Consider the following 57,671-nt stretch of genomic DNA (forward strand, 5'->3'; position numbering starts at 1 on the left):
ATCTAACCGACCACAGCGTTAAACAAGTTGCCCTTGATGAATTAAGTATTAATACTCACGAAATTAATAAAATTTATTGGGTCCATAGTAACTTAAATCAAGAGGATGCTTTTAATCAAGTAGTCGAAAAACTAAGATTACCCAATGAGGTCATTCAGTTATGCTCTGAGGAAAATATTTTAGCCAATCTTATTGATAATGATAGTGCGCTAACATTGCAAATTAAATGTTTATCCTCGCTGGAGTTAAGTGATAAGAATGAAATTAATTTGGATACTTTAGTCATTCATCTTACTGAAAATTATTGTTTTACCGCGTCGCATGAGCCTCTGCCCGTATTATTTGAATTCTTCAATAATTGCTCAAAATCAGTTCATTATGCTAAAACACCTGGTTTTATATTATTTTTATTTCTGGAGGGGATTATTAATGATTATGCTAAGGTTCTTTTGCATTATGAAGAAATAGCAGAGCAATTCGATGCTTTATTGCAAACCACTCCGGAGAATATTTATAAAAATGTCGCAGAGGTAAAACATCAAACTCTCCAGATCAAACGTTATATGATTGCAATAAGAGAAATTTTAATGCGAATTACCAGTCGAAATATTCTAGTCATTTCTCAAAAATGCCGTTCTTCCTTATCTAATTTATCGAATCATTGTCACCTGATCATCAACGAGGTAGATTCTATTCGTGAGATATTAAATAGCTTATTAGGGCAAATCGATAATGAGCTGATGCAAAAAATGAGTGAAACTATGGCCATACTCGCAGCATTTGCAGCTATTTTTTTGCCGTTAAATTTAATTACTGGAATTTATGGAATGAATTTTGTCTGGATTCCCGAATTACATTGGCAATACGGATATTTTGGGGCGCTGGGTTTAATATTTATCTGTGCATTATTCTTGTATCTTTTGTTCAAAAAGAAGAAATGGCTGTAAATCAACTTAGGAGATATGCTCAAAACCCTGGTTAGGATGATGGAGATTTTCTGCGTGTTGTTTACAGAGTTCCTTATTTTGTAAAGAGCGACCACAATCGATATAAGCAAATGAATGGGCAAAATCCCTGAGTTCCATAGTAATGGTAGACCGTTTCACCGGTGAGATAGTGAGCATTGTGGTTCCATTTTCTTGCCGTTCAATAGAGTGTCGACCTCCATAAAAGAAATAATGAGAAAACCAATTGCGGTTTTCGTGATGCGGATTGCGCAGAATTACAAATTTTCGATGGGATATTTTGCTTTCTTTGATGCCAATCAAGGCATAAGTATGCTGCATGGTAATTCCTTCTGGTGGATCTTCCTTTGGACTGCAGACAATAGGCCTTTGTTCTTCATGAGCATTTTTTAATGAAAGGAATAATTTTATTTCATCATAACTGTATTTGTTTTCCTCCGGTAAAATGCCATATTCATCCAACCATTGTTCTACAGAGGCGATTGCCTTAACGGGAGGATTAATGCTGTTACTCATTTGCTCCCTCATAAAAGTAGTAAAGGTCTTTTTCGTTAAAAAGAGATGATTTTTGAGCAATTGTTCAAAGTTTTTTTGGTTTAGATGAACCCAATTCCACCATGCATCCAATAGTTCTTGGTGATTATCAAAAACATACTGACGCATATTAGAAGTACTCGCTAATTGATCATGTGGACGCAAAAGAAAAATTAAGGAATAAATATCTTTACCTGTACAGCAGCCATAAATTACCTGTTTATATAACTCTGCAAGAGGCCCCTCAGCTTGTCTGGAGGTCGCAATAGAGTCGTTAAAACCACCCAGAAAGGCTTTTAAAGCATTCCGGCTATCGCCGCTTGTTAAAGTTTTATTGTAATTACCCCCATAAAAGTAACATAAGCTTTTTCTAGAAAACGAACCCAGGTTGGACCAGAACTCAAAATGCCCCAGGAAGTGGGGAGTGATTTTTCAAGGATAAGCCATTGGGGCTCCTCATCCTTATAAAAACGAACATGGATTTTATTTTTGTGCTCAAACATTGATTCACGAATATATTGCTCGCCATTGGGCAAAGCAAGGATGGCATTGATAACTGAAAGAAGATAACAATCACCACTCCGAGCACCTTGAGCAACGTGTGAAATAGACAATTTTTTTGGATAAAGAGGGTCAAAACTCTGTTGGTGCTGGATCTTAAAAAAAGAATATTCTCCAGTGGGATTTGCACTGGTTTTTTGTTTTTCTATCGCTAATTGTTTATTAAACGATTCCTCGATTTTAAACTGAGCCTCCATAATATGAGTCTCCGCTTGGCGTAAGTCCTTGAGGCACATACAATTTATTCCTATTTATTGAGTGTAGAGCATTGAATCGAATTGCTCGATGAGTATGGGTAAAAATTATTGATTATAATTAAAAATCTAATTTTTAATTAAGCCTAGTGGCGGTCTGTTATTTTATAAAATGTTCTAAGTGATTATTCATAGGGTATACGAATATGAGATTGGTTAATCTCTGTGCAGGAGTTCACTCCCATCAATGTCATGGCAATACTCATTTCGTTATGAATGATATCGAGCATATGTTCGACTCCTGCTTGCCCTCTTGCTGCTAAAGCATAAACGGTTGGTCGACCTATAAGCACTGCATGAGCACCTAGTGCGAGCATGCGAATAACATCAAGTCCAGAGCGGATTCCTGAATCGACGAGAACGGTGAGATCAGAGTGTACCTTATCTGCAATCTTTGGAAGGGCTTTTACTGTGGATGATACCCCATCAAGTTGTCTCCCTCCGTGATTGGATACGATAATGCCATCTGCACCGAATCTCGCGGCGTCTTTTGCATCTTCAGGATCCAGTATTCCTTTAATAAGTAAAGGTCCACTCCAAAAATTACGTACCCATTCCAGATCCGACCAACTAAGGCAGGGATTAAAATTATTATTTAGCCAGGAGATGTAATCTTCTAAACCAATCTTTTTGTTTAAATAGGCTGAGATATTACCCAAATCGTGCGGACGTCCTCTTATGCCAACTTGATAAGCCCAGGAGGGTTTTAACATGGCTTGTAATAAACGACGTTCGTGCGCAAATGGACCTGCCATTCCAGAGTGGAGATCTCGATACCGTGCACTCGGGGTTGACATATCGACTGTAAAAATGAGATTGGTCACACCACAGGCCTGGGCTCGTTCAAGAACGTTCTGCATAAAGCCCCGATCTTTTAGGATATAAAGTTGAAACCAAATGGGTTGAGTGCTTTGGCTGGACACTTCTTCCAAAGAGCATAGAGATACTGTTGAGAGTACAAAAGGCACCCCTCTTTGGGCTGCTGCTTTGGCTACTTGTACCTCACCACGTCGAGCATACATTCCTGTAAGTCCAATTGGACTTAAAATGATTGGCATTGCCAATTTTTGCCCTAATAGTTCTGTTTCAAAATGAGGGTGCCCTACATTCTTTAAAACTCGTTGCCGCAATAATATCTTTGCGAGATCTTCGGTATTTGCTTTAAGAGTTTGTTCCGTAAAGGCACCCCCTTCAATGTAATCAAAGAGAAACCGAGGTAATTTTCGTCGGGCAGCTTCCCGATAATCAGTAATGGATGAAATGATCATATTCATGTCCAATTTATGTCAGCCCCAACTATGAATTATCTTCTCCCTCTAACTCCTTAAAAACCTAAGTTTTCTATTTCAGAGCACTACGGCGAGGTGTTAAAAAAGCCAAGACCATGGCGATAATGAATAAAGCAGGAACGTCCCCATATAAATGAGCAAAATGTTGTGGGTAATAAAATGACTGAATAGCCATAATAGCCCCATGAACCACACTCGACCACACAGTAAACCAAATCAGACTTAAATGTTGAACTGGATTTCTTGCTGCCAGTAGCAAGAACACCCCTAAAGTGGCATAGACACCTAATATCATTTGTAAATAGACGTTATGTCCAGATTGGTGCCAAGCCCATCCGGAGGGCCATAAAAAAGTTAATGGGTATATCACGAAGATAAAAACTAGTCCAAAAATAATCAAGGCCATGCGAAGCAGGGTGTAGTTCTTTTTACCGTCCATGATCACTCCAGTTGAAAATGCTGGTTTCTATGTTCATTATAGCAAGACGGATTAATTCAGGATCTTTGAAAATTATTTGTGGGTAACAGAACATTGATTTTCTGGAGGAAAATGCAGTAAAAACCCGGGTTATGTCCTTTGGATGCACCCGGGATCCATTTATTTTGCAAGTTGGGGGAGGTTCTCTAATTGCATTTTGACAAGTTTTGTAATCGCCTCAAGCATTTGCTGGCATGATTCAGGATTTCCTGGTGATTGTTTATAAATAATATTAGCTACGAATGCAGATAATGCCTGAGATATTACATTATTATTACGAAAATGGGGTGGTAGTTTTTCCACGGATTGAACCAAAGAGGTTAATAAGTTTTGTCCGATAAAATTCATGGCTTTGGCATAATCTTCATTCGTTAACGTTTCAGCAGGGCGGGTGTTTTCATCGAGGGTCATGTTATATCCTGTAATTTAGATAAAGAGGAATTATAGAGTTTGCCTCTAAGTACTTCAATGCCTGCTGGTACGCGTCATCAACTTATGTTCGCGATAGGCCTTTATGAGGCACAACCGTTACCCACAATAATAAATTAAAATTTAAAGTTTGCTGAAAAGAAATGGATTTGTATAAGAAAAATCATCATCAGTTTCTTCAGCAATTGTTTGCTTTAATGGGTTCTCAGTAAGGTTATTCACAGGAGAATAAGCGCCATGACTCACTCTAGGATAGCCGGATTCAATGCCCTGATGCAGCAGTCCGGTAGGGTCGAGTATGATTAATTCTCCTTTCCCGGTTAAATTAAAGGCGGCACTGCTGCCAAATAATGGAGTGGGTTTGGCCCCTTCTTGAGTCAATATTTTAAATGTTTGTTTGTAACATAAGCTCGGTTCATCTGTGTCACTTCCGGTTCCTACCAGAGTAACTTGACCTGCTAAGTCTGACCATAAGAGTTCTTTACCAGTAAGTTCTTGGATATCAGAAAGAACTCGATCTAATTCTTCTTTAACGGTTGTTTTGGTTGTTCGATCACCCAGAATGTGCCCCATGTAATAACAAGGAGTTCCCTTTTGATCCTTATGGACAACTAAAATTCCAGTACAGTTCAGGATGCCTTCGGTACCTAAGACATCAATATCACCTTCCTTAAAACCAGCGCCTGCATCGGCACCTACTCGATAGCAACTAAGTCCCTGCATACTCGGAAGTTGATCCGAGTTAGGTTCAAAGAAGAGTGAGAAATCGTGGCATTGTTCTAACAGTGCGTGGATTTCAACTTCCTTTTCATCTTCTTGCCTTTTTTGCAAGTTTTTTAATAATATGGCAGCACGCCAATATTCTTTTTCATCAAGATTTGACAATAATTCTATAGCCTCGTCGAGCTTATGATACTGTAAGAGTGTCGTATAATATTTTGACATTTCATGAAGTCGGATATGTTCGATATCCAACAAAACTATTTTGTGCTCACCCTCAGTTACAACTATCGTCTTCATTATATTGCCTATTTACAAATTGGCTTGTAATTATACATATAAGCAATTTAACTTGCAAAAAATAAGAGCAAAATGGTTGTTTATGGGCCTTTTTATGCCGTTTGGCGCTACAGGTAAATATCTATGTCCCCTAATTTAACTAGCATATGAATGGAGCCACCGTGCCAAAGCATGAGCCCCTGCGATTAATTCTTCTTCATTTCCTCCAAATGATAAGCGGACATAACCTTCCTTTCCAAATGCAATTCCTGGCACAAGGGCAACATTTGCTTCTTCTAAGGCGTGTTTACAAAAATCTTCGGAATTCATTTTTTTAAACCCCAGACTTTCTAATGAAAGAAATAGATAAAGGGATGACGAGGGTTGTTTTATAGCTAAGCCCAAAGATTCATGCAAAGCTTTAATGAGAATATTTCTTCTATTTTGCATGCATTGTTGGACCCAAGTACTGATTAGATTTATTTCATTTAATGCAGCAACAGCCGCCCATTGGCTTAAGGTGGTTACACCACTGGTACTTTGACTTACTAATGAAGTTAAGGGTTGGATAATGGATTGAGGGGCAAACACAAAACCGATTCGCCAACCGGTCATGGCAAAATTTTTTGAGCAACTTTGAATAATAATGACCCGCTCTTGAAACTGGGAGAAAGAGCCGCAGGATACATAGGCATGCTCATCATAGGTGAGGGCACTATAAACTTCATCTGCAATAACTAAGAGATTCTGTTCGTGAGCGATTTGTAATAATTCGATAAGTTCAGATTCCGTATACAAGGCACCTGTGGGGTTCGTTGCATTATTCAAAATCAAAATTTTGCTTTTACTACTGCATGCATTTTTGAGAGATTGCGGTGTCAATTTCCATCCTTCGGTTTCTTGGGTTTCCACGACGATGGGGACACCGCCAAATAATTTAGTTATAGCTGGATAGGAGACCCAATAGGGAGCGGGAATTATGACTTCATCGTCCTCTTCCAACAGTAATTGCATCAACAAATAGATTCCCAATTTTCCACCGTTAACCACAAGACAATGTTCTTTTTGAAATGAACAGCCATACCATTCATTCATCCATTCACATGCAAGGTGGCGCAATTTTGGGATTCCAGATATTGGCGGGTAAAGGGTATGTCCTTGTTTAAGAGCCTGCATCGTAGCAGTGACAATAGAGGGATGAGGTAGAAGTTTAGGTTCACCGGCACTTAGGTTATAAATTTTAATGCCGGCATTTATCTTTTGTTGAGCCAATGAGTTGATTACAACAGTGGCTGAATTCTCAGGTAAATGCCTCATTATTTTTGTACCTTTCTAGAGTTTGCGATAATGATTTTGAATACACGATTTATAAATTCTTGTTGTAAATGGTACTCTTTGGATAAATGCCCGTAATATTCGAATAATTGTTTCTCCCGCGATCGGTCCGTTATTTTTTTCCCTTCTTTTGATTTTAAAGCCCCAATTTGTTTCGACAATTCCTGCCGTTTCGCTAATAGTTCAATGAGGTTCGCATCTGCCTGTTCAATTTGTTTTCTCAATTCATCGAGTGTATCCATGATGTTCTCCTTACTTGAGAAGAGTTGCGTTATCAGCATGTTTTTTTACTAAGATAAACGCCGTTCGATTCGGTTTACTGTCTTGAATATCGGCGGCTATTATTTCTAAACCATAAAGTTGTGCACAACGTGCCGGTGCAATAACTGCCGAATGAGCTGGCAAAGTCCCGTCTGCCAAATCCTTTGCTGCTTTTGCGGTATCAATCCACTCTATTTGTTCAATATTTTTAAACTGTTTTTGCAAAAACTGGCGACATTGAGCGAGTCCTTGAGGATGGGACACGATGTACGAAATTTGGTGGTATTGCACACCGGGTCTTACAAGCAAACATTGATTAATCTCATGCCATAATTCATCAATGGGGGTAAATAAATGCTTTCCCATTGCTAAAAATGCGGGTTTTACCAAGCCGCCTAAAAGATTAACCACAGGAAATATGCCCAAATCTATGGTCTCATGTTCAATCGCATCAAGAACACCTTCCATATCCAGTAAGTGAACCAACATGGGAGCTATCCCTTTCTGCTTAGCATAAACCAGTGCCGCTTCTTCAGAAAACGAGCCCGCATCCCCTGAAATACCCAATAAAGTAATCATGCAAGAGCCTCCTTCGGTAAATCTGTTTTCTCCAACGACCGCAACTCCGCTAATTCCAACAGAAAGCGCTCTGTTTGCTCCCAGCTTAAACAAGGATCAGTAATGGATAAGCCGCCTAAGTCAAGATCCTCGGGGTGAACAGAGTCCACTTTTTGATTTCCCTCTTTGATAAAACTTTCAACCATGAACCCTTTGACCAATTGTTTTAAATCAGGATACTTCCTAATACTTTCTAAAACGCTTAAAGCAATTGAGGGTTGTAATTGATGATTTTTTTTGCCTTCAATCAAACAATTATCATGGCTGACATCAACGATGACCGAAGGGTTAACGATTTGATGCATATCCATGTATTGTTTTACTTCCTTAAGATGAGCAATTGAATAGTTAGGAGCATTGTTTGAACCACGTAAAACCATATGAGCATGATTATTACCGTGAGTTTGCACTTCATAACCATCAAATACTGCCACGTGAGAGTGTTGGGAGGCAATAATACTGTTCACCCCAATCGCCAAGGAACCATGGGTGGGATTTTTTAATCCTACGGCACAATCTAAAGCCGAAGCAAAAATTCGGTGTTCTTGATCTTCGGAGCTGCGTGCTCCGATTGCTACCCATGAGAGAAGTTCAAGAAACCCTTTAGCATTGTGAGTAAACAGTGCTTCATCGGCAATTGGAAGTCCCATCTCAATGACTTTAATCATCATATCGCGAGTATATTTTATTCCGGCTGCAATATCGGGTTCAGAAAATAGATCAGGCTGGTTTACAGGACCTGTCCATCCTTTAGTTGTACGAGGTTTTTGGATATATACCCGCATGATTAATTTTAATTCATGTTTAACTTTCTCATTCAATTTCACTAAACGGTTGGCGTACTCCAGAACAGCTTGTTTAGGCCACGCAGAACAAGGACCCACTATCATTAAAAGCCGATCATCACGGCCTTCTAAAATCGCTTTGACTTCTCTTCGATCGCGAGTAATTTGCTGGTGGGCAGAAAGGGATAAAGGAATTTCTTGAAGAATTGATTCTACAGAAGGGAGTTTTTTTAAGACTGAATAGCTCATCATACCCTCCTTAAATCAGTAAGTACTGTGGATAGAGGGGGAGAACGATGTGTTCGTGGTGGATGGCGCATGATATACACTCCTCTTTGGTTCTATCCAACGCCCATGCTTTGTTGTCTGGGAATTCGGGTACCAAAAACCCCCAGACTCTGCTGGGGGTTGGAATGTTAGTTAATTCTACCGACCACCCAGCTCCGGGCTAAAAAAGCTAAAATAAAAAAAGCAAGCAAAGGTTTGTGGTAAACCTGCTTTTTCATTTAACTTGTGGTGTACAGTAGAATGGGACATTAAATTTCACAAAATTGTACTATTAATGTACAAATATACAACTTAATAAATATTATGTCAAGATCCAAAGTGGTGAGGGAACATTCTTTTAAGTTGATAAATCTATAAAAATCTTTTCAACTAAAGAGATTTCTAAGGTGAGAAACATAGTTTATAACTTGCCAGCGCCACGCAATGGGGCTATATTTTTTTATTTCTCTCCCAAAAAACAGTAAGAAATGACCAAAATCGCACTTTATTTAGCGGGTGGTGGAGCTCGTGGAGCCTATCAGGCAGGCGTACTCCATGCGATCAACACCATTCTTGGTGTAAGGAAAATTCCTTTCAGTATGATCACTGGCGTTAGTGTTGGCAGTATTAATGCCGCAGTAATCGCTGAAAATGCACTGGATTTTTCTGCGGGTACGAACAAGTTAAATGAATTATGGAGCAACATTACTTGTCAGCACATATTTAAGTCCAGTAACTACGCGCTCAGCGTATCGGCAATGCGCAATATGAACAGTATGCTTACTAAGCAACGCTTGTTGGGACATATTCTGGATACCTCGCCTTTGCGTCAGTTCATCACCAACATTATTAATTTTGAGACTTTGGAAGGGGTTATTAAAAATAAAAATTTGGAAATGTTAGAAATCATCAGCAACTGTTATGAAGCCCAAAAAACCATTTCCTTTTATCAACATTATGCAGAAAAGTTTGAGGATTGGGATGATCCGCTTCATAGTAGTCAACGAGTTAATCTTAAAATGGAGTATTTTCTAGCATCAACCTCATTACCGTTATTCTTTCCACCCGCTAAAATAAATGGACTTCATTATGGAGATGGGCATGTGGGATTAGCGGCTCCTCTACGAGGTGCTATTCGTAGTCAAGTCGATAAAATTTTAATAATTGGTACACGTACATTACCCAATGTTAGTGACGTAGAGAAATTACAAAGCAGTGATATTGATTTTTCCCGTGTGTTAGGGGGAATGGTCAATGGGTTGTTTTTAGATAATCTTGAACGTGATCTTGAGATGGTTGGCCATATGAATCATATGGCTCGCATGATACCTACAGAGAAGGAAGATGCTCATTGGCGGCCAATTCAAACCTTGCATTTACGGCCTAGTACGGATGTAGCCGGCATGGCTCAATCTCAATACCATAACATTCCTATTCTATTACGTATGTTTCTTAATTTTCTGGGTGCGAAACGACATTCTGGTGATCTACTCAGCTTTTTATTATTTGAAAAAGCCTTCACTCGTCAATTAATGAAACTGGGTTTTGATGATACGCTGGCAGCAGAGGGTTCTGTTTTAGATTTTTTTAATAGCTAGGTCCAAGGCGGGAATTTACTCATCAAATCAAACTTACTTTATTGGTGAGAGGGAATTCCCGCTTGCGCGGGAATGACACGTTGTCTTTTAAGAGTGTTTCCTAGTGTATCACTTTATGATCATGAGCCACTTTGAGGATGGATCAATTTTTTGACTATTATTGGGGTTTCCGGCTGTGTAGTGTTTGCTCATTAATGTGCTGGTGGCACTGTCAAATTTATTGTTATTAATGTGTTTGTTAAGACAACTTCCTACCGAACTTGCTCCTGAGCAGAAGGCTTGATTGAAATCATAATACTGATTGAGTCGACTTTTAGCTGCGGTAGCACCGATGAAATTATAAGTAATGTAATCGTTTAATTGCCATGGGGCTTGTGCATTAGATCTTGATAACTTCAGGGTTTTAAAAGAAGAAGCATTGCCATGATCTGATCCAATAGAAGCAGAATATATGATGGGAATGACATAACCATTTCGTTCTACTTTAATTGCATGGATTTCATCAAAGTGAGTATGCGCTGCAAGCATGCCAATAACCAGTTCCGGATACGCTTTTATAATTCTTTTAAACGAGTCTTTATAGGTTGTTTCCCAACTTTGTGGTGGGACATGCATCGCTAAAAGAACACGCTCATGGTTTGCTTTACTTGTTTTAAGTTCATTTTCTAACCACTGAAGCTCTTCGGTGGCACCCTCCCGCGATGGTGAAAATCCTGGTCTTGATACAAATACCACACTGTTTAATGAAATAAGCTTGAGATGATCCCCTAGGTATGCGGAGTAATAGCCGTATTTCTGGTTTTCTTGGCTGATACAAGCCTCCCCATTAAAAGGACATTTAAGCCCTGTTGAAAGAAATCCATCATCATTTCCTGTTATCGCTTTTAACAAATCAGAAGCAGATTCATCGTTATAAGTAAATGGCCCATAATCTCGTTGCACCGAATCATTATTACCAAAAATATAAAAATAAGGTGAAGGATTTATTTTTTCATTCAGTTGTTCAAAAACCAAGTTGATGTTGTCTTTTGTGGTTTTACGCGAATAGGCGTTGTGGGCTGGTAAGTCACCCAGCAAAAGAACGGCATGCTTTGTTTGTTGATCCAAATCAATTTGTCCGCCAATACTAGCTATTAATGTTTTAAAGCTTTCAGGGTCCAGTTCTTCGGAAGTATTGGGATAGGGATTTATGTGTGTCGGTTGTTTTTTTGTAATATCCACATGCGGATCGGATATTAGGAACACATTAAGTTGGTTTTGAGTGTTATCACTGGCAGCTGTTGCAAGGCAATTAGCCATAGAGAGTAAGAGCATGGCCAAGGCTATTGTTAATCTTTTGAACGTTATCATCTAAATTTCTCCGTCTGTGTGGATGATTTTGTAACTTTATTCAGAGAGGTTCGAGGTGCTCCACTGACACTACTATGATACCAGCAGCGGATTTAATGAAGATTACTGTGTGTACGCAAATTATGCAATTGGAATATTAATTGGCCTTTTGAAGTTCTCTGCACCGAATAGGTCATTAATAGGAACCAAGCAATTAGATTGACTATTCACGTACATTGAAGTGTTTTACATTCACTAGAGGTTATGTTCAACTGTATGTAGTGTCAGGGGATTGGTTTTTGAAATTTTCCTCATGGATAATGACGTAATTTATTAGAATTAATTGATTAGCCTAAGGAGATAAGAGCAATGGAAGGTGTTTTAATTTGTTTAACTCTTCTTTTTTTATTGGTTATCTCTGGAGTGATAACACGCTTTATTTCTTTTCTACCCGCTCCATTAATTCAAATTACTATAGGAACAATTCTGGCAATTTTATTTCCTACCTTTGATGTGGGATTTAATCCTGAACTTTTTATGTTATTGTTCATCCCACCGTTGTTATTCAATGACAGTTGGCATTTTCCTAAACGTGAGTTTTTGCTCTATACCAGACCCATTATTATGCTCTCAATTGGGTTGGTTTTTTTCACCGTAGCAGGGATTGGTTATTTAGTCCATTGGTTCGTTCCACTCATTCCGTTACCCGCGGCGTTTGCATTAGCTGCAGCACTTTCTCCAACAGATGCAATATCCCTTAGATCCATGACTGCCGGAGCTCGGATACCTGAACGAATTATGCATATCTTACAAGGAGAAGCTCTTTTAAATGATGCCTCAGGCTTGGTTTCATTTAAATTAGCGGTTGCCGCGATGGTCACAGGTGTATTTTCACTTAAGGGGGCAGCATTTAGTTTATTATTTATTAGTCTAGGTGGGATCGCTGTGGGTTTTATTCTTACTTATATTTTTATTTCACTATTGGGAAAATTAACCCAACATAGCGCTCATGAGACCACTACGGAAAATCTTTTGTTATTACTATTACCCTTCAGTGTATATTTAGTCGCAGAAAAGTTAGGATTTTCAGGAGTTCTAGCTACGGTTGCTGCTGGTTTTACTGTAGATAGAGCCGGATTTTTAGATCGAACAATGGCCAAAATGCGTATTGAAGGCCATTTTGTCTGGGGAGTGCTCGATCTCACTTTAAACGGAATCATATTTATTCTCTTGGGTTTGTATTTACCCCATTCGATTAAATTTCTTGCGACTACAGGGTACAGTTTCTCTGAATATACACAAATTGTTGTTCTTATCACGGTGACGCTAATTTTATTGCGAACCTTATGGATTTATTTAACTTTGCCTTTTGAAGCATTAATTTCTAGAAGAAAACGTAGTACATGGCGTTTCCCTAATATAAAAATAATCGGCACCTTTTCACTAGGTGGGGTACGGGGAGCGATTGCTCTGGCGGCGATCTTATCTTTACCTCATACGATTAATGGAGCTCCTTTCCCCGAACGAAAGCTTTTAATCATCCTGGTGATTGGCGTTGTTCTTTGTTCCCTTTTAATAAGTAGTTTGCTCTTGCCGTTAATAACGCCTGGATTGAAGAACTTGATGCATAGACATACTCAAAATGAGGAAAATGAAGCAGTACTGGCATTAAGCAAAGCTGCAGTTGAAGCAATCAAAATAAAAATGAAGAATTTATGTGAAGAGATTAATGATGTAGATAAAGCTTTATGCATCGAGGTTGCAGATAAATTAATCGCGACTTTTAATCAATTTATCGCTTCCAATCATGGTTCTGAACATGAAAAGATCAAGAGTATGTTAGCGTTAACAATTGAGCGGCAATTAAGATATGCGGCTCTAGAAGGGGCTCATTTGGAATTGCGCACTTTGCGAAAAGAAAGAAAAATCAACAATACAACGATGATGAAAATTATTTCAAGACTGGATTTAAGACAAATGACTTTGCATACAGAACATCAAACACTTTCGGACTCTTTTGAGAGAGCAGTCAAAGAATAAGATTTCGTGTAGTTTATAAAGCGATTTATGAAGGAATTAAGCTCTTAACCTAACTCCCGGCTTGAATATAGTGTGCTTTTCATAATGTATTTGATAATGAAAATGTCTCCATTCCTTGCTTCTCTTCTTTTTTTTGTTTATTGAGCTGAAACAAACATAGAGAAACCAAAGAAGGAACCTTATCATGTGCTTTAAGTAAGGTATGTCTATAAAGCGCGGTTTCTTCAATCGATTTTAATGCTGCTTTGGGATTACTATGTAAACCCTCAAGCCGGAATCTTGCTGGGGTATATGCACCGTTTAATAACATGTGCCGCAAACCCCAGTTATAGGAATTTAGATTAGGTGTTATGCCAAGTTTTTCCGCCAATGCAGTTGAAAATTCTAGTTCATCGCGGTCTTTGGAGGTATGCGCGGCTTCTTCTTTCATTGTCTCGATTGGAGGTAACTTCAAGCGACCACTAAATACACCACAAGCATATCGTGCTTGCAATTCAACAAGAGGAAATACGGCTCCACGAGCACCGGGATACATACCTATATATGCTAGACGGTGCGTAGCGAGTGAAAAAGTATCTTCATAAAGTAACGAAGTTGGAGGAAGACGCAGATGTTCAGGGAGAAATGATAAGTCTCTTTCATAACCAGTACAAAAGATAACAACATCAAATTCAAGAGTACGACCATCTTTTAAGACGACACTGGAGTTTAGAAAATAGTCGACTTCGCCACAAATAGGTTTTAATTTCCCGCAACGCACTTCTTTGAAATAATCATCGGCTACCACAAAACCCACAGGAGAATTAGGGGACATATGCCACTCTGGAACCTCATTTTGTTCCGAGCAGTGCTGCAACATGAATTGATATTGTTCTTCTCGAGACATGGGTTTTTGTGAACTAGCATAGGTTTTTAATAAGTCTCTGGGCAGAACAGGGCCATCATTTTGAGGATCCGAAGAGCGATATCTTTTTATTACCCAGCGTTCTTTTCTTAATAAATGGGTCACCTCGGTTATTTTGGCAACTTCTTCTGCAAGTGAAGTACCGCTTAAAGATCCCCCAAGTATTAAAACACGCTTATTTACAAATTCTTTGGCAGATTTATATTTGGAGCTATGGAGCATGTTATCCTGTAATTGGTCTAAGCCTTTAAACTTAGGAATATAGGGATTGGTAAATTTACTTGTTGCAATAATAAGCGAATCAAACAATTCTTCTTTTAGCGTTGTTTTATTTTCTTGCCAACGAATCAGCCATTTTCCATCTTGTTCTAATACCTCTATGACGCGACACCCAAAGCGAATATAAGGTAAAAGATTAAAGTGTTTTGTATAGTTGGATAAATAATCATATACCTCTTGCGTGGTTGGAAAATCAGCGGTGTCTGTTGGCCAATTAAAATTAGAAAAAGTTCCGGTATGCCGTGAGATATTTACTTTCATTCCGGGCCAAGCCGAGCCTTGATCCGAAGGCTTACGATCATCTGGACCCCATACACCACCAACCCGGAATGACATTTCAAAAAGAGTGGGAACTATCCCTTCATCAAGAGCAGCTACAGCGGAAGTAAGACCAGAAGCACCCGCCCCAATGATGGCAATTTTGTGCATAATGAAAAACTCTCCATATTTGATATTTTTTTACTAAAGTGAATTAATCTCAGCACGCTAGGACAAGGTTGGGCTGCGTGCTGATGAGACAGTGATGAGATTTACTTACCTCCGAAGCAAGCATCCAGAGTGACTGCATTATCAGCAGGAAGCCAGTGGCCGTATTTTTCTCCATGCCAGCGACTGGTTTCTTCGAGCTTCGCGAGTACTGTTTGTTTGGTGAGCTCCTTGCGTTTAATCCAATCAGTACAACGCTTCTTAATCTGTCTACGAATTTGATCTCGCATAAAAGCGTAACGACAAGGATTATAGGCTTCATTGAGGTTATCTGAAATATAGGGTTCCAATAAGTTATACTCATTAACATGTTTGGAAAACTCCCATTTATCCCCATTCAAAACTAGGATTGGGGGAAGTGTCTGCTCTCCAATATTCACGCTATGTGCCAGATTCATATAAAACTTCCACCCTGCATAATTGGCAGCTAAATCCGCATTGGAATACACCCCATTAATTAATGTACCTAGATAGGTCTGCTCTAGAATTTGACCATAAGTAACAATAGCGGCATGGGCTTGTTGTGTTGTTTTTCCATGATCCAGAAAGTAGTTATAAATTTTGTAATAGGTATGCCCCATCATGAAAAAATGCCCCAGTTTATCGGTACCAAAATGGTAACCATACATATTAATCGTTGGAGCAAGTCCAATCACAAATAGGGGCGATTGTGAAAAAACGAGCCAATAAACAGTTTTCCAGGGCCAGACTTCTTTATGCATCATGGGATTGGAATCTTTAGGTAAACGACGTAACCAACGTGGAAAACCCGGGCCGGTATTTGTATATATTAAATCGGCAATATAGGTATCTTTACGGCGAGCTGCTAATTGTGTCGCCGCATGCCGACTCTTTTTTGCTCTGGGGAGAAGCATTTGAATTTCTGCATTGGTTTGCGCGATGGATTTTTCAAGGACCTCGTAAAGTCTGTAACTTGCTGCTGGGCCGATGTCTTGTAATTCACCAGGTGGAAGAGTAAATTGATCCGTTTCTTCAGCTTGAATGTCCTGTATGCCATAAACACTAAATAATACAATTAAAAAGAAGATCCTTGTAAAAGCCATATTCCTTTTCCTTTCCTTAATCGGTGAATCATTAGAATACAAAATGTTTCCTACTGTCTAGAAAAATTATTAAGAAATGTATTTTAAATGAGATAATTTACGTTCAAATGATATTTATGCCGGATTGGGTACATAAAAATCAAGAAATGCCCTTACCTTAGGTAGTTCCGATCCATAGGATTGATAAAATGTAAAAATCTCATATTGTTTAAACTTTATTTCCGGCAGAATATGAATGAGTGTTTTTTCTTTCAGGGCCTGCTCAACGAGTGTGTCACCTGTTAAAAAGAGACCTATTCCTTTTTTACAAGCCTGGTTTAGCGCATTAAAGTCATCCATAAAGAGTATGGGATGGGGGCAGGATAGATAAGTTCCGTTTTCTAGTGGGAGTTCCGTAGCCGGTTTTCTCAGACTGTGGGAAATAAATGGAAAGTCCATGAGGTCGAAGGGTCGAACGGGCATTCCATATCGTTGGATTAGACTAGGTGCTGCACAAAGAATATTGTTGATTGGGCTCATTTTTCTGTATTTTAAATGATCTGTAAATGGTGGAATTTCCGGAAAACCGACCATCACATCAATATCTTTACGCGCTAAATCATTATCTTGTTCGGAGAACAAAAATTCACATTCGATCAAGGGATACTGAGCCATAAACTCAGCAAGCCGATCGAGAATGAGTTCCTTAGCAAGAATGGTCGAAACCAAAATGGTAATTTGACCTTGAGGAATGGATTGTCTTGATTCGATAAATTGTTCAATACGTTGTGTCTCCGCAAGAAGTTTCTGAAATTTTTCCAGGATTACTACACCAAATACCGTCAGTTGCACTTTACGAGTATCTCGGATAAAGAGTTTTTCCCCAAGTTGATCTTCCAAGTTCTTAACTTGCTTACTCACAGCGGTCGGTGTAATGCACAGCTCGGCCGCAGCACGATTGTAACTTAGATACTCTGCTACTTTTATAAAGCATCTTAATTGAGAAAAATTTAACATAATAACCGATTGAGTTATTTAATTAAGCATCAATTATAAACTAATAGTTCATAATTGCCGAACAAATATGGATTAATATTCCCGTAATTGATAAGTAAAATTGGAATAAATCAAGTAGAGAGGTCGATTATGAACTATCAATATCATCACGTTGGAATACCCGTTACACAGCCACGTGCAGGGGAGCGTTATAGTGCTGTTATGGATATGTATACTTCAGGAGGTGAACTACCCGGACGTATTCAATATCATCGATTTGGTCCGGATTGCCCTTTACATAAGCTGATTCAAACTCAACCCCATATAGCCTATAAAGTGCAATGTATTGATGAGGCAATAAAGGGCAAACATGTTCTTTTAGAGCCTTATTTTCCCTTAAAAAATTTTAGAGTTGCAATGATCGAGGACCATGGGGCAATTATCGAATTCATTGAAACAAGCTTGTCTGAAGAGGAAATATGGGATGAATCAAAGCACCAAGATTCTATGCTCTACTCCAAAAGCGGTTAGGCAGTAAGGATTTGCCGGTTGATTAGATGCTCGGCACGTCAACTGAAAATAATGTGTAAATTTTGAAAATAAATTAACCAGGCCTGTATTAATATTAAATATAATAGTAACTTGCCCACATTAAATGCAAATTAAGATGTCCGAGTCGATTCAATTTGTGGTAACTGGAGAAAGCGCCGGTATCGTTGAAGTAAAAATTGATACTTCTTCATCAGAAATCACCGCAACCTTCATCTATAAGCCAAATCCTGGAACCCCCGTTCCCAAAGAAATGTTATTAGGTTATCGTGATGCCTCAGGAAAAGGTCATATGCTTCCCATGACTCAAGAAAAAGAGGGAGAATGGAGCGCAAAACGATCAATTGCAGCCAATGAAAGCAGCGATTTTTTTATGCATCCCGATGTGCAGCCTGGGAAATTGGCTCAAAAGCCTAATATTATCCATAAAATCGCTTTATCCGATGGGAAAATTATCCGATCGGTGTATGAGAATCGTGAATTAGCTGAAGAAAATAAAGGGACTATTCAAAAACGCGTACTGAGTGCAACGGGCATTTTAAGTGAGCCTATAGAGGAGCCTTATACATTAAAGTCTGGGGATCAGTTGGTTGAAGTCTATTTTCCGGCAGGATATAAAGTTTCTGCATCTAGATCTAGAGAGTACAATATTCAGGTGATGCTCGATGGGGATATGCATTTACGTGAGGATGCCTTTGGAAATCGCATGGGCACAAAACACATTTTAGATAATTTAATTGCTGAACGTAAAATAGAACCGGTCATTGCAGTATTTGTATCACCTTCCCCACCTACTATGGGAAAAGGGCAATGGGCTTCTATGCCAAGACTTAAAGAATATGGTTGTGATCTGCATACCGATGCGATGCTTACTAAAATTCCCAGTGCATTAAAGCGAGCAGATATCCAAGTGACAAGTGATCCTCAAAAAATAGGGATATGTGGACAAAGTATGGGTGGGCTGCAAGCTTTATATACAGCCAAAATGCACCCGGATATCTATGGACAAGTGATTGCTCAATCTCCAGCAGTTTGGTGGGGACCCTCATTACTGCGCTTAAAAGGTAAAGAAGTCGAGGAGCCTGTACGTTATGAAGAGGACCGAACTTGGCGTGCACCTTTGGCTAAAAAGGATGAGCAACAATATTTATTGCATATGCTCAAGACAGGCTATGATGAATTGTCCAAACAAAAAATACCTCAAGGAAGCGTTAATATTCATCTCCAGGCAGGAACCTTGGAAACAGGAGACTGTGGGTTAGGTGATGAACCATTAACTCAAGCCACTATGGCCCTAGCCCAAGAATTACAGGTTCCATGCACACTTCACGATGGGGGACATGCAGTAGAACCTTGGGCAACTGGACTTGCTGTTCTTTTACCCCAAGTCCATCCTAAGCTAACTGCTTTGAAGGAGAGTTGGCTTGCAAAGACTGAATCTGGCGCTATTGATTTAACCAAAGCCGAGCGTTTTGCCGAAGGGGGGACCCATGTGCTTTATCGATTTCCGGATGCCCCTTATGTTATTAAAGTAATGAAACAAAATCCCAATCCTAAGGAGCTTGAAGAGTTAGAGAAAAAATATGCTGTTTTATACGATTGTTTTGATCGGGACAATAAACAACGATGTATTCGGGAACAACATACTATCCAACACGTTTTACTCCCTGGAAAAGAACCTCAAAAGGCAGCTTTATCAATCGTTCCCTATGAAAAATGCTTCAAGTCTAAAGTGAAATTTGATTTTAAAATAGAACCCGCGGAACTCGATCCCTACTTAATGGAGCACAATAAAGTGTTGTGCGATAAAGCGAATAAAATACTTATTCATAAGGATCACTCTGATTCCAGTTTTGATTTTAATGATTACTCGAGGATTGATGAACGAATCGGCAAAATAGTACAACGTTTAGATAGCGATCCTAAACTTAAGGAGCTAATGATTGAGTTTCTAAATCATTATCGTGATTTTTATCAAAAAACGAATATCATTATGGATGCTATGGGGTTTGAAAATATTCTTTTCTTTCAAGATGAAAAGGGTGAGTGGCAATTTAAAATAGGAAGTGTCATCAAACACGATACGGGAAAATATACTAATGAGTTATTTCAAGCACTACATAGTGAAAAAGAAGTTGATTTGAATTCTTTTGTTAATTTTACTCATGCCTATTTTTCACCGGCGAATATTAGAGCGGTAAATCTCTGTGCGATGAAACTTGGTTTAGAACCTGTAATTAATGATGTGATCATCGATCCCAAAGATTTATTCAAAATATCGCAACGATTATCTATTCCTGAACGAATGCTTGCCTATGCACGACATGGCGATTTTGAACAGGTAGGTACTATGCTCGAGTCAAATAAAGGACTCCTTAGTTTTAATCTCCAAGATTTCTGGGCATATTCTTTAATTGCTGATGAATACACAAAGCATGGACAGTCACCCAAAGCACTTAAAGCTTATTTAGATGCCGTCAGTAAATTTCCAGTTATATTGCCGGAAAATAAAGAGGATGCAAAACGGATACACGATGCAAAAACAGCCATTGTCGATCGAAAAAATATACACGATAAAAAAATAATGCTCCATCAAGAACTCACTATGTCTTTACCCTCATCCGTATTAACTAAAACTATGACTCATAATTATAAAAAGCAGCTGCAAGAAACAAAATCTGAAAGCCCTTCTATTATTTCTATTTCATATAACTGATGGATCGATTTCTTTTGGGCGAGAATTAAGCTACGAAAGAAGCCATTCGAAGATTTGCAATATTCTCCAAATGAATTAAGATGGTTCAATTTGACTGATATTTTGCTCGGAGTATCTATGTTTGGTGAGTTATTTGAAAGTTCAATAGCCTTAAGTATTCAATACTACTCCAACCAAGCATATGAATATGTGACTAATATTTTGCATCAAGCAGAACAATTTGGAATTGGCCGAACCAGAGATTTTATTCGAGATCCGAAAAAAATGATTCAGACTTTAACCTCTGAAGCCCGAAGTAGCGAAGAGGGATACAGCGTTGTGAGTTTGGGATATTTGGGAGGACACTATGCTGTTATTACGCCAAAGTCTCAAGCTCAGTTTGTTGAATTAATCACTCAATTCGATAAAGAACAATCAAGCCGAAAAGGACATGCTTCGTTTAAATTTTTTTCTGGGAATGATTTTTTTATAATTTCAGATATTGGACATGATGCACTGACATCGAGAAAAAATCTGTCTCGTTTTCTAACCCCATCCCGGCTTGCTCATCCTCTCAGCATAGAAATAGAAAAAAGGACGGCTTCTGAGATGGATATTAAAATTCGTCATTCAATATGTGGAATTGTGCGAGCGGTAATGGTCGAAAATATGCTGGGTATTAAGCAATTACCAGAAGATACTTATAATATGATGGAGTCTTATCGAAACGATGTAAAACGATGGGGTGCATTTCCTTTCCCTGAATTGCTTAATTTTATGCCGAGCTTAAGAAAAAAACGAGATACTTACCGGACTTTTTCAAAGGGCATTTTAGAGCAGGAGTTCGAAAAAGTGGTTGCCGTGCTTCATTCCGACGATCATCCCGGAGATGCAAATTTGATTGCTGCTTCTATAGTAAGTTTGTTTAAAGATGAAAACCCAGATCTCTCAAAGAGTGAATTCTCCAATGCTTTAAAATCTTTACCTGTTTCTGAGATTAGACGCTATTTTCAAAATCCCATCGTTCAATCGCTACCGATGATCCTCAAAGCAGCAGATAATTTAACTGATGCGATTGTCTTATGCCTCGAGCAAATTGCATCCGACCCCAGCAAATTTGAGATGATTCGCGATGAAATTGATGAAGCTCATTTGACTTTCGAAGAGTTAGACATTAAAGCTCTGAAATCTTTACCCATACTCGATGCATTTTATAAGGAGTCAGTGCGTTTTGATGCTCCTATTGCAGTACCCCGATATACCCAAAATGGATATTCATCGGATTCAATGAATATTCCCCCTAACACGATGATTATTTTTGATTTACATGCTTTAGCAAAAGGCGAACAATATTGGACCAATCCTGATGCGTTTGACCCTAAACGTTTTTTACAACTGAAGCAGCACATGAAAATTGGGAATGAATCCGATAACAAAAATAACCATATCCTGGGTCAATTTCCATTTGTCCCATTTTCAATAGGTCAACGCAATTGTCCAGCATTTGCGGTTACAGAAGTGTTATTTAAAGCAGCTATTGCGAAATTTGTGGCAGACTATCAACTAAGTTTTGTTAAAAAAGAGGATAATGATTCTATATTGCACGTTACTTCCAGGGACAAATCGTTCCGTTTCACCCAATAATGACTTCAATTATTAAATTGGTCCTAGCTTATCCCAAGCAAAATAATCTATAATGATCCAGTGAGGACGACCTCACCCGAAATGGTTATACCCGGGACGACCCGCCTTAATGAAAGGAGGGTAATATGGCCTGGATTCTACTAACTGTTGCTGGTTTACTTGAGGTGGTATGGGCTTTTTCCATGAAATTGTCTCAGGGGTTTTCGAAACCGCTTCCTTCCATCGTTACAATTGTGGCAATGATTGCAAGCTTTATATTGCTAGCTCTTTCTATGAAAACCCTACCCTTGGGAACTGCTTATGCAATCTGGACTGGAATCGGTGCAGTTGGTGCGTTCCTTGTTGGACTCCTTATGTTGGGAGAACCAGTCAATATCATGCGAATTATTGCAGCATTTGTCATCGTTTCCGGGCTTTTGATGATGAAGTTTTCTTCCTAGATGAAGAGCTCGAATTGGCGTGGAGCTTAAAAGCAAATAACCACTTCGAGTTTAGTTCATTCCTCTAAAAGATACCCTTTAAAATTCCAATGTCCCGCGGCTTTTCTGCGGGATTCCTACAAATACAAAATTGCACTTCATCATTCGAGGATATCGTATGCCTCCCGCGGATGCCGCGGAAGGCAGAGATAGGGCGGGTTGGTGTTTATTAAATATACATAGAAGTTCGAATTTCTTCGAACTGAGCGTCATCATGCTCCTGCATTTTTTCGGCTGCGTGTAACTCCTCTTGCTCTTGTTCTTGTTGTGTTTTTAATTTCATTAACTCGATCATGTTTTGCGTTTTTAACTCGTGTAATATAGCCGCCAACAAAAAATCAGTGGTGGTTTTCAGGCTTATTTCTTGAACAGGTTGCTGGATTTCCTGTGTATTTTGTTCTTCTTGTTTTGCTGATGTGGGCATTGGTTTGGAATTAAAAAAACGTTGTGCCTCCTGATCTGAGTATGGCTTTTTGGCTTTATTATTTCCATCTGCTAGACGAGCATTTGTAGCTTTTTTACCCATGATGATCTCCTTTTCCTTATGAGTCCCCTTCAGATTAATCTAAATATTGATTTAAATGCAAATGTTTTTTTCAAGATTGGCAAATTTTGTGTTTTTATCATTAATATTGCTCATCAAGTCTAGATCTCATCCTTTTTTTCTTTTTCAAGTGAATAAAAAAGAACAATATTGTCTTAAATTGCTCATTTTGGGCTTCTTTTAATATTCTGTTAATTTTATCATGTTATAGTTTTGTGCATCCTGTTGAATTTATCACCGATTAATTCTTTGTTTTTTAGTCATATGAGAAAAAAATATGAAAGAACTCTTTGAGAAAAATACTTCGAAATCTGGCAGTACTACGTCTTTGACACACCCTGATATTTGTACTTGTACCATGTGTATGAAAAGCAAATTATCTACTGAGGAAGCAAGCAAACATTTGCGTAGCTTACAAGCTACGATGGTGGATCGACGAAATCCTGATACACCTGGAAGTAAATCCTTAATGAAAGCCGTGGAAGCTTATGCCATTCTTAAAGCAGGCACAGAAATCAACATGATGGAAGCAATTGGACTTACGGAATATGATCTACCTGATTCAGGAACTCCAATTGAAATAACCCCCCCACAAGAGTTATCAATTAAGGCAACATGGAAAAATAAAAGTCAGGAACGTGCTGTTAGTGGTACGGATGCGAATGTTTTTGGTAGCTTGGGTGTATTAACAATTCCTTCCGATGTACAAGTAGTGAATATACCCAAAATGAATGCTCGTTCAGTACCTAGAGAATTTTTAGCTAAATATGGGGCTGAGTTAATTCCTTTAGACCAATCATTTATTTTGGATAGTGTTAATGAGCCATCATTAGAAAACCTATACCTGGTCGAATATCAGTGGGACCCAGATTACATACAAGATTATGTTATGAAAAGAAAAGGCGGGGGTGGATTATTTGTAGAAACCCATCCATTCCCACACGTTTTTACACCGTTGTCCCCAAAGTGTAGTGGTGCATTGATTCTCGGAATAGAGCAAACTGGAGGCACATTTACTTTTGCTGCTTTTGAAATACCTTTTGGATATACAATAAAAATTGGCAGTAATGTAATCCATGGTGACTCGTTTTTTGTAGGGCCTTATGCTATCGCATTAACCGAAACTGAATTAGCTGATTCGGTTATTTTGAAGCAAGATACGCCTCAACGTGATCCGCAACAAGTAGTTCAGATACCTACTCCAAGGTTTAAAATTGATTTATTTGAGGATGCTCAAATACCAAAAGGTGTTTTTGAAAATCGGATGAACTTTTTTAAACAATTACCCAAGGAAGTTGCAAGTGATGTTCGTCCTTTATCTACATCTTCTCAAAAAAAGGCATGATCCACAATCTGGAGCAGTACCTCCTTTACGGTATCCAAAATAGTTCAGTCATCCTATTTGGAATACTTAGATGATGAGCACATGGAGAACTACTCAAAGTAGTTACTCCATTGGCTTTCTGGAGGAAATAAGGAGCTAACTGAAACGTTTAATCTTTCCAAAGGGGAAAATAAAGTGTATTATACAAAAAACATCCAAATTGGAAGATAATTTCCACTTAAATTTTGAATATTTTAACTTTCCCTAGGATTTTTAAGAGGTAAATGGATATGTTTAGTAAATTCGGACCAGCAAAAAATACTTTTGAAGAAGAAATAGCATCAGAGCAACGTCAAAAGCTGCAAGAAAATTTAGAAAAGCTTGCTGTTCCAAAAATTGAACAAGAAAAAATCATGCAAATGCGAGATAATTCATCTGATGAATACCATAAGTCGCGTTGTTTTTGGTTCCTTGAAAATCAGACATTTCCTGAGAAACAAACCATGTTTAACCAGCATCACATTGACACATTTAAAAAATGTCAGCGTGAACTGAGTGACGCATTAGACAATGGGCCAGAAGAACCAAAGTCAGGGAGCATGAAGTTTAGATAGATTATGGGGTTGCACCGTGGTTATCGAAATTCTGCAGGGTCGGGTAACCAAAATACCCGGTTTGATGCATTAATCACTACATCAAGATAAGGGCTTCCTGTCGCCATCTCTATGAGTTTATCGACCCATTTTGCATAGGTTTCTGCGGATTGGAATTCAAATTTTTGTTCTGAATTCATCAATGTTAATGCAATCAGGACGCCAATCATTTCATAAATGATTGGTTTTTGGTAATCATGCATGCATTTCTGGGCAATAGTAACTCGGTCCTTTTTTCCATCCATGAGGACCGGTTGAGCAATGTGTTTTAATACATTTTCTTCCATGGTTAGCCCTGTCAATGCAGCCACGCGTTGAATCAGTTCTTCTTGGGGATATACCAGGGCTGTAGCCACCTCCCGATTAATTCCAGGTTCATAGAATACAGGTTGATGCTTGAGTATATTAGGAAATTCTTCGATATAAGGCACACACTGAGTTACTTCAAAGTAATCGTCAATCGATTTAAGCATGGGTTTGAAATCAAAACCTACTTGCGTATCCAACTCAGCGTTTAAGTCATTTAAATAGCAAACGATTGCCAACCCCCCCATGATCCGAGCGCGAGCCTCGGGGGAGTTGGTATCTGCCTTACTGATTGGATATGCAATGCTGAGCCAACGATTGGGAGCTGAAGCCAACGCCTCTATTTTAGACCGGAGATTACGAGCATACATTTTTACAGTGTAGTCTATAACGAGATCACATATCTCTTGGCGTGGTCTTAAAATCATCATTTCCGTAGGCTTGGACATGCTTGATCCCTTGATTTTGGCTTCGTTCATGCTAGTTACTCATTTTAATTCAATGTGTACTGTTGCTCTTTGTTTGGCTCCAGCTGTTTTAGTAAGCTTCTCCTATTGATCATCTGAGTTAGCACCAGGTCGTGGAGTGGTAATGCATGGGGTATAACATCGATCCTTAGCATTAATAAACGCTTTTACCCCATCAAAACTACCATTAGACTCAACTAACCAGGGTTGATCCCCTTGCCAAGTAGTGATTTTAATCCGCTGCAACATACCAGGAAGTTCTCTTACCCCACTTGTTGAGACGATAGCCAGCCCGTCCCCATGATTTTGATGAATACAGTGAGGAGATTGGTGATGTAACGAAAGAATATCTTCCGGGAAGAGAGGAACCGCACCACCAACTATCCGTGCCCTATTAATATTACCAAAAAGGCTTCCAGGTCCTTGAGCAAAAGCTAAGGTATGAGCTAAAGCTTGTGAATATTCGCTGTCATAAAATGAATGCTTCATTAAGGCGAACTCATCGCTTCGCATTGAACTAATATTATTTTTATATTCAGTTTTAATTTTGTGGATTATTTTGACACGTTCATCCTGCGTCAATCCCTCTCGTTTTAAAGATTCAGCGAGCTCGATAAAAAGCATACAATGACCGCCCAATTTTTCAGCAATATCTACAATTGAATCTAAATGTTCATCTTTGATAATTTGCCCACTTAAGCCAGCTACAGTTTGACCCGAAATTAAACCAAGGCCATACATTGCCGAACCCACTCCAGCCTCAAGTATTTTTTGACATTCTTTTTGAGATAGATGAGTAAGTTTAGATAACTCTTTTACATCGATACTTAATATTTTTTCAAGAGCTGCTCTTGCCTCGGGATATCGTTTGGCAAGATGTTTATGTATACTTATACGGTGTTGCATGTCAATGTAGAATGCTTTGCAGGCATCAACACCTTCTTGAGCGTGTTGGTGTCTCTCATGCAACATCAAGGTATATTCTTCTAGCGTTTTTCCTTGCATTTTGGCTCGTTCCTCGAGCTGTTCATCAGGTAAGCTCAAGGCAGCCTCCATAAGCTTCATATCCGCGAAATATTTGCAGCCTTTTTCTGTGATGCACTCCATATGGTTCTGTAAAGCGATCCCACATGCCTCTACTAATTTTTTGTGCTGCTTGGGATGCTGGAACAAAGTCAAAAGACCTCCGGTAAATCCTTGGACGACTAATTCTTGAGAGCGACTCGGTGTATATGCCTCTTTTCCTGGATGAGGAATTTTTCCCACGGGTAATTGTTCAGCATAAGCTAACAATTTCTGAGGTGAGTCAAATTCAGATTCTGCATGTTTCATTAAATGCTCTTGATCCGCGCGATAGAGTTTTTCAGCATCTTTGAATCGCTGTTGATCTTTGGAGTCCAAATTGTAAAGTATCAATCCTGTTCCAACTCCAGTACCAATGACAATTGCCGCTGTTTTTTTCAGCTTAAAAGCATATTTATAACCCGAAGTTATTTGTCTATGTGCTTGCTTGATAGGGATAAATTTTGCCCACATAATAATTCTCGCAAAGGTTTGTACTTGTTGTCTATTATAACATCACCTTGATTAATGAATTATTAAGTAAAGTTACAGTCCGAATTGGTGGGCAAAAAATCCTAAAATGGTTTTGCTTAATTAAATCCATAATAGGTGTAACATCTCTAAGAAAAGGGGCAACTGCAGCCTAGTTCCTAAATATTCTAAAAAATTCCAGGAGTGTTCCAATGAATCGATATACAGGTAAATGCTTATGTGGTGAATGCCGATATGTTATTACCGGGCAAAAACCAAAAGTAATGTTCTTATGTCATTGTAGTCGTTGCCGAAAAGAAACCGGAAGTATCCATGGGGCGAATGTGTTCTTTGAAACGGCTCAATTATCCTGGGTGAGCGGAGAGAGTAATCTTGGCTATTTCAAGTTACACAACACGAGAAAGGAACGCATTTTTTGTAAGACTTGTGGCAGCCCGCTTCCTCGACAAGATGAGAGTGGGGGCGTGATTTTACCGGCAGGATCTTTAGATCATGATGTGTTCTTAGAGCCAACAGCCCATATTTTCTATGCAAGTCGCGTCTCTTGGGAAGATAAGCTCGCGGATTTACAACGATTTGATGAATTACCACCAGCGGATTAAAGCAAATCAATGGTAGTTATATGGTCATCGCAAGAGCTTCGCTACATGAGTGACGCAGCCAAAAGAGCCCTAGAAAGTAATAACTATCTCATTTGTACGAGTTCATAATAATACGGTGAGACAGGTTTTCGGCTTCCTTGACTATAAGACCATAGTTTTTTAGGAGGCTCTAAAACTACCGTCTTATCAGTAATCGTGGGTATAAAAAAATCATTAAGATTTGTAGAAATTAAAATGAGCGTCTTTCCAGAAACCGAATTTGGAGACCAATATCGATACATTAAACTATCCATATTAAAAATATGTCGCCCTACAATTGGATAAATGTCTTGAATGGCTCCATTTTTCAATAATTTTGCTTGATAAAATGCAAGTTCACTTCCTATGTTATATACATCTAATGGAACTAAGATTGGTTGAGTATTTCTTTTATAACTCAAATTTTTTGCTACATCATGGAATTGTTCTGTCAGATTTTCCCATGAAATCATTTTTTGAAAGAAGAGTTGCGATGCCTTTTGCGAGGGGCTGAAGGTGAGCAGTACCATCACACAAACATAGCAAAATAATAAAAAAAAGGAGCCTATATGCCATAATTTGTAGGAGGTATTATGTTTAGAAATAAGTATTGCAAGCCAAGGAACAATCGCTATTAGCCCTGGACCTATCCAGTCTAACTTAATGCCATGATTAAAACTATATACTCCGAAAAAGATCAAAGGAAACAGGGTAAATATTTGCAAAAACCGTTTGGCTTTGACGTCAATGCTTACTATATCTGCAGATTTTTTATCTAATAAAAGATAAAGGCCCATGACTCCCGCAGGAAGTAAAAATAAGAAAATTAATCCCATGAAATGATGGAAAGAAAAACGATTAACTGACTTAAACCGACGTACGCTTTGAAAGGCAAATGAGGCCCAGTCGTGCATAAAATTCCAATAGATAACTGGAGTAAAAATAAGTGCGGTAATCAATACACAAAGATAGGGCTCTTTGCGAGCAAACCAATACCGGGTTGAGGGGACGGTGATTAGATAAAGAAGTACCGCAGGCCCCAGCAATACAATGGTATATTTGGATAACATTCCAAGACCAAGGCATACACCCGCCTTGTACCAGGATTTAGATTCATCGAAAAGAAACACACGATATAAATAGTAGAGTGCTGCTGCCCAACAAAGCAGGACGGGTTGATCCGGGGTGGTGAGCGTGGATTGAATAAAATAATAAGGCATGAGTGATAATACGAGCACAGCATACAGGCCAGAGCCTCGATGAATTAATTCCGTTAATTTGAAACTGAAATAAGCAACACCACCCCAACATAGCAATGCCGGAATACGAATACTGAATTCACTGGTACCAAAAATTAGGGTAGAAAATTTAATTAGCAAAGCGACCATGGGAGGATGGTCCAGATAACCAAAATCTAGATGTTGTGAATAGTTCCAATAATAAGCTTCTTCTACGAATACATCGTGTGAACCCATACATAAAATTCGTAGGGCTAAAGAAACAAAAATAATCGAAAGGGTGAGTAATACACTAATATTTTGACTCAATCCATGACGAGATAGAGCAATATGTTCGGATTTAAGTATAGAAGTCATTATCCATGTACAGAAAACTTAAACAGACCACATTCTATCCTTTTTAAAGTGGCTAGCAAAGTTATTATTGCGTACTTGTTTTAGTACTCTGTCATTTTACCAGCAATTTAAAAGTTTAAGACTTCTATCTAGAAGAGCTTATAATCTTTTTTGTTTCAATTGACTTAGAATTTTTAAGCATATTGTAGTGATTTCGCAAGTATCCAGTTTAAAATGAAAAACTAATACATCACATGGAGGTTCGGATTATGTATGCAGTGTTTCACCGATTAAATATGCTAGGACTCATCTGGTTGTTCACTTATATGCCTTTTTCTTATGCTGAGGAGCTTAATGCAGATCTATTAGGGGATATTAAAACAGCCCTTGTTCCCATTAAATCAGAATATCATCACAATGCGTTAGAAGATCGAGGAATAATCCAGGTTACTGATGGTTCCGCCTGCGGCGAATCCAATCGCTCCGGAAGTGAAGAGGCAATTACTTTACCAGGAAGCATTGATTTACCGGATTATGCAACTGATGCGACTGTTTTTTTGAATGGATGGGATACCCGCTACTTAAGCAGTGATCATCATATTGGACGTGTTGCCGCCATAATTAGAAACATCCAACAGGAAAATTCTCGCTTAACGTGGGAAGCGGTGGGGTTATTACGAGATAAAAATTTTGACGATGGCTATAGATGGTGTTATCGCTTTACCGTGGTTGCATGGAATCGAAATCAAATAGATGCTCGGGTTTTGGGAGTAAGAGATAACACGACGTTCTCTTTTGAAAACGAGCATGAGCAAGTCGCGCTGGTGACTGCTGCGGGTTTTCTCAATAATAATTTCCTGACACGAGGTATTAAGGCCGCTGTACTCCCTCGAGGTTTTGTTTATGGTTGGGAAGAGGGATTTAGTCAGGCTGATCATCATCTCCTGCAAATAGCGTATAACCTCGGTCATAGTGAAACGTTTATTCAGGCGGGACGCAATTGGAGTGGTCCACCTCCTTCAATAACTAACAGCCAGGCATCCAACTTTACCAGCTGGGAAACCCTTGGTATTTTTAAAGACAACAGTACGAAACGAGATTTTAGATTTGGTTCTGCAGTATCTGTGCTTGCCGGACGTGGAGTTGAGACCAAGCAACCTCCTTTTACCATTATTCCGAAAGAAGATTTTGGCAATTGTGGGGAATTAGGAGGGGAGGTTGTGACGCAAAATCTAGTAATCGAAAATGTTCCTTATGACTATGCAATCCCCGTCTTAACGGGATGGGAACTACGCTATCCGTGTAAAGATCATCATGTCAAACGACTGGGTGTTTGGTTACATGATATGAGTTATGAAAAAGTGGCGGGAAGTTCAGTAGGAACTTTGCGTTACAGTATTTCCAGTATATTGCGCGATAAGAATACGGTCCCACTCCATATTCCACGCCATAAGGTCTCGATATTGGGAATGAATATTACTCCAGCCCCTCCAGTCCCTATACCTGATAAGAAGTCGTGAACCATTAAGGTACGATGCAAGGCTGTGTTCTTTCGGGATCTGAGGTAGTCACTGTACTTTAAAAGTGCCGATACCTCAGGTTCGAAGTAGCATTAAATTTTTCTTCCGCGCGGGTACTTCACGTCTGGCTCAACGAGCTCAGCTTTTCAGGTAACGGGTCTGTCAGTTCTTACTTATCGAGATAATTTAATATGTGGAAAAGTATCTCATATTGCTTAGAAAATAGGTTGAGTCATTTTGACCCAACAATTCAAAGTTATTGCCAGAAAAATAAAAATATAGTCTAGTTGGTTATTCGTTTGATTTATGCCACTTATTTAATTAATATTCTCGAAATTGCACCTAGTGGTTTATTTAATTTCATGAGATTTTTTAATATATCTTTACCCTTAAGCGCTATTCAACAGATAGTTAGTTATCTACCCTCAGCCGATAAGAAGAAATTAAGTAAAGTGAATCACGGTTGGCGACATGTATTAATGCATCAGGGCTCTGAATTATGCATTGAAGCCCAGGATTTAACGGATGTTTCCGAATTACTACCACATATCCAAGCAATTTTACCCGTAATTCCCAAGGCCCCCATTTCCATAAAACAATTAACCGAAGGATTTTCTCCTTGGGCCAATAGTTATCTGTTGCAGGTGGGTTCTGAACGGTATGTATTACGTCATATAAGACATAAGGAAGGACGAACTCGTGAAGTATTTGCCTCAATTTTTTTCGCTCAGAAAAAAATTGCGCCCGAAGTAGAGTATTTTGATTTTTCTGCGGGGATAATCATCATGCGTTATGTAGAGAATAATCCCTCTATTAATAGCCGGCTGAATGATGAGCAATTAAAGCTTATTGCAAAAAAATTCGCAGTATTTCATTCCGGACCAAAGTTACCCCGACGCGCGGAAATTGAAAAATCAACCCTCATCACGGAACGTCGGGCCACTTTAAACAGTTACATTAAAGTTTCGCCTGTTTTTTTCTTGCAGCATTATGCGCTGATGCAACTTGATTATTTAACAGATTTAGTGAAACAAACCCATTATTGTCATAACGATATGAATCCTAATAATCTGTTAGCGACCCCCGAGGATTTCTATTTTATTGATTGGGAATGCGCAGGATTACTTGATCCATTTTTAGACTTAGCGATTGTAGTGGCCACGTTACGCTTAAAGCCTGACGCTGCAAATTCTCTTTTAACGCATTATTTAGGACGTAAGCCATTCCCTGAAGAAGAGTTGCATTATGGGTACATGCAACAAATCGCTTTATTGCGATTTGCGATAAGTTTTGCAGCAAATATCAGTGATCCCACTCGTGTTAATCAGGTCGATATCGCTTTAATTCCAGCGTTTAACGAATACCAACCTAGTGATGGTGCGATTGATAAAAGTAGTGATGCAGGTAAGTTTTATATTAGTGTGATGCTGATCAAGCAAGCCATGCAAACCATTAATGATTATCAATTTAAACGACAGCTCAATACCAAACTATTAGGAAGTATAAATAAACCGGAAAAAGATTTTAATTTTGGAGCGCTCCAACTTCCTTATTTTATCATGGGAGGAATTTTACAATATCTTCGTAAAGAGGAGCTTCTTCCTTTACGTTTGGTATGCAGTAGCTGGCGATTGTTCCTAGATGAACAGGTAATAAAACCTAAAGGACTAATTCTTGATGGGGCAGTTGACGAACTCAGTAATTCCAAAGCAATTGCAACACGTCTCAAGTCGACATTACAGTCATTTCTACCCTGGAGGGCAGGATCTTTAAAACCCCTGAACGGGGGGTTGTCTCCTTTTTGCCAGAATTTTATAGTACACGCATACAATCAAAACTACGTAATAAAAATATTAGAAGAAGACAGTGCTCAGGGATGGATAGAATTGTATGCAGCTCAAGCTGCTTCGCGTACTGGTATTGGCCCTAAAATAATTTATTTTAATGCAGCACAAAAAGTAGCTATTTTTGAATTTGTTGCCAATGATCCGAAGTGGCCCTTGGATAAATCATGGGATCGATTGGCCTCACTAAGTTCAGTAATTAGTGCCTTGCATGCAATGAAAGTTCCCAAGAGCATAAGTAAGGAAAGCCCTAAATTTTTGCAATTAAAAAAGAATGTTACAGAACTTGTTGAAAAAGATCCGAGGTTTGAAGATTTTTCCTTAGTTTTATCACTATTTAATGATTTAGATCACCTACTTAATCTAAATCCAAAAACCAGTCTGTGTCACTATGATATGAATCCTTGGAATCTATTATTTCAAACCGAAGGAACTCAATTTTCATTAATTGATTGGGAGTTTGCACGAATAGGAAATCCACTTTTTGACTTGGCAACTATTGCGAATTTCTTGCGTTTAAATGCGTTGGAAGAAACTTTTTTGCGTATTGCTTATGCAAAAGGACGTGTTACCCCTCTAGACGAGGCCTGCTACCAAATAACTAAAGCCTATGTTTATTTCCGATATGCTATTTGTTCACTTGGACTAAATACCAGTGCTGAGTTGAAGCTTGATTCAGACCTATTACTTGCATTACCACCCTTTAATCAATTCAATCCATTTCAATTAAAAATTGATAAAAATACGAATGAAGGACGCTATTATATCGCTTTAATGTTTGTAAAAGCAGCTATGAATTTGCTTAAGGACAAACAATTCATCATTCATTTAAAAACGTACCAGCAGGGGTTTAAAACGGACTATATTCCCTCCTTTTTTGCACATTCATCAGAAAGGTTAGATGAACTAAATGGAACAGGAATTGTTGCCAATAACTCAAAAGAATTCACATCTTGAGGATACTACACCCGTACTCATAGGTTTAAGTTTAAGGCTCCCCCAGATAGAAACGGAGGAAGCCTTGTGGCAATTTTTAATTGCGGGTCAAAAAACAAGAAGTTCTGTATCCTCTTCAAGAATGTGGCGTGGTGAAGATGAAACGACCTATGCCAATTTGTTTACCGATTGGAATTTTTTTGATCCCAGTTTGTTTAATCTGACTGCCAAAGATATTGCGCATCTCGATCCACAACAAAAATTAGCGTTGTATGGTGTGCACACCTGTCTGGAAAATGCAGGCATGATGCGTTCTGAACTGCAGCAAGCGACAACCGGTGTGTATGCCGGAGTAATGTCGGTGGATCACCTGCATTCTTATGCAACGACTACCTCCGACAGTGACAGTCGTTTTTTCTTAAATAATTGTGAGGCAAGTGTTGCCAATCGAGTTTCCTACTGTTTTAACTTTACTGGAGAAAGTAAGAGTATTAATGCCGCTTGCGCGAGTTCATTGGTTGCCTTAAAAGATGCCTGTGACAGCATTAGACTAGGTGAAAATGATTTTGCTTTTGTAATTGGCGTTAATTATATAGATAGTGCTTTGCGGCATCAGAGTTTCAAAAAAGCGGGTATGCTCTCGCGAAGTGGTTGGTGTCATACTTTTTCTATGCAAGCCGATGGGTATTTGCCTTTAGAGGGAATGATTACTTTGCTAGTTACCTCAAAAGCTAAGGCTGAGGCCTTAAATCTTTCGGTTCTAGGAGTGGTTACGGGAATTAGTTGCAATCACAATGGAACTACCAGTACGATGACTGCCCCTAGTGTGACTGCCCAATCCCAACTGATTCGCTTAGCCCAAAAACAATGTTCCTATCTGGATGTTGGATATATTGAGGCCCATGGCACGGGAACGAATCTTGGGGATCCTATTGAGCTTGAAGCCTTAAGTCACCATTATCCGGGTTGCTATATTGGCTCCATTAAAGCAAATGTAGGGCACATGGAAGCTGGGGCTGGATTACTCGGTGTGGCTAAGTGTTTGTTGATTTTAAAGAATCGGAAAATTCCTCCTCATGTACTTTCAGATAAAGCGAATGTTTTATTATCTGAAACGTTAAATATCAATACAGAACCGGTGGATTATAATCACTCACAAATTGCAGTGAGTTCTTTTGGATTTGGTGGTACGAATGCACATGCTATTTTGCAAAGAGTCCCTGAACGTATCCCGATAAATATCAATAAGCCTTTCAAATTACCGGTATTGCTCAGTGCAAAAACCAAAGAAGATTTGGAGTCTTTGGTGGCTCTCTCTGAAGATTATGTGTTGCAGGAAGATGCGTATCATATGGCATTAAACTCAATTTATACCCAGGAGCATTGCGTTTCTTTCCGTCAAGCAGGATGGCTTTATGAGCAACACATTACCTGGATGCCTATAAAGAATGACTATTTAGTGCTTCCTGGGGATTGTGCACCAACGAGTTCCTTGCAATTAAGATCTTATCTATCGTCTGCGTGTTTAGAGCAGTTACCCGAATACTGGGTTCATCTCATTCATGATTTTTTATCCGACATACGGTGTATTGAAGCAGAGGGCAGCGCGGTTTCTTTGGCCATCAAAGCCAATCAAAAAATCCAAACACATTTAATAGTAAATGGAACATCCTATCCAGCCCTCACTGATTTAGATGATTATGTGTTCAAACTTGTTGAGGGCTTGGTGATCGAATCGTCCCAAGTGAATCAACTTATTGCTGAAAGCATGGTCCTTTACCAGCATCAATATACATTTAGAGGATTTTTGCAAACATTACTCCCCGCAGAATTAATTGTTTTGTTTGAACAAAATGATCTACAAAAAATTCAAAATCGCTTATGCCTTTGGACCAACGAAGAAATAATGCCGAGGCATGTAGATAAAAAATTGATCCGATATGAATTGGTACTTATGCTTTTATGGGCAAGGGTACGTGTTATTAATAAATGGCAATTAAGTACGGTTAAAAATGAATTGCTCCGACGTTTCACTGCTTCTTTTGTTGAGCTTATTGCACTGCTTGAACACCAACTGCTTCTTCCTGAGGAGATTAAATTACTGGTTCAGCTTGATGATATTTATATCGAGCTCTTTAAGAGCAGATTAATTGAGCGAATCACTACACATTCTGATGCAAGTGCCTTCACTTTATTAGTTGCTTATTATAAACCAATAACGTGTATTCAAGATGTGCAAAACAGCAGTACTAATCAATGTATTGTTCATTTTAAAGCAGGTCAGCGCATTTGTATCGATCTGGATCAAGTGAGCGACAAGGATGTTTTGACCATAACTGATGAGTTGGTTTTGCAATTATGGCTTAGGGGATTTGTTATCGATTTTGAGCGTTATTTAGGATCTCTTCCTTTCCAGCGCAAGTCTTATTTTAAAGAAACAACGAAGCATTCTATAGAGAACGTAAAGCAATTTTATACTTTGCAAACCACCTTGAAATGCATTAATCAGCATGATTTTGCTCATCTAAAAACGATGCATTGGAATGAGTATTCGGTACATGATATTTTGACGCACGACCTTTGGGTCACGATCGATTACTCAGAACAAGATCCAATTCAATGGGTATTGGAAATCATTCGGCAAATCTCGGTTAAATGCAGTAATCAGCTTAAAAAACAACGGATTATTTACTTAAAATTAGATGAAAATTATTCCTCGCAAGAAGTCGAGTTAATTACGCATTTTGTCAACGCAGTAAATTTAGAAATTAACCCACTGCTTCTAAGGGTAATTGATTTTAAGGGAAGATTTTATTTGTACCAGCAAGTCGCTTTGCAATGTTCTAAGGAGGCACGTAAAGGTTTTGCTTATCGTGGAACCTATGTTTTAGTTGGAGGTGCTGGGGGAGTGGGTTTAAAGCTTGGAAGCTATCTTCAAGAAAAATACGCGGCACAAATTTATGTAGTAGGTCGCAAACCCTATGCTCAATTACATGACCAAGTACGGATACAACTCCAGCAAAATAAGATGATTTATCATTGCTGTGATCCGGGTGCAACCAAAGATTTTTTAAACTATTTAAAACAGCTTGCTGCAGCAGAAAAAATTTCAGGTATTTTTCATTTGGCTGTGGCGCGTCATGATGAGTGGTGGGTTAAGCAAAGCGAACATTCATTATCCACTACCTTAAAGCAAGTGAGTCAACGCAACAGTTGGTTAGTGTCGGAGGAACTCGCACAATACACGAAAAATCTGTATGTTTTTACCTCTATTCAAGCATATTCTCCCAATTTAGGGGCTACGATATACAGTTTTGAAGCGGCGTTAAAGAACTATTTAATTACCCAACAAAATAGTCTTCCCTGTTTTGTCACTGCGTTGGGCGTAATTGAAGGGATTGGTTTGGCCACCTCGGCTGATTACACCAAGTATATGGCAAATAATGATTTGGCTCCTTTATCGTTTGCTGAATTGATGGAATCATTTGAACTGCAAATTGATACTCAAACTCCCTTTGCTTTAATTACGGGTCGCACGAAACCGCACAATTCTATAACTCCGGTGACAGTCAATAAAAATCAGATCTTGGAAGAGTATGTGGCATTAAGCCTTTTATTACGAATCAACCAATCTGTTCCTATGCATGGTCGAAAGCTGGAGATGATTTTTCCAGCGTTCCAAAAACATTTTCAAAAATTAGTTCGGGAATTATTTAATATCTGGCAAAAACTGCAGCTCGTGCGCATGGAAGAGAATTTTATTTTTATTGCCCAAGAGATAAGCCAACTTGAAAAGTTAAAAAGCAATTATGAAGATGAATTAAACGAAGGAAATTATTCCTCCCGGCTTAAATTATTTATCGCAGTATGTGACCAATATCCTGAGATATTATCCGGTGCTTTGTTGCCACACCAAGTTATTTTCCCTCAGGGTAATACGGAATTAGTACAAGGTTTTTACGAACATCATGTGGTTGCTGACTATGCGAATCAGATGGTGGCGAGGAAACTAAGAGATTACAGTCGATTATCCCAAAAACCCATAAAAATTCTTGAGGTAGGTGCGGGCAGCGGTGCTTCAACCCGAGCTATTTTAACAGAGCTACACGATCAATCATTTACTTATTATTTCACCGATATTTCTTCTGCATTGGTCAATAAAGCAAGGCGCAATTTTTCGGAGTATGAGCATTCCATGGAGTTCCGAGTATTTGATATGGAACAGATGGATGCGCAACATGAGTTTTATCAAGCATTTGATGTGGTGATCGCGACAAATGCCATTCATGCAACGAGTGATATTTTAAATTCACTAAAGAGTTTGAGCGAATGTTTGGCTGATAGTGGCCATTTATTATTAAATGAATTAGTTGAAAAGACGAATTATACCACTGCTATCTTTGGTTTATTTGATGGATGGTGGAATGCCAAAGACCAACATTTACGGCAAATGAATTCCCCTTTACTGAGTGCAGAACAATGGATATCAGTGCTGCAGAAAATGAATCTAACCGATATTGAGTATCAATACTCTTGTTTAAATTTCTCTTCTGCAGAACAAATTGTTATTGATGCCAAAATAAAACGTGAACCTCAGATTAAAAAACAGCCTGCGTTGATGATGGGCGACGCAAAAGGTTCCGCAGAGCTTGTGGGAACACAAGACGTATCAGTTTATCCGGATAAAAATCCACAATGGATCATTGAACAATTGGCCCAAACACTTTATTTGGATAGCAAAACGATTCAATTAGAAGATCGATTGTCGGAGCTTGGTTTTGACTCATTAAGTTTAAGTGACTTATACCAAAAATTAAAAACTAGATTTCCTGATCTTGGTATTGCGGAATTGTTTGCGGTCGATACGGTGGATGCTCTAGTAAAACGATTCACTGACCATGAAGGAATCAAAATTCCTGATATTCATTTTGAACTAAACCATTATAATCAGGAAACAGATATTGCCATTGTGGGACTGAGTTATCAGCTTCCCCACACAGGATCCGATGATTTTATTTCTATGCTGCAACAGGGTAAAACCGCGTTTGCACCTATTCCTAAATCACGTTGGGAACATGAGTCCTTCTTTTATGCACAAAAAGGAAAGCAGGGAACCTCTTATGCCCATAGTGGCAGTTTTTTAAAGGATATCGATTGCTTCGATGAAGCTTTTTTTAAACTCTCCCCACGTGAAGCTGCTTTTATCGATCCGCAAGAACGTTTGCTGTTGCAAAATGCTTATTTTGCCCTTGAGGATGCGAAGGCTTTCCCTATCGCCTCGGACAATAAAATCTCTGTATTTGTGGGGATCAGTGGCGCTTATTATTCTTGGTTAAACGAAGATTGGACGACTCAAAAACATGCTAATTCTGCGTGCGCTTATTGGTCCGCAGCAAACCGAATTTCGTACAGTTTTAATTTGCATGGTCCCAGTATGGCGGTGGATACAGCATGTTCGTCTTCGCTATCCGCGCTTCATTTGGCATGTCAAAGTGTGTTAGCTGATGAATCGACTATGGCGGTAGTGGGTGGAGTAAATTTAATTGTACACCCACGACAAATGGTAGAGCTCTCTGATTTACACATGCTTTCAGCTCAAAGCATTAACGCCACCTTTTCGCAAAATGCAGATGGGTTTGTGTATGCTGAAGGGGTTGTGGCTTTATGCATTAAAAAATTAAATGCGGCGGTTGCAGAAGGGAATAAAATTTATGGAGTCATCAAAGGCAGTGCGCTCAATTCAGGTGGCAAAATGCATGGTTATACCGTGCCAAATTCTGAAGCCCAAAAACAGGTTATCCTTGCTGCCTTGCAAAAAGCAGGGATTAATTCCTGGCAAATCAATTATATTGAGGCACATGGTACAGGCACAATTTTAGGTGACCCTATAGAAATAAAAGCATTAGGTGAGGTCTATCAAAATAAAGCTTTCCTAGGTTCAGTTAAAAGTAATATGGGTCATAGTGAAGCATGTGCTGGTTTGGCGGGTTTGGTACGAATCTTATTGCAGTATCATCATGAGGAAATCTTCGCTGGAGTAAATGCTTGGCCGTTGAATGAACATTGTCATTTTGAAAAGACCCAGTTCATTATCCCAGAACAAAACATTCCGTGGGAACACAGTAGGGGAGCACGTTTTAGTGCACTCAGTTCTTTTGGTGCGGGTGGTTCAAATGCCCACATTATTTTACAAGATTATCCTTTTATTCCTGAAATGTGCACTCAACATCATACGTTTAAAAAACAAGCCCATTGGAGTATTCCTAAGAATTATTCGGCAATAATTGAAGAATATCCCTTAATTCTGGAAACTAAAGCCTATTATTTTGAACAACATCGATTACATCAACGTCCAATATTACCTGGTGTGGCGCATATTTATTTTTGTTATCAAGCCTATCTACGGAATAAAGAAAAGGCGTCGCTTCGAATCAGCATTCGCGACATAAAATGGCTTAATCCTATTTATGCGGATCATGAAACAGATACCCATTCACTCATAGTTCGTTTTAAACCGGAAGACACCCATCTTCTTTGTGAATTAACCGGGACCCTATTGTATTCAAGCAGTACTTATCATTCTTTAAATGAAGTTCCAGTGATCAGCGAATATGCTTCATTTGCTAAAGAGTGCACTCACGAGCTGTTAACGGCGACAATGTATGCACAATTTCGCCGTAATAATTGGTATCATGGTGAAGCATTTCAATCCGTACACACTCTTCGCGTAAATCCACAACAAAATAAAGCGGTTGCCACATTAATACTCGCAGATGCTCAAGAAGTACCTACCTTGGATCCCCGTTTATTTGATGGTGTTTTGCAATGTGTTTCAGTGTTACAAGCAGAGTTGCCAAGAGATCAGGTATACATTCCTCAAAAGATTGAGGTGTTAAATTTAGTTCACGACTGGACTACTAAAATTTATGTAGCTGTGGAAGACAAATCTCTCCGTGAATTTTCTCCTCGCTATGATATTTCTATTTTTGATGAGCAGTATCGTTTGGTAAGCCATATTAGTGGTTTTTGCATGATTCCTATTCACAAACAACAAATTATTCCGCAGATAGATTCTTCTGACGAATCCAGAAATTTAGCTGCATTATCCGCTTCTGAGCTCATGTCCTTCGAAGTCAAAGTGAGTCAAAAACCAATTCATTATTTTAAGCCCTTTTGGCAGCGCATTGATTGTGAAAAGGCAAAAGAAAGAACGATTGAGTGGTTGACTGCCACCCAAACACCCAGCATTGATTCGGCTTGTTCTATAATGCGGGTAAATCAAGTACACAATACAACTCAATTTATAAGCCTCCTACAGAATGTACAACATGCTGTGCAAACACGAAAAAAATTACAGCTGATTTTATGTTTTGAGGATTCGGGAGAAACTGCTGTTTACGCCCAGGCAATCCATGCTTATTTACGTACAGCACAACGTGAGTTTCCTGAACTCCGTTACAGCGTAGTCCTTTTGCCTTGGGAATTGAGCGCTCAACTCTTGTCACAGGTAGCCGAGAAGGAATTGCCTACCTGGGTTAAAGTGAACCGGGAGGGTGCTTTTCATACTCAATATTACCATGCGGTTACTCCAGAGCAAAAAGAAGTCCGTTTGTTATTTAAAAAAAATGGGGTATACGTTATTGCGGGAGGACTGGGTGCGATTCCGCAAATTATTGCTCAATACCTGGTGCATCAATATCAAGCCCATATTCTACTTCTGGGACGACGTAATCCATCCATTGACAACATGCATTGGTTAGGCCAAAACAACATCAGCTACAAGCAAGTTGATCTCGGTGACCGTGAGACCCTGCACGCCTTGATCGCTCAGTTTGTTTCAGAACATGGGGGTGTCTTGAATGGTTGTATTCAGGCAGCTGGTGTTCAACAAGATAGTCTTATTATTAATCAGTCAGCGGCAGCAATTGAAACGGCTTTGACCGCAAAAGTAATTGGGACTTTAAATTTTGATAAAGCGACCAGGGGCTATCATCTGGATTTTTTTCTTTTGTTGTCTTCCTACTCTTCGATACTCGCTAATGTTGGGCAGTCTATTTATGCAGCTGCTAATGGATTTTTAGATGGTTTTTCCGTTTTACGAGAATCCTGGCGTATCCAAGGAAAGTGCTCAGGATTTACTTACAGCATTAATTTGCCTTTTTGGGAACAAGGAGGCATGCAGGTCAGTGAGTCAGTTTTAGCACGCATGCAAAAAGAATGGGGAATGGAGGCAATTAGCAATGCTACGGGATGTCACATTTTTGAAACATTATCCGTTTTACCTTGGCCGCAAATTATGGCGCATCAAGGTGAGCCAGGAATCATTTTACAGCACTTAAATGATTTGAAATCAACGCAACAATACAGGTTTGAAGTGAATATGGAATTTAAACTCTTCGTGGTCAACACGATTAAAAAAGTATTAGAACTTAAGGAGCATTTTGAGCTAACAGCCTCTTTTGGCGATCTTGGTTTTAACTCAATTTTATTTACTGAGTTGGCCAATTATTTAAATGATACCTATGATTTGGCAATCACCCCGGCTACTTTTTTTGGTTATAAAACCGTTGCCGAATTCATTAGCCATTATGAGCAGGCTATATCTCCTGCGGCGGGGAGGATTCAATCCGAAGAGGTAAAATCATTTACCCCTCATCATGTGCCTAGAGAAGATGTGCCGGTGATTATCGGGTTCAGTGCGCTCTTACCAGGATGTAAAAGTTTACACGATTTTTGGCAATTGTTAGTGAATCAAAACCATGTCTTTAGCCAAACTCCTGCAAATAGGTTGCATTACATGCAACAACATCCGGGGACATTTATTGAGGGTGTTGAGGCATTTGATGCGGCTTTTTTTAATCTGTCACCATTGGAGGCCATGGTGATGGATCCCCAGCAACGACTGTTATTGCAGGAGGTATGGCATGCCTTAGAAATGGGGGGCATCAACCCCTTTCACTTAAAAGGATCCGCAACAGGGGTTTATGTGGGGGCGTCCACTTTTGATTATGCTAAACAATTAACGCGAAACCAAGTGAACAATCCCTACATTCCAGTTGCAACCGTACATAGTTTACTCGCGAATCGAATATCTCATTTTTTTGATTTAAGTGGCCCTAGTGAAGCATTAGATACGGCCTGTTCCAGTAGTTTATATGCCCTAGATCGCGCCGTAAAAGCCATCAAGCAAGGGGAGATTGAGCAAGCAATTGTATGTGGAGTGAATCTGTTACTCGATGATGAATTCTTTAATGCGTTCACTCAATCAGGAATGCTGTCCTCTACGAACATCTGCAAACCTTTTGATAAGCAAGCAGATGGATACATTCGAGGGGAAGGAATTATTGTCGTTATTCTCCAGAACCAAGCGCGAGCACAGTCACAAAATAATACGATTTATGCCAGGATTCTTGGAAGCGGGGTCAATCATACGGGTAAAGCTAATACCCTCACTTCACCCAGCTCAATAGCGCAACAAAAACTGTACGAACATATCTATAGTTCGATTGATATAGAACGCATTAGTTATATTGAAGCCCATGGGACAGGCACCTCACTAGGTGATCCTATTGAGTTGGAAGGTTTGAAAAGTTTTGTGGCTGATAAAAATGTAGCGATTGAAGTGGGCTCAGTCAAAGGCAATATTGGCCATCTAGAACCTGCTTCAGGGTTGGCTGGCTTAATAAAAATTTTGTTGATGTTTCAATATCAAATGATTCCAGGACAAGCGAATTTATCTGAAATCAATCCATACCTTAAATTGCAGCAATCGGGCCTGTCGATCAGTGAAGAATCTCATGCATGGCAACAAAAGCATCTTCATGGAGCATTGATTCCTCGATGTGCGGCGGTAAGTTCTTTTGGTTTTGGCGGGGTTAATGCGCATGTTGTTTTAGAGCAGGGTACTCTAAATCAACGACCTCGAATCGACTCTTTTGTACCGTTAATCCCTCTTTCGGCAGCCAATGAAAAAAGCTTGTATGACTTGGTAAAAAATTACATTACCTGGTTGCAAGAAACGCCTCATTTGGAACCGCAAAGTTTCTGTTTTACCCTACAAAAAAGACGTCTTCATCATCGATATCGAGTGATTTTCCAATGGCATAATCAGCGACAATTAATTCAGCAGATGCAGGATTGGCTTGATTCATCAGTATTTCCTTATATTAGCGATAACTATCAATCCATTGCCCAAGCTTATCTGAATGGGGAGGTTGCTTTTAGTCCTCCAGCAAACGCGGATGAAATGATGCCTGTTCATGGGACTCCAGCTTATCCTTTTATCCGTAAAAAACTCTGGTTTAAAACTCCAGAAAATCACTTAGTTTATGTGAGTAAAGAGCTGCCGGCGGAAATGATACATCAACCGTTATGTAACCAAAATATTGTAATCATACATGAGGATTGTTGTGCCGGGCTACTTAAACCAATTAGCTCACAACTCGAAAAAAATAATAAGGTTTATAGTTATAACTTGAGTGAGTTTAATCTGGATGAATTTAAGATATTTTTAGAGGTTCGCCCTGATATAGATCACTTTATTATTTATCCGCAGTATCCTGACTTTAATTTAAAGATTAATTTATTTCAACAGGATCCTCTCGGTCTAGTTCAGCCTTTATTTGATTTATTGAAAACGACGTTACGCTCCAATTTGTTTACAAAAAAAATTACTATTGGGTGGTATTCTTATACTGCTCAGGCCAATCATCCACAAGTAGCAATGGTTAGCGGGTTATTAGGATCTTTAGCTAAAGAAATGCCCCATTGGCACGTGCACCATTTAATTATGGATACCCCTTTAGAGCAGTCGATGTTGGATCGGGTAGCTCCAGGAGCCTCTCAAACCATTGAGTATCGAAAAAAACAGTACTGGTTTCCTTCTCTGGAGTTAGCTCCAGAGGGTGAGGAAAAGGATTTTTTAATATCGCATAAGACGTATTTGATCCTTGGAGGTATGGGTGGTATCGGTCGTCTTTTGACGCAATTTTTGATTGAATCATACAAAGCTAAGGTTATTCTTGTAGGGCGTAGTGCTTTAGATGAAGAGGCACGACAATTTATCCAAGCATATGGAGAGCAAGTTGAGTTTATTCAAACCGACGTAACTCATGAAGCAGAATGCGCGTTGCTCATTAAGTATCTGCAGGTGAAATATCCCATAATCCATGCAGTATTTAATTTGATTATGCAATTGCAAGACAGCACGGTTGATTCGATGACTTGGCAACAATTTAGCCACGTGATTCATGCCAAATTATTCAGTGCTTATTTTATTTATCAGTTGCATCAACAAATACAAATTGACGCTGCAGTGATTTTTTCCTCCATGCAAAGCAGTGCGTGTCTAGCAGGCCAGGCCAACTATGCCGCGGCGAGCAATGCCTTGGATGCCTATTGTTTGCGCTTGGAACAGGAAGCCGCATTACCTGTTAAAATTATCAATTGGAGTATTTGGCAAGAAGTTGGGGCAGTCACTGATTCGTTTTATCTCGAACGAGCGCGCGATTTAGGTTTTATTCCTTTGACCACACAACAAGCATTGGAATCGATGCAACTAGGTTTAAATAGCCCCTATGCCCAGTTTGCAATTCAAAATAAAAGTGCGGCGCACGGTCTGCAGACGCGAACCGTTTTACCCATTAAAGCAGGACTAAATGGCGTGAACCAATTCGTTTATTGCTTGGCTTCTGATTTGCGAAAAAGGCAGAATTTTCACGACAATATACTCCCCAAATACACCCGATTGGTTACCTATTTAACTGGATTACCTGAAGTTTCTGCCCCTGCCGAATCATTGCATCATTTGCTTGAGCGCTGTTGCCAAGAGCATCCGGATTATGAGGCATATTATCGTTTGGCATATCTTTGTTATTTGAACTACAAACTAATCCTTGAGGGAAACAAAGCCGCCGCAGAGATCATTTTTTCAGAAGAGGGACTTAAATTATTGTTCGCTCTTTATGCTCAAAGTCCTGAGTCAAAAATGTGTAATCAATCCATCGCACGACATATTGCCGAATATCTTAAGAACTGTACGCAACGGGTAAAAATTTTGGAGCTAGGTGCGGGAGTAGGTGCAACCACAAAAACATTGATGCATGTATTAAATGACTATGAGCAGCTTGATTATTATTATACGGATGTCTCTTCCTTTTTCCTGAATCAAGGTAAAAAATTACAGGAACACGTACATTTTAATTTGCACTGCGAACACTTAGACATGAATCACTTAGCACAAGTGGCTGATGATTCCTACGATGTGGTGCTCGCTTCGAACGTAATTCATTTGGCAAATGATTTAGAGTATACGCTTAAAGAAATGCAACGTATTCTTAAGCCACAAGGGATATTTTTACTTAATGAGGCAGTGCAAGAACAAGCGTATTTAAATTTTATTTTTGGTTTATTTGATGGTTGGTGGCAAGCGAGCGGCGCCGAGCGCTTAAATGCTTCTCCTTTGTTAAGCCAGGATCTTTGGCTGCAAAAATTAACCGCAGCAGGTTTTGATCTTTCAGAACAACATTTCCGCGAGCAAGTAACCGTGCAAAAGGTATTTTGTTGTCACAGGAAGCAGTCTAATTCCAACTCATCGGTTTCTTGGACACCGTCTCCTCCATTTTGTGAGGAAGGAATAATTACACAGAAAATTGCGGAATTCGTTCTTGAAGCACTTCACTTCCCTAAAAACGAGACTGTTGAATTAGACCGTCCTTTGGCAGAAATGGGGCTTGATTCAATTACGGGCGTCAGTTTAGTAACCCATATTAATAAAGCATTTAATTTATCATTACGCACGGCTGTCATTTTTGATTATCCTACTTTGCAGCGTTTAGCAGCATTTGTTCAGTCTCAGCTAAAGGAAAAAGAACCTATCATTCCAGAAAGACAGCCGGTAGATTTATTTGCAGGGGAATTGATTAATGATTAAGCAACGACGTAAATATACTTACAGTCCCCAAAGTAATTTGTACTGGTTGGCGCACCAGATTGATGGTCATTATGTGTTCCCGCTCGATAATTTACTCATGATGATCTACTCCACTTTGAAGCCTTTAGCTACTGCACAAGTCATGCAATTAACTGAGCTTGAATTAAAGAAATTATTAATTGCCGAAGAAGAACAAACGATTAATTTAGTTCTCGAAATCGATCCCATAAATCATTATTGCAGCATTGAGCAATTGCATGGTGATGGCAGTAAGGAAATCGTTTTACGAAGTAATTATCAATTTAAATTAGAAAGCGAAATAGATAAAGTACGAGAATTTTTGTCTACATCCTTAGGCGACATGTCTGTGGTATCCATGGATCCTAAGGTCCACCCAACAAGTTTATCGGGAAGACGGGAATTTCGTTTTAATAACACTATAGCGAAGAGTGATTTTTATCAGAAGGATTCGTTACACTACTTAGGGGATTGTTATCGGATTATTGAACAATATCATTTGAATGATTCATTTTTTGCAGTCCTAAATCCTAAGGCCAGTTATCCTGCTGTTTTGGGGAGCATGTTGCATTCTTTGATTTATCTTGATGATCCTTGTTTTCAGAAAAATCCTCGTCCCGGATTACCTAAAAAAATCAAAAGAGTGTTATTTCATGTCCGGAATCAGCCTAATGAATTTTTATATGCTAAAGACCAAGACGCTACGGTTTGTGATGCGCAGGGAAATTGGCAAGTCATTATGGAAGGAGTTGAGCTCACGCGATCTAAAACACCTGAAATTAAAACGCTTAAAGAGCCTTTAGATATTGCTGTAATTGGTATGGCGGGGCAATTTCCACAAGCTAAAAATCTGGAAGAATTATGGCGTGGTTTATGTGAAGGATTTAATGCGATTACCCCCTTAGAGAAACGAGGAGAACACAATTTTCGTGAGCCCAATTATGCTGGGTGGTTAACTGATGTCTTTGCCTTTGATCCCGAATATTTCCATATACCAAAAATTGAAGCGCAAGCGATGGATCCGCAACAGCGTTTATTTTTAGAAACAGCAGCAACTGCGTTAATGGATGCGGGTTATTCCCCCATGGAACTTCCTGATAAATTCTGCGGTGTTTTTGTGGGGGCAAGCCAGAATAATTATTTGACACACAGTTTACAAAAACCTATTGCCCAAAGTTTTTGGGGAAATGCCCCATCAGTTATTGCTGGACGAGTTTCTTATACTTTTAATCTAACGGGACCGGCAATTACTTTTGATACCGCATGTTCTTCTTCCTTAGTTGCCATACATCAAGCGTGCCAGGCGATTAAAAATGGTGAATGCTCGAGTGCTCTTGCAGGCGGGGTGTTTATTATGAGCAATGATAATTTTCTCCAGCAAGCACATCATGCCAAAATGCTCTCACCAGATTATGCTTGTCAAACCTTTGGGGATAAAGCGAATGGATTTATTCCCGGCGAAGCGGTTGGCTGTGTTTATTTAAAGCCTTTAGCGCAGGCGCTTCAAGATCACGATCCCATTTATGCCGTAATTAAGGCTAGTGGGGTGAATCAAGATGGACAATCAAATGGCATTACCGCACCTAATGGTTTAGCACAGACGTCACTAATGCAACAGATATACACTTCCTATGGCTTATCAACGAAGGATCTCGCATACATTGAAACTCATGGAACAGGTACCGAACTGGGTGATCCTATTGAAGTACATGCGTTGCAGCGATTATTTACAACACAGTCTACGAATCCGGAACAATCATGTGGCCTAGGAAGCATAAAATCCAATATCGGTCATACAGTCCATGCCGCCGGGGTGTGTGGTTTTATCAAAACTATTTTATGCAGCTATTTCCAACAAATTCCAGCAACACTTCATTGTGAACGTGAAAATCCACAAATTGATTTTGCCAGTACCTCCTTTTATCCCGTCAAAGAATTAAGCCCATGGCCTAAAAATAAACCGCTTGCAGCAGTAAGTTCATTTGGATTTTCTGGTACCAATGCCCATGTGGTCATCCAACAGTTTGCCAATCAGAATAGGCCTCAGTTTCCAGTACACCCATTCAAAAAAATTCAGTGTTATTGGGAGTACACTTCAGAATATACCTTATCCGCGGATCAGACTTATTTCAGTCAGCATCTCGTAAATCATCAGGCCATTTTACCAGGGGTAGTGAGTCTGGCCTTAACTCAGTATTTCCTTAATGAACTACCCTTATATTGTGTGAATGTGCATTGGCTCAAAGCATTGCCTGCACTTAATCCATTGTTGAAGGTTAATATAAATAGAACTCATAGCGCCCTTGAACTCCTTCATGATGGAGATTCGTTTTTTAGAGCAGAATTTGCAGAACATGAAAAAGACATAGTCCCCTTTAATTTGCATGAGTTCAAACGTATCTCCCAAACAATTGACTGCACTGAATTTTATCGCTGTTTTGAACAAGCAGGGATTAACTATGGTCCGGATTTAAAAAACATCAAGCAACTTTTTGCCTTAGAAGACCGGGTTTTTGCTCCGATTCAATTTAATGGAGATTTTAGCGAGTTTTTGTTTAATCCTTACCTCCTAGACGCTGCGTTACAAACCGTTGGCTATTTCACTTTGTATCAACAACAACCGCTTTCTTTACCGGTAAGCGCTAAAAAAATGATACTTCTTAAAAAGTTAGGGAATCATGCTTTAGTGTGCACAAAAAAAATAGGCCCGCTTAGTTTTCATATTCAAATTTTTGATGAAGAGGAGACACTGTGTGTCGTAATTGAAGAATTAAAAGCGCATTATCTTATAACATCTTATCGTCCTACTACGCCCGGCGATTTATCTGCAGGATCCAGAAATATTGAGACCTCATTGGATCCCGCGGATAAGCCGCGGGACGTAGGAGTACATGCACAAGTACTGAATACATCAGCAAACCTACCGCTTGCATCCCAGGGGTTGTCCACCGATGTAGATAATGCAGGAGTAGATACAAAATCGACTCAAGAATTAGTCTATTCTATTTTTTCCCATCGCCTAAACATGACCTCTGATGAGCTAAAAAGAGTGGGCCAATTTAGTAAGCTAGGTTTAGATTCTTTATTGGCTATGGATATTATTTTTGATTTAGAATCTCATTTTGGCAGTCAACCCAAAACGCTGTTATTTGACCATACAACGTTTGATGAATTAATAGCACATTTCAGCATTCATACTCCTCGAAGACGCGAAGAGCAAAAGCCACAGCCTTGGTCCGTCCCAATTTCTTCTGCAGCGGATATGGCAATTATTGGCATGGCTGTTAATTTTCCTCAAGCTTCTGATTTCACCTCATTCATCGAGATTTTGGAAAACGAGAAAAATTGCATTCAGCCAATTGATAGTCGAAGTTATGGTTTTGGCGCATTGCTCGAAAATGCCAATGATTTTGATGCCCTTTTTTTTAATATTGCGCCTAACGATGCATTGATAATGTGTCCGCAAGAACGAATTATGCTGCAAAACGCATGGCATTGCTTGGAAGATGCGGGAATTCGTCTTGACAATCAACCTCAATCCGTTGGGGTGTTTATTGGTGCTATGAATAATTTTTATCAATTAACGGGTTTTGAAAAAAGCTTAAAAGAACAAAAAACAGTTTTAGCGAATTCAACTGCTGCAAGTATTGCCAATCGAATTTCCAGTGTGCTTAATTTTACTGGACCGAGTCTTACGCTTGACAGTATGTGCTCCTCTTCATTAACCGCATTACATTTGGCAATGCAAGCCATTCTTGCCAATGATGTATCCATGGCTTTAGTGGGAGGGGTAAATCTCATAAGTCATGATTATAAATATCAAGAACTCTTGCATCGAAATATGTTATCGCTTCAGGGACATTGTGCCAGTTTTGGAGAACACGCCGATGGCTATGTACCAAGTGAAGGAGTCGTGAGCATTTTAATCAAACCCCTCCACGCAGCAATCCGTGATGGGGATCGTATCCATGCCGTGATTAAAGGCAGTAGTGTCGCTCATAATGGGACCAGTTCAGGTTATACCGTTCCTAATGCAAATGCCCAAGCAGAAGTAATTAAAAAAGCAATCGTAAACGCAGGGTTAAAACCCGAAGACATCAGTTATGTGGAGTGCCATGGTACTGGAACCCAATTAGGGGATCCGATTGAAATAAAAGGTTTAAGCAAAGTATTTACCGAGCGGGATTCGCCATGCTTTATTGGTTCCTTAAAATCAAATTTAGGCCATATGGAAGCAGCCGCAGGGCTTGCAGGTATGGTCAAAGTAATCGCACAAATGCAACAAAAAAAGCTTTATACAAGTCTGCACGCGAGCAGTCTGAACCCTAATATTCAATTGCCTAAATCATTAATTCTATGTCAAAACCCATCCAGTTGGTCTGTTCATCCTAAGGACCAGTGTTATTATGCGGGTGTGTCTAGCTTTGGTGCAGGTGGCAGTAATGCGCATGTGATTTTACAAAGCTATGAGCATACGATTCAGCCTAAAGTTAGTCCCCTGCCGCGAACCGTATTTCAAAACCGTCGCTATGCTCATGAAGTTGAAAATAGCACGACTCCAGATCGATTTTATGAATATGTATGGCAGCAACAGGAACAACTTACGAATAAACCGCTGGTGCCCGCATCATGTAAATGGGTGGTGCTAAGCACTAAAAGTAATGAAGCAGAGATAAGAAAACATTTGGCTCAAGATGTTATCCACTTTATTTATACCTCTCAAAGTGAATGGCACTTCCCTCAAGAGCAGAGCGTAGTAACGTCAAAACAAATAATCGAGTTATTGCCTGATGAGTTTATATTGCTTGATTGCTGCAATGATGAGCTTGAGTTAATTGAACATTTAAGTTTTTTACAACAGATTGCTCTCGCCACTAAAAAAGGAACGATACTGCAGATTAACGAAAGCCATTCACCTAACTTGGAGGTGATCGCTTATTTTCTGAGGTGCATGAATGAACAAACTATAGGATTAAAAACAGCTACCCTAGTGCTGGAGCCTCCATTTTTTACCTACGAACTCATTCAAGAGGAATTAAGGCAAATAAACCTTAATTATCATAAAATTCGTTATACTCAAGCACAGCGCTTTATCCAAGTATTACAAGAGCGGGAATATAAGAAATCAGCCTCTATTTCCATAGACTCGGAAAAGGTTTACTTAATTACAGGCGGTACGAGTGGTATCGGTGCGGAAGTTGCAAAGTGGCTCGTTGCGCGCGGTGTTCGTAAATTAATTTTAACTGGAATTACCCCTTTACCCCAAGAAAATTTATGGGAGCATTATCTGCAGTCGTCTTGTAAGGCAGGAAAAACCGTTCAATTGATTCACCAATTAAAAAAGCAAGGTTGTGTAGTGTTTTACTACATCGGAGATTTAGCTCAAGAGGAATTATTAGCCACTTTTTTAAAAATAGTCATGAAGGAAAAAAGTCATTTTGGTTGGATTTTCCATTGTGCAGGCGTTACCCCAAAGCAAACCAAGTCCCTCACTGAGCTTACCAAAAATGAGTTCGCTCAAATGTTCCATCCTAAAAAAGCAGCACTTGATGCGTTATGGCCGGTAGTAAACTCTTATGGATTCGAACGATTAGTTCTTTTTTCTTCTGTATCAGGGGTTCTTCCAGAACTTGCAATGGGGGTCGTTGATTATGCTTTGAGTAATCATTATTTAAACGCATTTGCCCAACTGCATCCGGGAAAAGTATTGAGTATTGCATGGCCTGCATGGAATGAGTTTAGTAAAAACGCGGAGCGAAGTAGCAGTTATCAACGAAGCCAACTTGGAAGTTATAAAACCCATGAAGCCCTGGCATTACTTACAACGTTATTAGCTTCTGCAACAAGTTCTTCAGTGATCATGCCAAGTAAGAATGGCCGTTCTCTAAATGCTCCTTTGTCAGAGCAGAATTTATCAATTCCAAGCAATGCATTAGAGATGTTAAAGCGGATCCTTATGGAGGTGGTCGGTGTTACTGAAGACGAGATTAAGCTGGATAGGAGTTTTGCCGAATATGGAATTGATTCGGTTCTTTTAATGGCTTTGTTAAAGAAAATAGAAGCGGTAATGGGCTTAATGCTTGCTGCAGAAGTGATCTTTGAACACAATACGCTTGGCCGCTTAGCGTCTCATATCCAACAAATTAATGGCTTCGAACCCGAGACATTGAGCAAGCCAATGATAACCCTAAAACAACGAAACAATCCGAAGAAAATTGCAGTAATTGGTATCGGATGCCAGTTCCCTGGTGCCCATAATGTGGAACAATTTTGGGATAATTTACTGGATGCTAAAATCTCAATTACCCCCATTCCTAAAGACCGCGTTGATCGAATTGAATATGTTGCTTTTCACGGTGGATTTATTGAGGAACATGCATGGGCATCTGCACTTGATTTTGGATTTTCTAAAGCGCATCACCGGCAAATTAATCCTTTAGTTACGCGTGCATTGACGTTAAGTCAGCACGCTATTTTTGATGCCGGTTTTACCAAGGAAACAATCAAAGGGATGAATGCCGGGGTCTTCGTAGGTGCACGTGCAGATTTTAGTGCGCAACAAGAGATTAACCAGTTTACCATTATTGGTCAGGGGCAAAATTTTATTGCGGCTCATATCAATCATTTTTTTGATTTGAGCGGTACTGCGGAAGTCGTAGATACGGCTTGTTCATCTTCTTTGGTTGCATTGTATCATGCAGTTTCTGCGCTAAGAGCAGGTGATATTGAACTGGCTTTAGTCGGGGGTATTGATGGATTAGTCAATACTCGGCCTTTTGCTTTGATGGATGCAGCTAAAGCGTTATCACCGGATTTTAGATGTCGTCCTTTTGATGTTCGTGCGAATGGCATTGTTCTCAGTGAAGGCGGTGGTTTTGTCGTTTTAAAACCTTTAGAACAAGCAATCGCAGATGGAAATAAGATCTATTGTGTTATTGAAGGCATTGCGGTCAATAATGATGGGAGTACTATGGGGTATACGACTCCCAATCCTAAAGCTCAGCAAAAAGTGATTCAAAAGGCATTAGCCAATGCCGGTTTGACAGCACAGCATTTGGACTATGTTGAAATGCATGCTACCGGCACAGAATTGGGTGATCCTATGGAATTACAGGCCTTAACTCATGTTTTAGGCCACTCATCCATTAAAAAATGTGTAGTCGGTGGTGTGAAAGCAAATATTGGTCACACATTAAGTGCTGCCGGCATGGCTGGGTTCATTAAGACGGCTTTATGCAGTTACCATCATTGTTTGTTGCCTCAGCCTGAAAAAATAACTCCCAATCCTCGTTATGATTTTGCCCATTCTCCGTTGTGTTTGATTGATGAACCCAAAATCTTAGATGCGACTCGCACTCATTATTTTGGGGTGAGTGCATTTGGTTTTGGAGGAACAAATGCTCATGTAATTCTTTCGAGTAGGATCCCAAAGCACCAATCAATAAAGCGAGCCGTTTCACAACGGAAAGAACCAAATTCCGAAATAATGGATGAATTTTTTAATGTTGAACGAATTTAAAATTAAATTAAATGCAGATAATTATCTGGTTGCGGATCACCGAATCGATGGCACCCGGGTGCTACCTGGCATTGCGTATTTAGACATTATTGCACGCTGCTTTCAGTCTGAATGTTTTGAGCTCACCCAAGTGAGCTATCCTCATGCGGCTAAAGTGGAACCAGGTGAGACCCTTATTTTATGTATTGTTTATAATTCCCAATATCATTCTCTAGAAATCTATCATCAAGAACAAAGTCAAAATATCGTTCATTTCAAATCAGTCGTTGAGTTTAAGAAACCGAATTTACCTGTCTTGATGCACCTGTCAAAAGAAAATGAACAAATTCACTCAATGAGCACGATATATAGTTTGGCACGTGCTTCATTTATTGAGCATGGTGAATTTATGCAGGTCAGTGGTACCACGGGCATCAATGATTCAAAAATCACTATGAACTTGACTTTAGGGAGCAAAGCCCAAGCTTATTTATCCTCTTTTTATTTACATCCTGCGCTATTGGATGGTGCTACCTTTGCCATAGCTGCGTTGCATTTTGATGAAGTAGCGCATGCAGGTCCGGACATAGGTTATTTACCATTAGGAATTGATAAGGTAAGCGTCTTTGGACGGGTTACGACATCAACATTGATAGTCAAAGCTGAAATAATGCCAACGCAACATGAGTCGTTAATCAAAAGTCGTATTCATATATTTACACCGACAGGCGATTTAGTAGTTGCTCTTGAGGGCTTAACAAATAAGCGATTTCAGCGTCGGCAATTTAGGCAGCAAGATGTGATACAGTCCGTAAACCCGTTGCCCACCGTTCATGGGGATACACACAAAAAAATTGCAGCATTGATAAGAAATCATATACAGGATGCCCCTGATTTTTTAGAGCCTCAGGTCTCTTTTTTTGATTTAGGTTTTGATTCCAGCAGCCTAATCGCTTTGGTCGATGTACTCGAACAACAATTCAATTTGGAGCTTTACCCCACGTTATTGTTCGAACAAAATACCATGGAAAAATTAACTGCATATATTAATTCGCGGGGTTCATCTTCCATAACAAAAAATCTTACACAAAAAATAAGTACTCTTCGCTCGTCGACGTCCATGAACATAGCCACATCGATGGATCCTACGATCAATCCGCCAAAGGCTGGCTGTGTAGAGCAGGCGGAACACTTATCGGCACCCTTTGAATATGCTGATTATGCACTTTATATTCCTACAAAAACCAAAATAAAGGAGCGTTTAGATAATAAGCAGGTATTGATCATTAATGACCGCTTAACCTATGACCAAGCATTGAAACTTTATCAAAAACACCCTAAAGAAGATTGGGTGATTTATGATGGACGCTATCATCAGACGGATCTTGATTTGCACACTGTTTTGTCTCGTTTAGTAGAAACATTTGCCAAGCTTTTATCCGGTGGTCAAGGAACCTTGCCTCCAATAGTTTTGGGGTTATCTCCTAAGCAAGTACTTTTAATCCCTTCCGTTTCTGCATTCTTTTCGTGTCTTGCTAAAGAATACCCTCAACAGCTATTCTCGATTCTTGTAAGTGATGAATGTGTTAACGAAACTACTAGGTATTTTTTGAGTAGGCAGAGATGTATTTACCTTCATCAAGATGCGCTTTATGCGGTAAGTTACCTGCAACCACAATTGAATTATGCGATATCCCATTCCAGTTTTAAAACTGGAGGAAGCTATTTGATTGTTGGTGGTCATGGAGGCTTAGGCCGATTGCTCGCCAGTTATCTGCGTAGACAATACCACGCGAAAATTCATGTTATTGGACGAAGTCAAAAGATTGAATCTGATGAGAATAGTACCTATTACTCCTTGGATGTAGCCGATGCGGATGCAGTAAACGATTTTTTCGCCACGCATGATTTTCCTATCGATGGATTATTTTATTTAGCGGGTGATAAGCATGACCGGTTGCTGATGAATATTAGTAACAATGACATTACCAAAACGCTACGTTCTAAATTAGACGGTTTGAGGGTAATTCATCATGCACTACAATATAAGCAACTTGATTTTTATTGTATTTATTCTTCTTTATCCGCCGAGATTGGCAACCTTGGACAAAGCATTTATGCTGCTGCTAATGCTGCTGTAAATGGCTATGCCTGCGAACAAGAACAATTACGGCTTGCGGGAAAACAGTATTCCCGATTTATTAGTATCAGTTGGCCTTATTGGTTAGATGGCGGGATGGAAATTAACCCGCATCAATTGCAAAAACTGCAAGAGGAATATGGGACCTTACCTTTAGGCGCGCCACATGCTTTTGCATTGTTAGAACATGCATTTGCAACAAATGTACCTCATGTGGTGATTGCTAACCCTAAATTGCTCCAACATCGGTTATTAAAGTCACAAACAAGGCAGCTTAAGTTCCCTACCCAACTGGAGGCGCCTGAAGTTAATGAACACGACATTGCGATTATTGGAATGTCATTTCAATTACCTGATGCCGCCAATCTAGAAGAACTCTGGAATAATTTAGCTGCCGGCAAAAATTCAATTAAAATGGTGCAACGAAATTGGCATTATACCCCTTATCCTTGGGGAGGTTATTTGGATGATATTTCCAGTTTTGATCCTTTATTTTTTAATATCTCACCCCGAGATGCAGCGCTAATTGATCCCCAAGAACGATTGTTTTTAGCGAATGCCTGGCATTGTTTAGAAGACGCGGGTTATGCACAGATTCAAGAGAAAAATATGGGGGTGGTTGCGGCGTCCATGTTTCATCTTTATCAGAACTATGGAGTGGAGCAATACCAAGAGTGTTCTGAGGTTAAATGTCCGCAATCTTCAGGGGCAAGTATAGCGAATCGTGTGTCTTATGCGTTGAATTTGACCGGTCCTAGTTTCTCTCTAGATTCTATGTGCTCTTCTTCACTTACTGCCATTGAATTAGCTTGTCGTTATTTAACAACGGATGAAGTGGATGCGATGTTAGTGGGGGGCGTAAACCTTTGTTCCCATCCTTATAAATTAGCCTCATTGGTGCAAAATAAATTCTTATCACCAACTG

Annotated in this window: 33 protein-coding genes (2 of these 33 running past the window's edge); 15 read left to right on the plus strand and 18 right to left on the minus strand. The window is 39.3% G+C overall.

The features are described from left to right. A protein-coding gene (locus HBNCFIEN_RS02240) for a magnesium transporter CorA family protein (protein WP_182392528.1) crosses the window boundary here: on the plus strand, positions 1-947 show its 3' portion. Its footprint begins 34 nt before the window's first position; the window shows 947 of its 981 coding nt (coding positions 35-981); its start codon lies beyond the left edge, outside the window; it ends in the stop codon at positions 945-947. 6 nt (positions 948-953) lie between these two features. Here HBNCFIEN_RS02240 and HBNCFIEN_RS17640 read toward each other — a convergent pair whose 3' ends face one another. From HBNCFIEN_RS17640 to HBNCFIEN_RS02285, 10 genes are all read right to left on the minus strand, one after another. Next, on the minus strand, positions 954-1,628 hold the full coding sequence (locus HBNCFIEN_RS17640; RefSeq protein ID WP_255464308.1) for a hypothetical protein: 675 nt from the start codon (positions 1,626-1,628) through the stop codon (positions 954-956). Positions 1,629-1,822: 194 nt separating this feature from the next. Continuing rightward, positions 1,823-2,296: a hypothetical protein gene (locus HBNCFIEN_RS17645; protein ID WP_255464309.1), complete on the minus strand. Its 474-nt coding sequence runs from the start codon at positions 2,294-2,296 to the stop codon at positions 1,823-1,825. Between the two features lie 143 nt (positions 2,297-2,439). Further along, positions 2,440-3,582 (minus strand): FMN-dependent L-lactate dehydrogenase LldD, encoded by a 1,143-nt coding sequence (gene lldD / locus HBNCFIEN_RS02250; RefSeq protein ID WP_182392529.1) that lies wholly within the window; start codon positions 3,580-3,582, stop codon positions 2,440-2,442. Positions 3,583-3,655: 73 nt separating this feature from the next. Beyond that, positions 3,656-4,042, minus strand: a complete 387-nt coding sequence (locus HBNCFIEN_RS02255) for a DUF6632 domain-containing protein (protein WP_182392530.1) — start codon at positions 4,040-4,042, stop codon at positions 3,656-3,658. 159 nt (positions 4,043-4,201) lie between these two features. Beyond that, the gene (locus HBNCFIEN_RS02260) at positions 4,202-4,492 is read right to left on the minus strand and encodes a hypothetical protein (RefSeq protein WP_182392531.1); all 291 of its coding nucleotides are present in this window, start codon (positions 4,490-4,492) and stop codon (positions 4,202-4,204) included. Positions 4,493-4,633: 141 nt separating this feature from the next. Further along, a complete protein-coding gene (locus HBNCFIEN_RS02265; RefSeq protein ID WP_182392532.1) occupies positions 4,634-5,530 on the minus strand; it encodes a hypothetical protein in 897 nt (298 codons plus the stop codon). 135 nt (positions 5,531-5,665) lie between these two features. Then, positions 5,666-6,826, minus strand: coding sequence for a pyridoxal phosphate-dependent aminotransferase (locus HBNCFIEN_RS02270; protein ID WP_182392533.1), 1,161 nt, complete (start codon positions 6,824-6,826; stop codon positions 5,666-5,668). Further along, complete coding sequence (locus HBNCFIEN_RS02275; RefSeq protein ID WP_182392534.1) at positions 6,826-7,086, minus strand: chorismate mutase; 261 nt, start codon at positions 7,084-7,086, stop codon at positions 6,826-6,828. Before HBNCFIEN_RS02275 ends, HBNCFIEN_RS02270 begins: the two co-directional genes overlap by 1 nt. 10 nt (positions 7,087-7,096) lie before the next feature. Continuing rightward, positions 7,097-7,684: a prephenate dehydratase domain-containing protein gene (locus tag HBNCFIEN_RS02280; RefSeq protein ID WP_182392535.1), complete on the minus strand. Its 588-nt coding sequence runs from the start codon at positions 7,682-7,684 to the stop codon at positions 7,097-7,099. Then, positions 7,681-8,757: a 3-deoxy-7-phosphoheptulonate synthase gene (locus HBNCFIEN_RS02285; RefSeq protein WP_182393588.1), complete on the minus strand. Its 1,077-nt coding sequence runs from the start codon at positions 8,755-8,757 to the stop codon at positions 7,681-7,683. The genes HBNCFIEN_RS02280 and HBNCFIEN_RS02285 overlap by 4 nt, the downstream gene beginning before the upstream one ends. 506 nt (positions 8,758-9,263) lie before the next feature. On the opposite strand from HBNCFIEN_RS02285, the gene HBNCFIEN_RS02290 reads away from it, so the two are divergent. Then, positions 9,264-10,373 carry a patatin-like phospholipase family protein gene (locus HBNCFIEN_RS02290; protein ID WP_182392536.1) on the plus strand — a complete coding sequence of 370 codons (1,110 nt, stop codon included), beginning with the start codon at positions 9,264-9,266 and terminating at the stop codon, positions 10,371-10,373. Between the two features lie 108 nt (positions 10,374-10,481). On the opposite strand, the gene HBNCFIEN_RS02295 is transcribed toward HBNCFIEN_RS02290, so the two are convergent. Next, a complete protein-coding gene (locus HBNCFIEN_RS02295; RefSeq protein WP_182392537.1) occupies positions 10,482-11,723 on the minus strand; it encodes a metallophosphoesterase in 1,242 nt (413 codons plus the stop codon). 348 nt (positions 11,724-12,071) lie between these two features. Between HBNCFIEN_RS02295 and HBNCFIEN_RS02300 the strand changes: the two genes are divergently transcribed. Continuing rightward, positions 12,072-13,742: a Na+/H+ antiporter gene (locus HBNCFIEN_RS02300; RefSeq protein ID WP_182392538.1), complete on the plus strand. Its 1,671-nt coding sequence runs from the start codon at positions 12,072-12,074 to the stop codon at positions 13,740-13,742. 79 nt (positions 13,743-13,821) lie between these two features. Here the strand turns inward: HBNCFIEN_RS02300 and HBNCFIEN_RS02305 are convergent, their stop codons facing one another. From HBNCFIEN_RS02305 to HBNCFIEN_RS02315, 3 genes are all read right to left on the minus strand, one after another. After that, positions 13,822-15,354, minus strand: coding sequence for an NAD(P)/FAD-dependent oxidoreductase (locus tag HBNCFIEN_RS02305; protein WP_182392539.1), 1,533 nt, complete (start codon positions 15,352-15,354; stop codon positions 13,822-13,824). 101 nt (positions 15,355-15,455) lie between these two features. Next, positions 15,456-16,475 carry a hypothetical protein gene (locus HBNCFIEN_RS02310; protein WP_182392540.1) on the minus strand — a complete coding sequence of 340 codons (1,020 nt, stop codon included), beginning with the start codon at positions 16,473-16,475 and terminating at the stop codon, positions 15,456-15,458. Between the two features lie 114 nt (positions 16,476-16,589). Next, a complete protein-coding gene (locus HBNCFIEN_RS02315; RefSeq protein WP_182392541.1) occupies positions 16,590-17,471 on the minus strand; it encodes a LysR family transcriptional regulator in 882 nt (293 codons plus the stop codon). 129 nt (positions 17,472-17,600) lie between these two features. Here HBNCFIEN_RS02315 and HBNCFIEN_RS02320 point away from each other — a divergent pair, with 129 nt between their 5' ends. From HBNCFIEN_RS02320 to HBNCFIEN_RS02335, 4 genes are all read left to right on the plus strand, one after another. Further along, positions 17,601-17,981: a helicase gene (locus tag HBNCFIEN_RS02320; protein WP_182392542.1), complete on the plus strand. Its 381-nt coding sequence runs from the start codon at positions 17,601-17,603 to the stop codon at positions 17,979-17,981. Positions 17,982-18,117: 136 nt separating this feature from the next. Further along, a complete protein-coding gene (locus tag HBNCFIEN_RS02325) occupies positions 18,118-20,715 on the plus strand; it encodes an esterase family protein (protein WP_182392543.1) in 2,598 nt (865 codons plus the stop codon). A 117-nt stretch (positions 20,716-20,832) separates the two neighbouring features. Further along, on the plus strand, positions 20,833-22,338 hold the full coding sequence (locus HBNCFIEN_RS02330; RefSeq protein WP_182392544.1) for a cytochrome P450: 1,506 nt from the start codon (positions 20,833-20,835) through the stop codon (positions 22,336-22,338). A gap of 125 nt (positions 22,339-22,463) precedes the next feature. Further along, a complete protein-coding gene (locus tag HBNCFIEN_RS02335) occupies positions 22,464-22,778 on the plus strand; it encodes a multidrug efflux SMR transporter (protein WP_182392545.1) in 315 nt (104 codons plus the stop codon). A 208-nt stretch (positions 22,779-22,986) separates the two neighbouring features. On the opposite strand, the gene HBNCFIEN_RS02340 is transcribed toward HBNCFIEN_RS02335, so the two are convergent. Further along, complete coding sequence (locus HBNCFIEN_RS02340; protein ID WP_182392546.1) at positions 22,987-23,343, minus strand: hypothetical protein; 357 nt, start codon at positions 23,341-23,343, stop codon at positions 22,987-22,989. 295 nt (positions 23,344-23,638) lie between these two features. On the opposite strand from HBNCFIEN_RS02340, the gene HBNCFIEN_RS02345 reads away from it, so the two are divergent. Both HBNCFIEN_RS02345 and HBNCFIEN_RS02350 read left to right on the plus strand, forming a co-directional pair. Continuing rightward, positions 23,639-24,706: a hypothetical protein gene (locus HBNCFIEN_RS02345; protein WP_255464311.1), complete on the plus strand. Its 1,068-nt coding sequence runs from the start codon at positions 23,639-23,641 to the stop codon at positions 24,704-24,706. A gap of 269 nt (positions 24,707-24,975) precedes the next feature. Further along, on the plus strand, positions 24,976-25,299 hold the full coding sequence (locus HBNCFIEN_RS02350; protein ID WP_182392547.1) for a hypothetical protein: 324 nt from the start codon (positions 24,976-24,978) through the stop codon (positions 25,297-25,299). A 20-nt stretch (positions 25,300-25,319) separates the two neighbouring features. Here HBNCFIEN_RS02350 and HBNCFIEN_RS02355 read toward each other — a convergent pair whose 3' ends face one another. Together HBNCFIEN_RS02355 and HBNCFIEN_RS02360 are read right to left on the minus strand one after the other, a co-directional pair. Next, the gene (locus HBNCFIEN_RS02355; protein ID WP_182392548.1) at positions 25,320-26,093 is read right to left on the minus strand and encodes a hypothetical protein; all 774 of its coding nucleotides are present in this window, start codon (positions 26,091-26,093) and stop codon (positions 25,320-25,322) included. A gap of 102 nt (positions 26,094-26,195) precedes the next feature. Beyond that, positions 26,196-27,647, minus strand: coding sequence for a hypothetical protein (locus HBNCFIEN_RS02360; RefSeq protein ID WP_182392549.1), 1,452 nt, complete (start codon positions 27,645-27,647; stop codon positions 26,196-26,198). Positions 27,648-27,856: 209 nt separating this feature from the next. Between HBNCFIEN_RS02360 and HBNCFIEN_RS02365 the strand changes: the two genes are divergently transcribed. After that, positions 27,857-28,267, plus strand: a complete 411-nt coding sequence (locus tag HBNCFIEN_RS02365; protein WP_182392550.1) for a GFA family protein — start codon at positions 27,857-27,859, stop codon at positions 28,265-28,267. An 83-nt stretch (positions 28,268-28,350) separates the two neighbouring features. Here the strand turns inward: HBNCFIEN_RS02365 and HBNCFIEN_RS02370 are convergent, their stop codons facing one another. Then, a complete protein-coding gene (locus HBNCFIEN_RS02370; protein WP_182392551.1) occupies positions 28,351-29,880 on the minus strand; it encodes a glycosyltransferase family 39 protein in 1,530 nt (509 codons plus the stop codon). Between the two features lie 248 nt (positions 29,881-30,128). Between HBNCFIEN_RS02370 and HBNCFIEN_RS02375 the strand changes: the two genes are divergently transcribed. The 5 genes from HBNCFIEN_RS02375 to HBNCFIEN_RS02395 all read left to right on the plus strand — a co-directional run. Beyond that, complete coding sequence (locus HBNCFIEN_RS02375) at positions 30,129-31,379, plus strand: hypothetical protein (protein ID WP_182392552.1); 1,251 nt, start codon at positions 30,129-30,131, stop codon at positions 31,377-31,379. 362 nt (positions 31,380-31,741) lie between these two features. After that, a complete protein-coding gene (locus HBNCFIEN_RS02380; protein WP_182392553.1) occupies positions 31,742-34,180 on the plus strand; it encodes a phosphotransferase in 2,439 nt (812 codons plus the stop codon). Beyond that, positions 34,134-47,090, plus strand: coding sequence for an SDR family NAD(P)-dependent oxidoreductase (locus HBNCFIEN_RS02385; RefSeq protein ID WP_182392554.1), 12,957 nt, complete (start codon positions 34,134-34,136; stop codon positions 47,088-47,090). The genes HBNCFIEN_RS02380 and HBNCFIEN_RS02385 overlap by 47 nt, the downstream gene beginning before the upstream one ends. Beyond that, complete coding sequence (locus tag HBNCFIEN_RS02390) at positions 47,083-54,627, plus strand: beta-ketoacyl synthase N-terminal-like domain-containing protein (RefSeq protein WP_182392555.1); 7,545 nt, start codon at positions 47,083-47,085, stop codon at positions 54,625-54,627. The genes HBNCFIEN_RS02385 and HBNCFIEN_RS02390 overlap by 8 nt, the downstream gene beginning before the upstream one ends. Further along, a protein-coding gene (locus HBNCFIEN_RS02395) for an SDR family NAD(P)-dependent oxidoreductase (RefSeq protein WP_182392556.1) crosses the window boundary here: on the plus strand, positions 54,611-57,671 show its start. The gene runs 6,449 nt beyond the window's last position; the window shows 3,061 of its 9,510 coding nt (coding positions 1-3,061); the start codon lies at positions 54,611-54,613; its stop codon lies beyond the right edge, outside the window. Before HBNCFIEN_RS02390 ends, HBNCFIEN_RS02395 begins: the two co-directional genes overlap by 17 nt.

The organism is Legionella sp. PC997, assembly GCF_014109825.1.
Classification (GTDB): Bacteria; Pseudomonadota; Gammaproteobacteria; order Legionellales; family Legionellaceae; genus Legionella.

What these genes read in the sequence shown, in the direction of transcription:
- HBNCFIEN_RS17640 (WP_255464308.1), bottom strand. Translation starts at nt 1,628, where the DNA reads ATGCGTCAGTATGTTTTTGATAATCACCAAGAACTATTGGATGCATGG.
- HBNCFIEN_RS17645 (WP_255464309.1), bottom strand. Translation starts at nt 2,296, where the DNA reads ATGTGCCTCAAGGACTTACGCCAAGCGGAGACTCATATTATGGAGGCT.
- lldD (WP_182392529.1), bottom strand. Translation starts at nt 3,582, where the DNA reads ATGATCATTTCATCCATTACTGATTATCGGGAAGCTGCCCGACGAAAA.
- HBNCFIEN_RS02255 (WP_182392530.1), bottom strand. Translation starts at nt 4,042, where the DNA reads ATGGACGGTAAAAAGAACTACACCCTGCTTCGCATGGCCTTGATTATT.
- HBNCFIEN_RS02260 (WP_182392531.1), bottom strand. Translation starts at nt 4,492, where the DNA reads ATGACCCTCGATGAAAACACCCGCCCTGCTGAAACGTTAACGAATGAA.
- HBNCFIEN_RS02265 (WP_182392532.1), bottom strand. Translation starts at nt 5,530, where the DNA reads ATGAAGACGATAGTTGTAACTGAGGGTGAGCACAAAATAGTTTTGTTG.
- HBNCFIEN_RS02270 (WP_182392533.1), bottom strand. Translation starts at nt 6,826, where the DNA reads ATGAGGCATTTACCTGAGAATTCAGCCACTGTTGTAATCAACTCATTG.
- HBNCFIEN_RS02275 (WP_182392534.1), bottom strand. Translation starts at nt 7,086, where the DNA reads ATGGATACACTCGATGAATTGAGAAAACAAATTGAACAGGCAGATGCG.
- HBNCFIEN_RS02280 (WP_182392535.1), bottom strand. Translation starts at nt 7,684, where the DNA reads ATGATTACTTTATTGGGTATTTCAGGGGATGCGGGCTCGTTTTCTGAA.
- HBNCFIEN_RS02285 (WP_182393588.1), bottom strand. Translation starts at nt 8,757, where the DNA reads ATGAGCTATTCAGTCTTAAAAAAACTCCCTTCTGTAGAATCAATTCTT.
- HBNCFIEN_RS02290 (WP_182392536.1), top strand. Translation starts at nt 9,264, where the DNA reads ATGACCAAAATCGCACTTTATTTAGCGGGTGGTGGAGCTCGTGGAGCC.
- HBNCFIEN_RS02295 (WP_182392537.1), bottom strand. Translation starts at nt 11,723, where the DNA reads ATGATAACGTTCAAAAGATTAACAATAGCCTTGGCCATGCTCTTACTC.
- HBNCFIEN_RS02300 (WP_182392538.1), top strand. Translation starts at nt 12,072, where the DNA reads ATGGAAGGTGTTTTAATTTGTTTAACTCTTCTTTTTTTATTGGTTATC.
- HBNCFIEN_RS02305 (WP_182392539.1), bottom strand. Translation starts at nt 15,354, where the DNA reads ATGCACAAAATTGCCATCATTGGGGCGGGTGCTTCTGGTCTTACTTCC.
- HBNCFIEN_RS02310 (WP_182392540.1), bottom strand. Translation starts at nt 16,475, where the DNA reads ATGGCTTTTACAAGGATCTTCTTTTTAATTGTATTATTTAGTGTTTAT.
- HBNCFIEN_RS02315 (WP_182392541.1), bottom strand. Translation starts at nt 17,471, where the DNA reads ATGTTAAATTTTTCTCAATTAAGATGCTTTATAAAAGTAGCAGAGTAT.
- HBNCFIEN_RS02320 (WP_182392542.1), top strand. Translation starts at nt 17,601, where the DNA reads ATGAACTATCAATATCATCACGTTGGAATACCCGTTACACAGCCACGT.
- HBNCFIEN_RS02325 (WP_182392543.1), top strand. Translation starts at nt 18,118, where the DNA reads ATGTCCGAGTCGATTCAATTTGTGGTAACTGGAGAAAGCGCCGGTATC.
- HBNCFIEN_RS02330 (WP_182392544.1), top strand. Translation starts at nt 20,833, where the DNA reads ATGTTTGGTGAGTTATTTGAAAGTTCAATAGCCTTAAGTATTCAATAC.
- HBNCFIEN_RS02335 (WP_182392545.1), top strand. Translation starts at nt 22,464, where the DNA reads ATGGCCTGGATTCTACTAACTGTTGCTGGTTTACTTGAGGTGGTATGG.
- HBNCFIEN_RS02340 (WP_182392546.1), bottom strand. Translation starts at nt 23,343, where the DNA reads ATGGGTAAAAAAGCTACAAATGCTCGTCTAGCAGATGGAAATAATAAA.
- HBNCFIEN_RS02345 (WP_255464311.1), top strand. Translation starts at nt 23,639, where the DNA reads ATGAAAGAACTCTTTGAGAAAAATACTTCGAAATCTGGCAGTACTACG.
- HBNCFIEN_RS02350 (WP_182392547.1), top strand. Translation starts at nt 24,976, where the DNA reads ATGTTTAGTAAATTCGGACCAGCAAAAAATACTTTTGAAGAAGAAATA.
- HBNCFIEN_RS02355 (WP_182392548.1), bottom strand. Translation starts at nt 26,093, where the DNA reads ATGTCCAAGCCTACGGAAATGATGATTTTAAGACCACGCCAAGAGATA.
- HBNCFIEN_RS02360 (WP_182392549.1), bottom strand. Translation starts at nt 27,647, where the DNA reads ATGTGGGCAAAATTTATCCCTATCAAGCAAGCACATAGACAAATAACT.
- HBNCFIEN_RS02365 (WP_182392550.1), top strand. Translation starts at nt 27,857, where the DNA reads ATGAATCGATATACAGGTAAATGCTTATGTGGTGAATGCCGATATGTT.
- HBNCFIEN_RS02370 (WP_182392551.1), bottom strand. Translation starts at nt 29,880, where the DNA reads ATGACTTCTATACTTAAATCCGAACATATTGCTCTATCTCGTCATGGA.
- HBNCFIEN_RS02375 (WP_182392552.1), top strand. Translation starts at nt 30,129, where the DNA reads ATGTATGCAGTGTTTCACCGATTAAATATGCTAGGACTCATCTGGTTG.
- HBNCFIEN_RS02380 (WP_182392553.1), top strand. Translation starts at nt 31,742, where the DNA reads ATGAGATTTTTTAATATATCTTTACCCTTAAGCGCTATTCAACAGATA.
- HBNCFIEN_RS02385 (WP_182392554.1), top strand. Translation starts at nt 34,134, where the DNA reads ATGGAACAGGAATTGTTGCCAATAACTCAAAAGAATTCACATCTTGAG.
- HBNCFIEN_RS02390 (WP_182392555.1), top strand. Translation starts at nt 47,083, where the DNA reads ATGATTAAGCAACGACGTAAATATACTTACAGTCCCCAAAGTAATTTG.